This window comes from Streptomyces sp. CRN 30, from assembly GCF_034105845.1.
Genome location: NZ_JAVRHI010000437.1, coordinates 1 through 57,671, shown reverse-complemented (window position 1 = coordinate 57,671; position 57,671 = coordinate 1). Strand labels below are relative to the sequence as shown.

Sequence of the window (57,671 nt, the reverse complement as noted above, 5' to 3'; positions counted from 1 at the left end):
AGCTGGGCGCCTACGGCAAGGAGCACCTGGAGAGCCGCGGCGTCGAGGTCTACCTCTCGACCTCCATGGACTCCTGCGTCGACGGTCACGTCGTGCTGAAGAACGGCCTGGAGGTCGACGCCGGCACCCTGGTCTGGACGGCGGGCGTGAAGCCCAACCCGGTGCTGTCCCGCTTCGGTCTGCCGCTCGGCCCGCGCGGCCACGTCGACACGCAGGCCACGCTCCAGGTGCAGGGCACCGACTACATCTGGGCCGCGGGCGACAACGCCCAGGTCCCGGACCTCGTCGGCCGCAAGGCCGGCAACCCCAACGCCTGGTGCCCGCCCAACGCCCAGCACGCGCTGCGCCAGGCCAAGGTCCTCGGCGACAACGTGGTCTCCGGCATGCGGGGCTTCCCGCAGAAGGAGTACAGCCACGCCAACAAGGGCGCGGTCGCGGGTCTCGGCCTGCACAAGGGCGTGGCGATGATCGTCATGGGCAAGATGAAGATCAAGCTCAAGGGACGTCTCGCCTGGTACATGCACCGCGCCTACCACGGCATGGCGATGCCGACGTTCAACCGCAAGATCCGCGTCTTCGCGGACTGGACGCTCGGGATGTTCCTCAAGCGCGAGGTCGTCTCGCTCGGCGCCGTCGAGACGCCGCGCGAGGAGTTCTACGAGGCCGCCAAGCCGGCCCCGAAGCCGGCCGCCGTCCCCGCTCCGAAGGCCGACGAAAAGGCCGGGGAGAAGACCGAGGAGAAGGCCAAGGCCTCCTGACCAGGGTCGCTCCACCCCGCAGTACGTAAGCAGGACCCCGAGGGGCCGTCCGCCATCCGTGGTGCGGGCGGCCCCTTCCCCGTGCCCGGGGGGGCCGCGCGAAGTGAGTGGCCTCTGCAACTATTTTGCGTAGTCATGACCGGGAGGTGGGACTGCGCATCCCCGCATCCGGTGTTTACGTGGTGAGTAAACATCCGGCTTTCGGAGGTGTGTGCCATGGCAGACGCCGCGTTGCGGCTGAAGAGCCTCGTCGAACAGGTACTGGGAGTCCCGCTCCCGGTCCGGGTCCGCGCGTGGGACGGCTCCGGGGCCGGACCGCCGGGTGCGCCCGCGCTCGTCGTACGCAACCGCCGCGCGCTGCGCCGCCTGCTGTTCAAGCCCGGCGAACTGGGCCTCGCCCGCGGCTGGGTCGCCGGTGACCTGGAGGTCGAGGGCGACCTCTACACCGCCCTCGACCTGCTCGCCGGACTGATCTGGGAGCGCGGCGAGGACGCCCGTACCCTCGGCCAGGCCCTGCGCGACCCCGAGGTCCGCGCCGCCGTCCGCGGCCTGGTCAGGCTCGCCGGCCCCCCGCTGCCGCCGGCCCCGCCCGCCGAGGAGGTCCGCCGGCGCCGCGGCCACCTCCACACCCGCCGCACCGACAAGCACGCGATCAGCCACCACTACGACGTCGGCAACGACTTCTACGAGCTGGTCCTCGGCCCCTCCATGGTCTACTCCTGCGCCTACTGGCCGGCCGCCGAGGCCGACGGCGCCACCCTGGAGACCGCCCAGCGCGACAAGCTGGAACTGGTCAGCCGCAAGCTCGCCCTGAAGCCCGGCATGCGCCTGCTCGACGTCGGCTGCGGCTGGGGCTCCATGGCGATCCACGCCGCCCGCGAGCACGGCGTGAGCGTCGTCGGCGTCACCCTCTCGCAGGAACAGGCCGCGTACGCCCGCAAGCGCGTCGCCGAGGAGGGGCTCACCGACCGGGTCGAGATCCGCGTACAGGACTACCGCGACGTCACCGACGGCCCCTACGACGCGATCTCCTCCATCGGCATGGCCGAGCACGTCGGCGCCGAACGGTACCTGGAGTACGCCCGCGACCTGTACGCCCTGCTGGGGCCCGGCGGACGGCTGCTCAACCACCAGATCGCCCGCCGCCCGCGGCGCGACGAGTCGGCGTACAGCGTGGACGAGTTCATCGACTCCTACGTTTTTCCCGATGGTGAGCTGGCCCCGGTCGGCACCACCGTCACCCAGCTGGAGCGCGCCGGGTTCGAGGTGCGCGACGTCGAGGCGATCCGCGAGCACTACGCGCACACCCTGCGCCGCTGGGTCGCCAACCTGGAGGCCGACTGGAACCGGGCGGTCCGGGTGGCCGGCTACGGCCGGGCCCGGGTCTGGCTCCTGTACATGGCCGCCTCCGCGCTCTCCTTCGAGCGCAACCGCATCGGCGTCAACCAGATCCTGGCCGTGCGGACCCCCGAGTCCGGCGCCTCGGGCCTGCCGCTGCGCACCCGCACCTGGAACTGAGCATCTGGAACTGACCCGCCCGCGCGTGGAAAGGGCCCCTACTCCTCGGAGCAGGGGCCCTTTTCCGTCACCTCGCGCCGCGGCTACTCCGACTTGATCGCCGTCAGCGGGTTCAGCCGGGCCGCGCGCCGGGCCGGCCACAGCGCCGCCAGCACACCGACCGTCGCGGCCAGCAGCAGGAAGAGCGCGATCCGGCCCCACGGCACCACCAGCTCGTACGTCGACAGCTCCGTGCCGACCAGCTCGCCCGCGGCCCAGCCGAAGAAGATGCCGAGCCCGATGCCGAGGACCGCGCCGAACAGGGAGATGATCAGGGACTCCAGGCGGACCATCCGCTTGATGCCCCGGCGGTCCAGGCCGATCGCGCGGAGCATGCCGATCTCCTGGGAGCGCTCGAACACCGACAGGGCCAGGGTGTTGACGACCCCGAGGACCGCCACGATCACCGCCATGCCCAGCAGGCCGTACAGGATGTTCAGCATCAGGGTCACCATCTGGGCGATCCCGTCGGAGATGTCCTGCTTGTCCTGGACGGCGACGGCCGGGCTGTCGTCGAGGGCCTTCCGCAGCGTGTCCTTGGACGCGTCGGACACGCCGCCGGACATCTTCACCATGACCTGCATGTCGACCGGGTCGGCGATGTGCGGGGTCAGCGTCGGCAGGTCGAGCATGATGCCGCGGAACATCTCGTTGCCCTCGTACACCCCGGCGACCGTGAGCCGTTGCTTCTTCTCGTCGTCGTAGGCGACCGTGAAGGCGGACCCGGCCTTCCAGCCGTGTTCCTTCGCGGTCTCCTCGTCGACGACCACCCGGGTGCCGGAGATCTCGAACGCGCCGTCCCGGACCGGCAGGTCGGTCAGCTCGCGGAACTCGGAGCCGGTGACGCCGGTGAGGTACTCGTCCCGGCCGTCGATCTCCGAGTAGGAGTTGCGCATCGGGCTGCTGGCGGTGACGCCGTCCACGCCGGAGAGGTTCTCCGCGACGTCGGGGGAGAGGTAGCTGCCGTTCGCCATCGACACCACGTAGTCGGCCCGGATCGACCCGGAGGCCATCTTGTCGATCGCCGACTGCACGCCGACCGCCGCGACCGTCAGGCCCGTGATCAGGGTCAGGCCGATCATCAGGGCGGAGGCCGTGGCCGCCGTACGGCGCGGGTTGCGGACCGCGTTCTGCCGGGCCAGCTTCCCCGAGATGCCGAAGACGCGCAGCACCGGTGCCGCCGCGGCGATCAGCGGGCGGGACAGCAGCGGGGTGAGGACGAAGACGCCGATGACGATCAGGCCCGCGCCGAGCGCCATCGGGGCCTGCGCGCCGGAGGCGTCGTCGGTCGTCGTCGCGGCCAGCACGACCGCCGCGCCCGCCGCCGTGAACAGGGCGCCGACGGTGTTCCGCAGGACCAGCGACTTGGTGGACGGCGCGGCGTGCACGCTGTTCATCGCCGCCACCGGCGGGATCTTCGCGGCCCGGCGGCCGGGCAGCCACGCGGCCAGCACGGTGATGAGGACACCGACGGCGAGCGCCGCGACGACGGTGCTCGGGGAGACGACGAGCGGGCCGTCCGGGAGGCCGGCGCCGACCGAGCCCATCAGGGAGCGCAGTCCGGCGCCGATGCCGATACCCGCGACGAGGCCGGTGACCGCGGCGACGACGCCGACGACGAACGCCTCGAACAGCACCGACCGGGTGACCTGGCGGCGCGAGGCGCCGACGGCCCGCAGCAGGGCCAGCTCCTTGGTGCGCTGCGCGACCAGCATGCCGAAGGTGTTGGCGATGAGGAAGGTGCCGACGAAGAGGGAGATACCGGCGGCGACCAGCAGTATCTGCTTCAGGCTGTCCATGGACCGGGCGGTCACCGCGGCCTGCTCGTCGGCGAGTGCCTGGCCCGTCTCCAGCTCGACGGTGTCCTTCGGCAGGGACTTCTCCAGCGCGGCCAGCAGGGCGGTCTGGCTTACCCCCGGCTTCGCCTTCACAGCGATCTGGTCGTACCGGCCGGTCTTGCCGTAGAGCTTCTGCGCGGTGTCCGTGTCGAAGAGGGTGAGGCTGCCGCCCGCCGCGACGTTGCCGTCGTCCGTGGTGAAGATGCCGCTGATCGTCGGGGTGAGCACCGGGCCGTCGACGGACATCCGGACCTGGTCGCCGACCTCGTACCCGGTCCGCGCGGCGGTCTCGGAGTCGATGGCGACCTCGCCGTCGTTCTCCGGCGCGTGGCCCTCGGCCATCGGGTAGCGGGGGTCGTCGGTGCCCCAGTAGTTGGCGCCCTGCACCTGCCAGCCGTTGCCGACCGGGTCGCCGTTCTTGTCGGCGAGGGCGGTGAAGCCGGAGACGCTGCCGATGACGGAGGCCACGCCCTCGGTCCGCTCCGCCCGGTCGAGGAGGGCCGGGGTCAGCTCGGCCGACTCGTCGTCGTCCTCGTTCCAGGCCGCCGTGACGGCGACGTCGACCTCCTCGAAGCCCTTGGTGGAGGACTTCTCGTACGCCGCGGAGACGGTGTTGGTGAAGACGAGGGTGCCGGAGACGAACGCCACGCCGAGCAGCACGGCGAGCACGGTCATCAGCAGCCTGGCCTTGTGCGCGAGCACGTTGCGCAAGGCGGTACGGAACATGGGGTCTTCTCTGTCCAGACGTGAGGGCGGTGGGGTAGGGGCTGGCGGGAGGCCGGTTCAGCTGGTGCGGCCCTTGGCGTCGAACTGCTTCATCCGGTCCAGGACCTTGTCGGCGGTCGGGCCGTACACCTCGTCGACGATCCGGCCGTCGGCGAGGAAGACGACGCGGTCCGCGTAGGCCGCGGCCACCGGGTCGTGGGTCACCATCACCACGGTCTGCCCCAGCTCCCGCACCGAGTTGCGCAGGAAGCCCAGCACCTCGGCGCCCGATCGGGAGTCGAGGTTGCCGGTCGGCTCGTCACCGAAGATGATCTCCGGCTTGGAGGCCAGCGCGCGGGCCACGGCGACGCGCTGCTGCTGGCCGCCGGAGAGCTGCGCGGGCCGGTGCCCGAGCCGCCCCGACAGGCCCACCATCTCGATCACCGTGTTCAGCCACTGCTTGTCCGCCTTGCGGCCCGCGATGTCCATCGGCAGCGTGATGTTCTCCAGCGCCGTCAGGGTCGGCAGCAGGTCGAACGCCTGGAAGATGAAGCCGATCTTGTCCCGGCGCAACCGCGTGAGCTGCTTGTCCTTCAGCGACCCCAGCTCGGTCCCGCCGATCCGCACGGAGCCGGAGGAGAAGGTGTCGAGACCCGCCACGCAGTGCATCAGCGTGGACTTGCCCGAGCCGGACGGGCCCATGATCGCGGTGAACTCGGCCTGCCGGAACTCGACGGAGACCCGGTCCAGGGCGACCACCTGGGTCTCGCCCTGCCCGTAGATCTTCGACAGCTCCGTGGCGTGCGCCGCCACGGCGGTGGTCGGGGCGGCGATGGGTGCGGTGGTCACGGCGAGCGCTCCTGTGGGACGGGGACGGTGGAACGCGATCCATCGTTCCGGCCGGGAAGCGCGATGTAGTCAACCGCTGTTCCGGTCTGGAGGGCCGACCTGGGAGGGACCTCGCCGGGCGCCGTCATACCTGGGGATGACGGCCGACCCTGACGCCCCCCGCGACGCCCCCGCCGGTTCCCCGGGTGGTGGGCGCGAACGGTCGAGAACCGGTGGAGCGCCCTTGTTCGGACGGTGAAATTCCGTCATTCCGCATGCGCGGCGGGCGCGTGCGCGCGAGGCTGTTGGCAAGTGCGGATGGCCTGTTCGGCCGGCTGATGCACCCTCAGACATCAATAAAATAAGACAACATCGGGTTGCCCGGTCCCTGCCGGGAGGGGGCGTCCCGATAGGGTCGTGGCTCGACGCGGAGCCCATGGCCTGCCCGGATGGTGGAATGCAGACACGGCGAGCTTAAACCTCGCTGCCCCTTCGCGGGCGTGCCGGTTCAAGTCCGGCTCCGGGCACCTTCTCGACGCCGCACCTCCCTCGCGCGCACCGCGGAACTCTCCCCCGCAGCACTCCCGAAACCCCTCACATCGGCATGCCCGGCGGCACTCCCGGCGCCGTTCCCGCCGGACCCGTTGACAGCGGACGTGTCCGGACGGAGACTCGCGGCGGCACCCGGTGAAAAAAATTTCACCAGGCGAACACGGCCCAGGCAATGACGCCCACCGAAGGGAACGACCGATGCGCACCACCGTCGGCATCATCGGAGCCGGCCCCGCCGGCCTCCTCCTCGCCCGGCTGCTCCACAACGCCGGGATCGACTCGGTCGTCCTGGAGAGCCGCGACCGGAGCTACGTCGAGCAGCGCCAGCGCGCCGGCATCCTGGAGCAGGGGACGGTCGACGTGCTGCGCGAGGCGGGTGCCGGGGAGCGCCTGGACCGGGAGGGACTGCGCCACGACGGCATAGAACTGCGCTTCGCCGCGCGCCGCCACCGCGTCGACTTCCCCGCCCTCACCGGCGGCCGGTCCGTGACGGTCTACGCCCAGACCGAGGTCTGCAAGGACCTCATCGCCCTCCAGCTCAAGGACGGCGGCCCGCTGCTGTTCGAGACGGAGGCGCTGGCCGTCGAGGGCGCCGGCACCGACAGCCCCCGGGTGCGGTTCCGCCGCGCGGGCGCCGAGTCCGTGCTGGAGTGCGACTACGTCGTCGGCTGCGACGGCTTCTGGGGCGTCGCCCGCAAGGCGATACCCGAGCACCTCACGCAGGTGTTCGAACGTACGTACCCCTTCGGCTGGCTCGGCATCCTCGCCGACGTCGCCCCCTCCCACGACGAACTCGTCTACGCCCGGCACGACCGCGGCTTCGCCCTGCTCTCCATGCGCTCGCCGTCCGTCTCCCGCCTCTACCTCCAGGTGCCCGAGGGCACCGACGCCGACAGCTGGAGCGACGACGCCGTCTGGGACGAGCTGGAGCGCCGCTTCGAGACCGCCGACGGCTGGCGGCTGGAGCGCGGCCCCGTCACCCAGAAGTCCGTCACCCCGATGCGCTCCTACGTCCACGAGCCGATGCGGCACGGCCGGCTCTTCCTCGCCGGTGACGCGGCTCACATCGTTCCCCCGACCGGAGCCAAGGGCCTCAACCTCGCTGTCGGTGACGTCGTCACCTTCGCGCGGGCCCTCGCCCACCGCCGCCGCACCGGCTCCGACGACCTGCTGGACGGCTACTCCGCCACCTGTCTGCGCCGCGTCTGGCAGGCCGAGCGGTTCTCCTACGACATGACGGCCCTGCTCCACCGCGCGCCCGACGCCACCGGCTTCGACCGCCGTCTCCAGCTGGCCCGGCTGGAGCGCCTCGCCTCCTCCCGCGCCGCCGAGACCGACCTCGCCGAGGCGTACACCGGTTTCCCCTTCTGACCGAGGCGCGTGTCCGACCCGAGGCGCGCGTGGCGGCCGGGGCGGGTGAGGGGAATCACGGGCGGGCCTCGCGTGTTCTCCCGGTGGACGAGGGAAAGATCCTCCCCAAGCACTAGGGTCATTCCTTTGCCGTTCTATTACTCTTGAGCCAAGGCCACGCACGGTGGCCATGGAGGAGTGAAATGAGGAGCAGAAACCCGGTCTTCTCGCGACGGGGGTTCAGCCGCGACAACGGCTACGCGGGCTTCAACACCGCGCCGCAGGCCGGGGGACCCGCTGTAGCCACGCAGGGCGCCCCGTACGCCCAGCCGACCGGCAACCCGTACGCGCAGAACCCGTACGCCCAGACGGACCTCGGCGCTCCGCCGCAGGCACCCGCCACCACGGGCCGGATGACCATCGACGACGTCGTCCTGCGGACGGGCAGCACGCTCGGCGTGCTGATCGTCACCGCCGCGCTCTCCTGGGCGCTGCTGCCGGTCGACGACGCCAACATCGGCCGCTCGTACGGCATCGCCATCGGCGCCGCCCTGATCGGCATGGTCCTGGCGCTCGTCCAGTCCTTCAAGCGGACACCGACCCCGGCGCTGATCCTGGCCTACGCGGCGTTCGAGGGCGTGTTCCTCGGCGTCGTCTCCAGCGTCGTCGACAACCGCATCGCCGACGGCGCCGCCATGCAGGCCGTGATCGGCACGATGGCGACCTTCGCCGCCGTGCTGGTGGCCTACAAGGCCGGCTGGATCCGCGTCAACCGCCGCTTCGTCGGCTTCGTGATGGCGGCCTCGCTGGGCTTCGTCCTGCTGATGATGGTGAACCTGCTGTTCGCCGTCTTCGGCGGCGGTGACGGCCTCGGCTTCCGCAGCGGCGGCCTCGGCATCCTCTTCGGCGTCATCGGCATCATCCTCGGCGCGTGCTTCCTCGCCCTGGACTTCAAGCAGGTCGAGGACGGCATCGCCTACGGCGCCCCGCGCGAGGAGGCCTGGTTCGCGGCCTTCGGCCTCACCCTGACGCTGGTCTGGCTGTACCTGGAGTTCCTGCGGCTCATCGCGATCCTCAACAGCAACGACTGACCCGCCGACGCGGTCATCGAGTGCGAAGGGCCCCGGGCGTGCGTCGCCCGGGGCCCTTCGCCGTGCCGTGCCGGTGGCGCGCGCCTACAGCAGCCTGCGCGCGGCCCTTCTCATGTCGTACTCGTGGACGATCGCCTTGGCGTGCCCGTAGGCGAGGTTGTGCTCGTGCCTGAGCCAGCTGACCTTCTCCTCGAAGCGGAAGAGAGCCGGGCCTTCCTCGACGGTGCGCAGCCAGTCGGAGACTTCACGACCGGTGCAGTGGGGGATGCGGGCGAGCAGGTTGCGATGGGTCTCCTCGGAGAAGACTTGGGACATCGGCGCCTCCGGACGCAGGGGATGTGAGCCGGTCCTTCAAGTCACCGTGCCCGAGCGTTCGTCCGTTGGCAACAGTCCCGGAGAGCCGCGTACGCTCACGCCGTGGTTGATACGACGCCTCTGACCCGCGCGCTGGAACACTTCGCCGACCGTCTGCGGGCCGCCCCGCAGAGCAGGCTGCAGCGCGGCGCCGCCGCCGAGGCGCTGGAACTGGCCAGGGAGCTGTCCCGCCGGGCCCAGCTCGCCGAGGACCCCGCGGCGGAGCCGCGGGTGATGCCGGACGCCGGGATGTTCGCCGCCGCCGACCAGATCGCCGTCGCCGGGCACGACCTCGCGGTCGTGCTGCGCGGCGAGGCGGACGTGGAGGAGGCGGTGAGGCTGGTGACGGAGGCACAGAAACGCGCCGGGGTCTGAGGACCCCGGCGCGACGCGTCCGGCGTTCCGGTGTTCCGGCCTGCTCCCGGTGTCTCCGCGGTGCGGGTCTAGAGGGACGCGATGACGCGGTCCGCCAGGACGTACACGCTCTCCTCGCCGCAGGAGAAGGTGAGGGCGTAGGCGCCGGAGACACCGGAGCCGCCCAGCAGTACCGGGGTCTCGCCCGCGCGCAGCGCGCTCGCCAGCCGCTCCGAGGTCTCGCGGTGGCCCGGCGTCATGCACAGCGTCGTCCCGTCGGCGAAGACGTACACGTCCAGCGTGCCCAGCGGGCCCGGCCGGACGTCCGCCAGCTCGACCCGGCCGGCGGCCAGCTCCTCCAGCGCCGTGACGGTCCGCTCGTGGTCGTTGCCCGCGGGCGACGGGTTCGGCACGAAGTCCGGGTGGGAGGGGTGGCGGCGGCGGGCCGCGGCCAGCTCGGCGGATTCCGCGGGCGGCTCCTCGGCCTCCGCCCCGGCCGGCGACTCCAGGCCGGCGAGGTCGGCCGGGTGGGGCAGGAACGGCTCACCGTCGGACAGGCCGCCGTCGAAACCCCCGTCGAAACCGCCGCCGTCGGACAGGGCGCTGTCGGACAGCACCGAGTCGGACAGCCCCGAGTCGGACAGGCCGCTGTCGGAGAACCCGAGCAGCAGCGGCGCGTCCGAGGTGCCGCGGCTCTCCTGCGCGGCCCAGAACGCCCGTGCCTCGGCGAGCTCCCGCTCCCGCTCCTCGGCCAGCGCCTCGGCCACCGCGGCGCGTATCTCGTCGGCGTCGGCCGTGGTGCGGGCCGCGGGCACCCGCCCGCGCAGCTCCGCGGCGCGGCTCTCGGCCAGCGCGGTGTGCAGGGCCGCGACCTGGCGGCGCAGCACCAGCACGCTGCGCAGGACCGCGACGCCCACGGCGCCGGTGGCTGCCGTGGTGAGCAGCAGGGCGATCGATGTGGCGCTCACTGACGTACTCCCGGTTCAAAGTCGACCCCCGACTTCCTACATCAGCTTGAAGGGCGGACTAACCCGCTGTCAGTGCGTAACGTCACGAACCGGACAGGACTTTCTGCCTCTGAGGTACGGGTGGGGCGGGGCTGACCAGCGTAAATCTCCGAGGAGAGGGAGATAGGTCACATCCTGGGGGAGATTGAGTCACAAAACGGCCCAGAACCCTGGTGGTTTCCAGGGTCCCGGGCCGGAGCTCACGAAGGGTCCCGCGAGTGCTACGCAGGGTCGTCCGGGAGGTCGTCCCGGACGGTCCCCGGCGGTCCCGGACGGCTCAGCTGAGGCGCTCGATGACCATGGCCATGCCCTGCCCGCCGCCGACGCACATCGTCTCCAGGCCGAACTGCTTGTCGTGCCACTGCAGGGAGTTGATGAGCGTGCCGGTGATGCGGGCGCCGGTCATGCCGAAGGGGTGGCCGACCGCGATGGCGCCGCCGTTGACGTTCAGCTTCTCCAGCGGGATGCCGAGGTCGCGGTAGGAGGGGATCACCTGGGCGGCGAACGCCTCGTTGATCTCGACCAGGTCGATGTCGTCGATGGTCAGCCCGGCGCGGGCCAGCGCCTGCCGGCTCGCCTCGACCGGGCCGAGGCCCATGATCTCGGGGGAGAGGCCGGTGACGCCGGTGGAGACGATCCGGGCCAGCGGGGTCAGCCCCAGCTCGCGGGCCTTGGTGTCGCTCATGATGACGAGCGCGGCGGCGCCGTCGTTGAGCGGGCAGCAGTTGCCCGCGGTGATCAGGCCGTCGGGGCGGAAGACCGGCTTCAGGCCCGCCACGCCCTCCAGGGTGACGCCGGCGCGGGGGCCGTCGTCCTTGCTGACGACCGTGGAGTCGGGCAGCGTCACCGGGGTGATCTCCCGCTCCCAGAAGCCGTTCTTGATGGCCTCTTCGGCGAGGTTCTGCGAGCGGACGCCGAACTCGTCCATGTCCTGGCGCGTGACGCCCTTGATCCGGGCGAGGTTCTCGGCGGTCTGGCCCATCGCGATGTACGGGTCGGGCAGCAGGCCGTCCTCGCGCGGGTCGTGCCACGTGGCGCCCTCGGACGCGGCGACGGCGGCGGTACGGGCCTCGGCCTCGGCGAAGAGCGGGTTGTGCGTGTCGGGGAGCCCGTCGGAGCTGCCCTTGGCGAACCGGGAGACCGTCTCGACACCGGCCGAGATGAAGACGTCGCCCTCACCGGCCTTGATGGCGTGCAGCGCCATGCGGGTGGTCTGGAGCGACGAGGAGCAGTACCGGGTGACGGTGCAGCCCGGCAGGTGGTCCATGCCCATCTGCACGGCGACGATCCGGCCCAGGTTGTGGCCCTGCTCGCCGCCGGGCAGGCCGCAGCCGAGCATCAGGTCGTCGATGTCCCTCGGGTCGAGCTCGGGGACCTTCGCCAGCGCGGCCTGCACGATCGTGGCGGCCAGGTCGTCCGGGCGCAGCTCCTTGAGGGAGCCCTTGCCGGCGCGGCCGATGGGGGAGCGGGCGGCAGAGACGATCACGGCTTCGGGCATCACGGCTCCAGAGGCGTCGGCGTACGTACGGGCTAGGGCTGACCCGTAGGGAAGTTACCCGTCCGTATGGGTCAGGTCACGGGTACGGCGGTGTGACCCTGACCGCAATTTACTAAGCGCTTGCTTTCTGCGGTAGGGGTCGCCGGCCGGTTCCGTCCTGAGGGCACCGGCCGGTTCCGTCCTGAGGTCGCCGGCCGGTTCCGTTCAGGACGGCTGCGCCGAGTGCTCCGGCTCCGTCTCCGCCACCCTGCGGCGCCTGCGCCGCTTGAGCAGCGCCCACGGCCCCCGGGGCCCCGTCGGCATCGCCGCCGCGACCTCCGTACCCGCTTCGGAGGCGGCCTCGGCCGCCGCCCGCGCCACCGGCAGGAAGCCCTCGCGGCGGGAGACGTCGGGACGCTCCTCGTCCGCGGGCCACAGCCCGAGCGCCGCGCACACCGTCGGCAGCACCGCCATCGCGGCGGTCGCGTAACCGTCCGCGGAGGGGTGGTAGTTGTCGGGGCCGAACATCTCCCGCGGGTTCTGCGCGAACTCCGGTCCCAGCAGGTCGCCCAGCGACACCGTGCGCCCGCCCTGCTCCACCACCCCGATCGTCTGCGCCGCGGCCAGCTGCCGGGACGTCCGCCGGGCCAGCCACCGCAGCGGCTGCCGCACCGGCTCGATCGTGCCCAGGTCGGGACAGGTCCCGACCACCACCTCCGCGCCGGCCGTGCGCAGCCGCCGCACCGCTCCCGCCAGGTGCCGCACCGACCGGGTCGCCGGCATCCGGTGGGTCACGTCATTGGCGCCGATCATGATCACGCAGACGTCCGGCACCCGCACCGCGTCCGCCAGCACCACCGCCACCTGCCGGTCCAGGTCGTCCGACCGGGCCCCCGGCACCGCCACCGACCGCAGCTCCACCGGGCTCTCGGCGACCGCCGCGAGCCCGGCCGCCAGCAGTGCGCCCGGCGTCTGTCCGGCCCGGTGCACGCCCTGGCCCGCCGCGGTGGAGTCGCCCAGCATCACCAGGCGCAGCGGCGGCTCGCCGCCCGGCGGGAGCGTCCCGCCGTAGAGTCCCTCCGCGTTCGGCACCCGCGACGGGGTGCCGTTGCCCACCCGCCGCCGGGCCAGCTGCACCTCCGCCAGCAGCACTCCCACCGTGGCCGCCCCGGCCAGTCCGATCCCGCCGCCGCCGTATGCCGCGCCGGCCGCGATCCGCCGGGCCACCCTCGCCCTCGACATGCTCGTCATGCGTCGCCGCCACCTCCTAAAGCCGTACATCCACTGCTTGCCCCGTACGGACCGTCGCCCAATCTCAACGGGGAGTGAACGACCGTCACGGAGCCACCCGGGAACGGCAGGCCATAGGCTGGCCGGCGGAACGAACACGACCACATTCACGAACTTTTTGCGGCATCCGGAGACAACGGTGCAATTTCACGACTCGATGATCAGTCTCGTCGGCAACACCCCGCTGGTGAGGCTCAACAGCGTGACCGAGGGCATCAGGGCGACCGTCCTGGCCAAGGTGGAGTACTTCAACCCGGGCGGCTCGGTCAAGGACCGCATCGCCCTGCGCATGATCGAGGCGGCCGAGCAGAGCGGCGAGCTGCGGCCCGGCGGCACGATCGTCGAGCCGACCAGCGGCAACACGGGCGTCGGCCTGGCGATCGTGGCCCAGCAGAAGGGCTACAAGTGCGTGTTCGTCTGCCCGGACAAGGTGTCCACCGACAAGATCAACGTACTGCGCGCGTACGGCGCCGAGGTCGTCGTCTGCCCCACCGCCGTGGACCCGGAACACCCGGACTCCTACTACAACGTCTCCGACCGGCTGGTCCGCGAGACGCCCGGCGCCTGGAAGCCCGACCAGTACTCCAACCCCAACAACCCGCTCTCCCACTACCACTCCACCGGTCCCGAGCTGTGGGAGCAGACGGAGGGCAGGATCACCCACTTCGTCACCGGCGTCGGCACCGGCGGCACCATCTCCGGCACCGGCCGCTACCTCAAGGACGCCAGTGAGGGCCGCGTCCGGGTGATCGGCGCCGACCCCGAGGGCTCGGTCTACTCCGGCGGCTCGGGCCGCCCGTACCTCGTCGAGGGCGTCGGTGAGGACTTCTGGCCCACCGCCTACGACCGCGAGGTCGCCGACGAGATCGTCGCCGTCTCCGACAAGGACTCCTTCCAGATGACCCGCCGCCTTGCCAAGGAGGAGGGCCTGCTGGTGGGCGGCTCCTGCGGCATGGCCGTCGTCGCGGCGCTGCGCGTCGCCGAGCGGCTGACCGAGGACGACGTGGTCGTGGTCCTGCTGCCGGACAGCGGCCGCGGCTACCTCTCGAAGATCTTCAACGACGAGTGGATGGCCGACTACGGCTTCCTGGACGACTCCGGCCCGAGCGCCCGCGTCGGCGACGTGCTGAACCACAAGGAGGGCCACGCCATCCCCTCCCTCGTCCACATGCACCCCGACGAGACGGTCGGCGAGGCCATCGAGGTGCTCCGCGAGTACGGCGTCTCGCAGATGCCGATCGTCAAGCCCGGCGCGGGCCACCCCGACGTGATGGCCGCCGAGGTCGTCGGCTCGGTCGTCGAACGGGAACTGCTCGACGCCCTGTTCACCCAGCGCGCCTCGCTGGACGACCCGCTGGAGAAGCACATGTCGGCGCCGCTGCCGCAGGTCGGCTCGGGCGAGCCGGTCGCGGACCTGATGACGGTGCTCGGCGCGGCCGACGCGGCCATCGTGCTGGTCGAGGGCAAACCGACCGGAGTGGTGAGCCGTCAGGACCTGCTGGCCTTCCTGGCCGTGACGGGAAAGTAGCGGCCAACCCGCGGTGAACCGGCCGTGACGACGGCGAACCCGCGGTGACCGCACGGTGCCGAACCTCTTCGAACTGGTACGCGCGTGTCACGTTCACGCAGCACACGCTTAACACGGGTCGGGCACATTGGTGGTTGTCGGCGGCTCGGGAGCGGCTCCCCGCAGCGGCCGGCACCGTACGGCGCCAAGGACCTCCGGAGCGGCTCCCGGACCTCCATGGACGCCAGGACGCGCGTACCGGTCTTGACCCGGTGGCGCGTCCCTCGCGGGGACCGCCGTCGTCCCGCCCCCCGGCAACGGGGGTGCGGCGGTCCCCGCGCATGACTCTTCCCGCGTACGACCGGCCAGTCGTCCCTGTCCTGCCGCCGGCACGGCCGGTCAGTCGTCCCTGTCCTGGCGCCGGCGGAACAGACCCGGTGTGGTGCGGGCGGCCTGTACGACGTTGACGCCGACGATGCCCGTCCAGGCCACCAGCAGTCCCGGCAGGTCGGCCACACCGCCGCCGATCGCGGACAGGGGAATGGCCAGCACCAGCGAGACGATGCCGAAGCCGAACCGCTCCCCCCAGGTGTCCGTGGGCTTCGGGCCCCTCGCGTCCCGGGCCGACGTCATCCGCTGCTCGGCCAGCTGCCGGCGCACCCGGCGCTCCACCGCGCCGTCGAGCCGCTGGTCCACCTTCTCCAGGAACGACTCGACCAGCGCGGAGTCGTACTCCTCGCCCAGCTCCCTGCGGGCGTGCAGGGTCGCGTCGAGTTCCTTCTTCAGGTCGGCGTCGCGCGCGTCCATTCCCGTCATGGAGCCCACGCTACGAAGCCGGCGCGCCCGTGACACTGGGGTTAGCCCCCGTCTTCGGCCGGGGGCCGCCGGGAGGATGCCGCGAGGACGCCGTTGTAACCTCCCGGGACGAAGACCTGGAGGGGGAGCACGTCATGGGTGTGACCGACAGCCCGGCCGCGCGGCTGCAGGCGCTGTTCGAGGGCCACCGGCTGACCCCGACCCAGCGGCGCATCGCCCACAGCATGGTGCGGCGCGCCGCCGACGTGCCGTTCCTGTCCAGCGTCGAACTGGCCGAGCTGGCCGGCGTCAGCCAGCCCTCCGTGACCCGCTTCGCCGTCGCCCTGGGCTTCGACGGCTACCCCGATCTCCGCCGCCACCTGCGCGAGGTCACCCCCGCCGCACCGGCCGCGGACAGCGGGGCGAGCAACGCCTACCAGCAGGCCGTCGAGGCCGAGATCGAGAACCTGCGCCACCTCGCCGAGGTACTGGCCGACCCCCGCCCCGTCCGCCGGGCCGGGCGGCTCCTCGCCGGGAGCCGCCCCCTCCTCGTCCTCGGGCTGCGGGCCGCCGCCGCCCAGGCGCAGGGGTTCGCCTACTTCGCCGCCAAGGTCCATCCCGACGTCCGGCTCCTCGGCGAGGGCGGCACCATGGTCCGCGACCGCATCGACGGCGCCGTGCGGGCCGGGGCGAGCACGCTGCTCTGCTTCGCGCTGCCGCGCCATCCCCGGGAGGTCGTCGACGCCCTGACGGCCGCGAAGGAGGCCGGACTGACCGTCGTCACCGTCGCCGACTCCGCCTTCGCGCCCGTCGCCAAGGTCTCCGACCTGCTGCTGCCCGCGGCCGTCGGCACGGGCCTCGCCTTCGACACGGCCTGTGCGCCGATGCTGCTGGGGCGGGTGCTGCTGGAGGCGATGTGCGACGACCTGCCGGACGCCCAGGCGCGGCTGGAGGAGTTCGACGCGCACGCGGCGGCGCGGGGGCTGTTCGTCGAGTGACGCGAGGCGCCGAGTGACGGGGCGCTCTCAGACTCGTCTCACCTTCCGTCGTTAGCCTGCGGGCTTCCCTCGGAGATTCGGCAGACGGTGCACGGGAGGCTGACGTGGCGCGCGGAGGACAAGGGCTGGCCCGGGTGGCGGTCGTCGTACGGGCGGGTGCGGCGCCCCTGTGGTGGCTGGGCGTGGTCGCGGCGGGCGTCGGCGTCCTGGTGCCGGGGGTGACCGGGCGCCGGATCGGTGTACTGGCCGGGGCGGCGCTCTTCATCGTCGCGGCCGCCGTGGTGGCGTACGTACGCCGCAAGAGGTACGTGCTGCTGGCCTCGTCCGCGGCCCGCGCCGGCAAGCACGACGTGCTCCAGGACCGGGCGGTGACCTCGCGGAACTGGCGCCGGGGGCACCGGTGGTGGCTGCTGCTCGCGTTCCTCGCGGCGGTGGGGTCCGCGTTCGCGGTGCCCGCGGCGGGCGGGATGCTGCTGGCCGGCTGCGGTGCGGGGCTGCGGCTCAAGGCGGCCTGGCTCGGGCGGCGGGAGCGGGTGGGGGACGCGCTGCTCTGGGTACGGGTCGACTGGCTCGGCCGGGATGGGGGCCGGCCCGCGGGCAAGGGGGTCAGGGCGTACCGGGGTACGGGGATCGCGGCGGGGGATGCCGCCCCTGGGGGCGCCCGCAAGCGGACGGCAGCGGTGGTCTGACCCCGGGGGGTCGGCTGGTATCCGGGTGCGGGGTGCGGGGTGCGCTGTGGCTGGTCGCGCAGTTCCCCGCGCCCCTGGGGCGGTGCCCTTGCGGGTGAAGTGCGGGCGCGTCGTGGCTGAGCGCGCAGTTCCCCGCGCCCCTGACGGGGCGCTGTCCGGGCCCCGGGGGCGATGGCGCCCCGCAAAGGGCGCGGGGAACTGCGCGACCAGCCACGACGCGCCCCGCACCCGAAGTGTCACCCCTCGTGCCCCGGCACGACCGTCAACGCCTCGGCGTACGCCCCACCCGCCTCCGCGACGATCTCCCCCGCCGTCTGCGCCGGACGCACCACCGCGAAGGTGACACCCCCGGGCCCGCGCCCCGGTACGAACCCGTACACCGCCGGCCGCGCCAGCGAGTTGTACGCGTAGTGGTGGGCGAAGCAGTACGCCCCCGTGTCCAGCGCCGCCGCGTAGTCCCCCTGCTCCAGCAAGGGCAGGGACCGCCCCGTCGCCAGCAGGTCCCCCGCGAAACAGGCCGGCCCCGCCACGTCCTGCACCACCGGCGCCCCCTCCTTGCGCCGCCCGGCGCGGTCGTACGCGGCGATCCGCAGCGGCCACGCCTCCGGCGCGTACACGGTCCGTGTCGCCACCTGCACGCCCGCGTGGGTGACGGCCACCCGCCGCCCGCCCGCGCTCTTGGCGTACTCGACCCGCGCCACCACCGTCCCCTGCTCGGCCAGGAGTGACCGCCCGAACTCCGTCACCAGCCCGTACCGCCCGTCGAACAGCCCCGGCACCGCCTCCCGCAGCGCCCGCGCGTACTCCGCGTACGTCGGCGCCGTCGCCTCCGAGGCGAAGTTCACCGGCAGCCCGCCGCCGATGTCGACGGTGTCGACCTGCCGCCGCCCGACGCGCGCGTTGATCTCCTCGGCCAGCGCGTGCACCACCGCCACCCCCTCGGCCATCCGGGCCGGCGGAATCCCCTGCGACCCGCTGTGCACATGCAGCCGGGTCAGCCACGGCCGGTCCGCGAACGCCCGCACCACCCACTCCCGCGCCCCCTCGTCCCGCAGCGCCACCCCGAACTTCGAGGTCGCCGTCGCCGTGGAGAGCGCCTCGATGGAGCCGCCGCCGACCTGCGGATTGACCCGGACGCCGAGCGGCGAGGAGGGCCGCGCCGACCGCGTCAGACCGTCGACGCGCTCCAGCTCCTGCGGGTTGTCGACGTTGACGGCCACGCCCAGCGCGAGCGCCTCGCGCAGCTCCTCCACCGTCTTGGCCGGCGAGTCCAGCACCGTGTGCTCCGCCGGGACCCCCGCCGCCCGCGCCAGCGCCAGCTCACCCGGGCTGGCCACCTCCGCCCCGATGCCCTCGTCCCGCAGCAGCCGCACCACCGGCACCAGCGGGCACGCCTTCACCGCGAAGGCGTGCAGTACCGGCGTGCCCGGTGCCGTCACCGCCGCGAACGCCTCCCGCAGCGCCGCCGCCGACTCCCGGATGCCCGTGGCGTCCAGCAGCCCCACCACAGGAGCGCCGGGCCCGAGCAGCCCCCGCTCCACCGCCGCCCGTACCGCCTCGTCCCGCCGCGCCGCCCGCCGTACGCCGTCCTCGTGCATGTCGCCCATGCCGTCCATGCCGTCCATGCCGTCCAGCCAAACATCAACGGGTCCCGCAGGCGGACCGCACGGCGTATTGACTAGCCCTATTCAGGTCGTGAGTATGTGAATGGATCTGGTAACCCCGGGAGGCAGCCATGTCAGGACCCCGTACCGTCCGTGCGCCGCGCGGGACACGGCCGAGCGCACTGGGATGGCAGCAGGAGGCCGCCCTGCGCATGCTCCAGAACAACCTCGACCCCGAGGTCGCCGAGCACCCCGACCGGCTCGTCGTCTACGGCGGCACCGGCAAGGCGGCCCGCGACTGGCGCTCCTTCGACGCCATGGTCCGCACCCTGACGACGCTCAAGCGGGACGAGACCATGCTGGTCCAGTCCGGACGGCCCGTCGGCGTCATGCAGACCCACGAGTGGGCGCCGCGCGTCCTCATCGCCAACTCCAACCTCGTCGGCGACTGGGCCACCTGGGAGGAGTTCCGCCGCCTGGAGGCGCTCGGGCTGACCATGTACGGGCAGATGACCGCCGGTTCCTGGATCTACATCGGCACCCAGGGCATCCTCCAGGGCACCTACGAGACCTTCGCCGCCGTCGCCGCCAAGAAGTTCGGCGGAACGCTGGCCGGCACGATCACCCTCACCGCCGGCCTCGGCGGCATGGGCGGCGCCCAGCCGCTCGCCGTCACCATGAACGACGGCGTCGTCCTCTGCGTCGACTGCGACCCGCGCGCCATCGACCGCCGTATCGAGCACCGCTACCTCGACGTCCGGGCCGACGGCCTGGACCACGCCCTGAAGCTGGCCACCGAGGCCCGCGACGCCCGCCGTCCGCTCTCCGTCGGACTCCTCGGCAACGCCGCCGAGGTCGTCCCCCGGCTCCTGGCCATGGGCGCGCCGGTCGACATCGTCACCGACCAGACCTCCGCCCACGACCCGCTGGCCTACCTCCCGGCGGGGACGGCCTTCGAGTCCATGGCCGACGCCGCCGCGGCCGACCCGGCCGGGTTCACCACCCGCGCCCGCGAGTCCATGGCCCGGCACGTCGAGGCCATGGTCGGCTTCCAGGATGCCGGCGCCGAGGTCTTCGACTACGGCAACTCGATCCGCGGCGAGGCGCGACTGGCCGGCTACGACCGGGCCTTCGACTTCCCCGGCTTCGTCCCCGCCTACATCCGCCCCCTCTTCTGCGAGGGCAAGGGCCCCTTCCGCTGGGCGGCCCTCTCCGGCGACCCCGCCGACATCGCGCGGACCGACCGGGCGATCCTCGACCTGTTCCCCGAGAACGAGTCCCTCGCCCGGTGGATCAGGCTGGCGGGGGAGCGGGTCCGCTTCCAGGGCCTGCCCGCCCGCATCTGCTGGCTCGGCTACGGCGAACGCGACAAGGCCGGTGAACGGTTCAACGACATGGTCGCGAGCGGCGAACTGGCCGCGCCGGTCGTCATCGGCCGCGACCACCTCGACTGCGGTTCCGTCGCCTCCCCCTACCGCGAGACCGAGGCGATGCTCGACGGCTCCGACGCGATCGCCGACTGGCCGCTGCTCAACGCCATGGTCAACGTCGCCTCCGGCGCCTCCTGGGTCTCCGTCCACCACGGCGGCGGCGTCGGCATGGGCCGCTCCCTGCACGCCGGACAGGTCACCGTCGCCGACGGCACCGCCCTCGCCGGGGAGAAGATCCGCCGCGTGCTCACCAACGACCCCGGCATGGGCGTCATCCGCCACGTCGACGCCGGATACGACGCCGCCGAGGCGGTCGCCGCCGAGCGGCACGTACGCGTACCCATGCGAGAACCCGGCCAGGACGGTCCCGTGCGGGAAGCCGGCCAGGACAGTCCCGCGCGGGAAGCCGGCCAGGACGGTCCCGCGCGGGAAGCCGGGCAGGGCGGCGACGCGTGAGTTTCCACAGCATGTGGGCGGAGCTGCTGCCCATCGGCCGCGCCGCGGACTCCGGCGGCTACCGCCGCTTCGCCTGGACCGGCGCCGACACCGACTGCCGGGCCTGGTTCCGGCAGCAGGCCGAGACCCGCGGGCTCGCCCTGGAGACCGACCGCAACGGCAACCAGTGGGCCTGGCTCGGCGACCCCGCCGCCGGGAACGCCGTCGTCACCGGCTCCCACCTCGACTCCGTACCCGACGGCGGCGCCTTCGACGGCCCCCTCGGCATCGTGTCCGCCTTCGCCGCCCTGGACGAACTCCGCGCCCGCGACGCCCGGTTCACCCGCCCCCTCTCCATCGTCAACTTCGGCGACGAGGAGGGCGCCCGGTTCGGACTCGCCTGCGTCGGCTCCCGGCTCACCGCCGGACAGCTCACCGCCGAGCAGGCCCACCGCCTGGCCGACGCCGACGGCGTCACCCTTCCGCGCGCCATGGAGGCCGCCGGGTACGACCCCGACGCCCTCGGCCCCGACCCCGGGCGCCTCGACCGCATCGGCGCCTTCGTCGAACTCCACGTCGAGCAGGGCCGCGCCCTCGACCTCACCGGCGACCGCGTCGGCATCGCCTCCGCGATCCGCCCGCACGGACGCTGGCGGTTCGACTTCCGCGGCGAGGCCAACCACGCCGGCACCACCCGCCTCGCCGACCGGCGTGACCCGATGCTCCCCTACGCCGAGACCGTCCTCGCCGCCCGCCGCGAGGCCGCCCTCGCCGACGCCGTCGCGACCTTCGGCAGGGTGCGCGTCGAACCGGGCGGCGTCAACGCCGTCCCCTCCCTGGTCAGCGGCTGGCTGGACGCCCGCGCCGCCGGCCAGGGGAGCCTGGACGCCGTGGTCGCCGGCGTCGAGGAGGCCGCCCGCGACCACGCCCGCGCCCACGGCGTCGACCTGACCGTCGTCCGCGAGTCCTTCACCCCCGTCGTCGAGTTCGACCACGCCCTGCGCGACGAACTCGCCCGCATCCTCGGCCGCGCCACCGAACTGACCGTGCCCGTCCTGGGTACCGGTGCCGGACACGACGCCGGAATCCTCTCCGGACGCCTCCCGACCGCCATGCTGTTCGTGCGCAACCCGACCGGCGTCTCGCACTCCCCGGCGGAGTCCGCGGCGGAGGACGACTGCGTCGCCGGCGTCGCGGCCCTCGCCGACGTACTGGAAGGACTGGCCTGCACGTGAGCGACACCTCCCGGCCCGCCCGGCCGACGCGGACCTACTGGCTCGAACACGCCTGGCTCGGCACCCACGTCGAGCCGGGCGTCGCCGTCGACGTGGCCGACGGCCGCGTCACCGCCGTCCGCGACGACACCCCGGCCCCGCCGCCCGGCGCCGAGATCCTCCGCGGCCTCACCCTCCCCGGCCTCGCCAACGCCCACAGCCACGCCTTCCACCGCGCCCTGCGCTCCACCGTCCAGGTCGGCTCCGGCACCTTCTGGACCTGGCGCGAGGTGATGTACTCCGTCGCCGACCGGCTCACCCCCGACACCTACTACGGGCTCGCGCGGGCCGTGTACGCCGAGATGGCCCTCGCCGGCGTCACCACCGTCGGCGAGTTCCACTACGTCCACCACGCGCCCGGCGGCACCCCCTACGCCGACCCCAACACCATGGGGGAAGCGCTCGTCGAGGCCGCCGCCGACGCGGGGATCCGCATCACCCTGCTCGACACCTGCTACCTCTCCGCGGGCTTCGGCCGCCCGCCCACCGCCCAGCAGCTCCGCTTCTCCGACGGGACCGCGGACGCCTGGGCCGAACGCTGTTCAGTTCTCAAGGAACGGGACCACGCGAGGATCGGGGCCGCCGTCCACTCCGTACGGGCGGTGCCCGCCGAGCAGTTGGCGACCGTGGCGCGGTGGGCGCGGGAGCGCCGGGCGCCGCTCCACGTCCACCTGTCCGAGCAGACCGCCGAGAACGACGCCTGCCACGAGGCGCACGGCCGCACCCCGGCCCGCCTCCTCGCCGACCACGGCGTCCTCGGACCGCGCACCACCGCCGTCCACAGCACCCACCTCACCGACGAGGACATCGCCCTCATCGGCTCCACGTCCACCGGCACCTGCATGTGCCCGACGACCGAACGGGACCTCGCCGACGGCATCGGACCCGCCGCCGCCCTGCAGAAGGCCGGCTCACCGCTCAGCCTCGGCTCCGACAGCCACGCCGTGATCGACCTGCTCGAAGAGGCACGCGCCCTGGAGCTGAACGAGCGGCTGCGCACCCGCACCCGCGGCCACTGGACGGTCAGCGCCCTGCTGCGCGCCGCCACCGCCGACGGCCACGCGGCGCTCGGCTGGGAGGACACGGGCGTCATCGAGGCCGGCGCCCGCGCCGACCTGACGACCATCGCCCTGGACTCGGTCAGGACGGCGGGGCCGCTGCCCAGGCTCGGCGCCGAGACGGCCGTATTCGCGGCGACCGCGGCGGACGTACGGCACACGGTCGTCGACGGGCGGCACGTCGTGCGCGACGGGGCCCACACCCTCGTACCCGACGTGCCCGAAGCACTGGCGCGGGCCGCCGGAGCCCTGCGCGCCTGACGACACCGCCACCGACAGACCGCGACGAGGCCGCCATGAGCAGCACCACCGCCCCCACCACCGCGACCAGCACCGTCATCACGAACATCGCCACGCTGATCACCAACGACCCCTCCCTCCGCGACACGTCACCGCTCGGCCCGGTCCGGGACGCGGCCGTCGTCATCGAGGGCGACCGCATCGTGTGGACCGGTGAATCAAGCAAAGCACCCGCCACTGACAACCGGGTCGACGCCGGCGGCCGGGCCGTCCTGCCCGGCTTCGTCGACTCCCACTCCCACCTGCTCTTCGCGGGCGACCGCACCGAGGAGTTCAACGCCCGCATGTCCGGCCGCCCCTACGGCGCGGGCGGCATCCGCACCACCGTCGCCGCCACCCGCGCCGCGACCGACGCGGAGCTGGAGGCGGGTCTCACCCGCTATCTGGCCGAGGCCCTCCGCCAGGGCACCACGACCTTCGAGACCAAGTCGGGGTACGGCCTCACCGTCGCCGACGAGGAGCGGGCCCTGCGGATCGCCGCCCGCCACACCGACGAGGTCACCTTCCTCGGCGCCCACATCGTCGCCCCGGAGCACGCCGACGACCCGGCCGCCTACGTCGCCCTCGTCACCGGCGAGATGCTCGACGCCTGCGCCCCGCACGCCCGCTGGATCGACGTCTTCTGCGAACGGGGCGCCTTCGACGGCGACCAGGCCCGCGCGGTCCTCACGGCGGGCAGGGAGAAGGGCCTGCGCCCCCGCGTCCACGCCAACCAGCTCTCGTACGGCCCCGGCGTCCGGCTCGCCGTGGAACTCGACGCCGCCAGCGCCGACCACTGCACCCACCTCACCGACGCCGACGTGGACGCCCTCGCCGGCGGCCGTACGGTCGCCACGCTGCTGCCCGGCGCGGAGTTCTCCACGCGCGCCGAGTGGCCGGACGCGCGCCGCCTGCTCGACGCGGGCGCCACCGTCGCGCTCTCCACCGACTGCAACCCCGGCTCGTCCTTCACCTCCTCCGTCCCCTTCTGCGTCGCGCTCGCGGTGCGCGACATGGGGATGACCCCGGACGAGGCGGTCTGGTCGGCCACGGCGGGCGGCGCGGCGGCCCTGCGCCGCGACGACGTCGGCCGGATCGCGCCCGGCGCCCGTGCGGACCTGGTGCTCCTCGACGCGCCGAGCCATGTGCACCTGGCCTACCGGCCGGGGGTGCCGCTGGTCGCGGGGGTGTGGCGACGGGGCGAACGCGTGGTCTGAACGGAACGGGCCCCGTACACACCACAGGGGATGTGTACGGGGCCCGTTCCGTACGGTCGGTCCTCGACGGTCGGTCCTCGACCGTCAGTCCTCGACCGTCAGTCCCTTGCGCAGCCGCACCAGCGTCCGCGACAGCAGCCGGGAGACGTGCATCTGGGAGATGCCCAGTTCCTCGCCTATCTCCGACTGGGTCATGCCCGCGACGAACCGCAGCGAGAGGATCCTGCGGTCGCGCGAGGGCAGCTCGGCTATGAGCGGCTTCAGCGACTCGACGTACTCGATGCCCTCAAGACCGTGGTCCTCGTAGCCGATGCGGTCCGCGAGCGCGCCCTCGGCGTCGTCCTCCTCGGGCTGGGCGTCCAGCGAGGCGGCGGTGTAGGCGTTGGAGGCCGCCATGCCCTCGACGACCTCGTCGTTGGTCAGTCCGAGGCGCTCGGCCAGTTCGGAGACCGTGGGCGAGCGGTCGAGCTGCTGGGCCAGTTCGTCACCGGCCTTGGCGAGGTCGAGACGGAGTTCCTGGAGGCGGCGCGGGACCCGCACGGACCAGGAGGTGTCACGGAAGAATCGTTTGATCTCGCCGATGATCGTCGGCATGGCGAACGTGGGGAACTCGACGCCCCGGGAGAGTTCGAAGCGGTCGATCGCCTTGATCAGGCCGATCGTGCCGACCTGGATGATGTCCTCCATCGGCTCGCTGCGGGAGCGGAAGCGGGAGGCGGCGAACTTGACCAGGGCGAGGTTGAGCTCGACGAGCGTGTTGCGTACGTACGCGTGCTCGTGTGTGCCTTCCTCCAGTGATTCCAGGCGCTCGAAGAGGGTCTTGGACAGCGCCCGCGCGTCCGCCGGGGCGACCTCTTCGAAGGCGGGGATGTCCGGAAGCCCGGCGAGGGCGTCGTCGTGCTCGACGCCCGTCTCGAAGTGCTCGATGGGATCCAGATGTTCCGGAGGGGGTGTCGACGTCGCTTTCTGGGTACGCGATCCGTCGAGCCGGGGTGACATGATGTCCTCCATCGTTCTCGGCATACGGCTGCCGAAGCCAGTACGTGCACTGCGGTGTGCGGCGCCTCCAAAGCCGGCCGTGTCGGTTGTGTTCTTACTAGCCCTACCGGCTTCACCAAGGCCTTCGCAAGTGCTTTATGTGCGGGTATGTCCGTTTCTGTGCGGAAGTTCGGGTGTCGAAGAGCGCGAGGAAGGCGTAGTGTTCGGGGGCGTCAGCAAGCAGCCACGACGTCGGAGGAAAGAGACGGCATGGACCGCGGGACGGTCGGCAGCGCACAGTCGGGCCGGCTTCTGGTCGAGGTGCGGGAAGAGGGCCCCAGTGCCGTCGTGACCCCGGCGGGTGAGCTCGATCACCACACCGCCGATCTGTTGCGTGAGCCACTGGACGACTGCCTGGACAAGGGATTCGGTCGGCTGGTCGTCGACTGCTCGCGCCTGGAGTTCTGTGACTCCACGGGACTCAACGTCCTGCTCGGCGCGCGGCTGAAGGCGGAGGCCGCGGGGGGTGGCGTACATCTGGTCGGCATGCAGCCCGTGGTCGCACGGGTATTCGAAATCACCGGGGCGGACGCGGTGTTCACCGTCCACGACACCCTTGAGCAGGCGTTGGCGGACGAGACCTGACCCCCGCGCGGAGCCGGCGACGGGACGGCGCGCGACCCCTGTGACCGGTGATTTCGCCCCTTCCTGTGTTTCCTGCCGAATACAGGGGTGTTCTGTCGGCCCGGTCGGGCAGGAGACATCCTGTGTACGACCCGACTCCGTCCGATCTGACTGTGTACGACGTTGAATGATGAATTGGTGAATCGGTGAGGTGAAGCGCTGATGAGCACCACCCGGCCCTACTCGCCGGGCGACCGCGGTCCGGAGCACAGCGGCGCTTCCGGGGCGTCCGAGGGAGGCGTGCCCGTGACCGGGGCATCCGCTGCCGCCGCAGGCCGACAGGCCCGCAGGCTGAGCTTCGACGGGGAGAGCGGGGTCGTACCGCTCGCCCGCGACTTCACCCGCCAGGCGCTGTACGCGTGGGGCTGGCTGCCGGCCGATTCGGCCGACCGGCGCGCCGCCGCCGAGGACGTCCTGCTGGTCGTCTCCGAGCTGGTCACCAACGCGTGCCTGCACGCCGAGGGACCCGACGAACTCTGGATCAGCTGCGACCGCAAGGTGGTCCGCCTGGAGGTCTCCGACCGGGGCACGGGCCAGCCGGAGCCCCGCACACCGCACCGTGCCGGACGCCCCGGCGGCCACGGCATGTTCATCGTGCAGCGGCTCTGCCTGGACTGGGGGGTAGTACGGTCCCCCGGCGTCGCGGGCAAGACCGTCTGGGCGGAACTGGCCGCCCCCGCGTAGCCGACGACTCCGCCGCCGTCCCTTCTCTCACCCGGCCTTCCCGGCCTGCCGGTCTCCTCGCGCCCTCCGGCGTTCCCGAGCGTCGGCCCCTCCGGTACGACCCGAGGGGCGGCGCGTGACACCCCGTGCACGCACGCCCCTGACGGGACCCTCGCACCCTCCTGACGCTTCCACGCGCCACCGGGACCCCGAGCAGCGCCCCCGGGCCCCGAGCAACGCCGGAGGGCCACCGCGTCCCCCAGGACGCGATGACCCTCCGTACCGTATGGTCCGCGGACTACGACCGCGGGGCCCGGCTCAGCGGATGTCGCCCATGAGCGCCTTGACGCGCTTGCGGTACATCCACACCGCGAGACCCGCGACCACCGCGAGGGTGGCCTCCGCGGCCACGATGCCGGTCTTGTTCAGGTCGACGCCGGCGATGGACAGCAGACCCGTGGTCGCGTCACCGGCGGTGACGGCCAGGAACCAGACGCCCATCATCTGCGAGGCGTACTTCGCCGGCGCCATCTTCGTCGTCACCGACAGGCCGACCGGGGAGAGCAGCAGCTCACCGCAGGTCTGGACGAAGTAGATCGCGACCAGCCACAGCGCCGCGGCCTTGTGCCCGCCGTCCGCGATCGCCAGCGGGGCGAGGAAGAGGAAGAAGGACGCGCCGACCAGGATCAGGCCGAAGGCGAACTTCACGATCGTGCTCGGCTCCTTGCCGCGCCGGGCCAGCGCCAGCCAGGCCGTAGCGAAGACCGGGGCCAGCGCCATGATGATGACCGGGTTGACCGACTGGTACCAGGAGACCGGGAACGACCAGCCCAGGACGCTGTTCTCGGCCGAGGAGTCGGCGAAGATCGACAGGGTCGAACCGCCCTGGTCGTAGATCATCCAGAAGACGGCCGCGGCGATGAAGAACCAGATGTACGCGGACATCTTCGACTGCTCGGAGCGGTCCAGCTCCTTGTCGCGCTTGATCCGGGTCAGCACCAGGATCGGGATGATCACGCCGAGCAGGGTCAGCGGGACCAGTATCCAGTTCAGCGTGTAGTGGCCGGAGAAGCCGACGATCGCGTAGAAGACGACCGCGACGGCGGCCCAGAACGCGGCCTTGCGCAGCGTCGAGGTCTTCTCGGCGGTGGACAGCGGCTTCGGGACGACGCTGGAGTGCGGGGCCAGGTGGCGGCTGCCGATCAGGAACTGCGCGACACCGACCGCCATGCCGACCGCGGCCAGCGCGAAGCCCAGGTGCCAGTTGACGTTCTCACCGATGGTGCCGATGACCAGCGGCGCGACGAAGGCGCCGAGGTTGATGCCCATGTAGAAGACGGTGAAGCCGCCGTCGCGGCGCGGGTCGTCCGGGCCGTCGTAGAGCTGGCCGACCATCGTGGAGATGTTGGCCTTCAGCAGACCGGAGCCGATCGCGACCAGGCCGAGACCGGCGAAGAACGTGCCGGAGGAGGGCAGGGCCAGCGTGAGGTGGCCCAGCATGATGATGCCGCCCGCGACGGCGACGGTCTTGCGGGGGCCCCAGACACGGTCACCGAACCAGCCGCCCGGCATCGTGAGCAGGTACACCAGCGAGAGGTACACCGAGTAGATCGCGGTGGCGGTGCCGGCGTTCATGCCGAGACCGCCGGGGGCCACCAGGTACAGCGGGAGCAGTGCCCTCATGCCGTAGTAGGAGAAACGCTCCCACATCTCGGTCATGAAGAGGGTGGCCAGTCCCCTCGGGTGGCCGAAGAAGGTCTTCTCGTCTCCGGGGGTGCCCGGGGTGACCGAGTCCTTCGTCAGGCTGGACGCCATGGTCGATCCTTGCTGGTCGGGACGCGCTCACTGAGGCGATGCGCGCCCGGTGGGGGGCAGGCCGGCACCGGCGGTACGAAGCCGTCCACCCCACGCCTACGGGGAGTCCGCCCCGGATCACGGGACGGCGGACGGTGACCACCGGGATCCACGCCTCGCGCGCGGCTCTGCGCTGTGAGGCCCGGCCACAGGTCATTCCTTTCGAGACCGGCCGTCGGCCGGCCCGCACACAAAAAGGCCCCCCGGCGTCAAGAGCTTGCGAGAGATGCCGAGAGGTCCCTGTGGTGCTTCAGGCGTTAACCCACCATAAGGCAGAGTACTGGCCGGTATGGAAGGACTTGAGATGCGTCTCACAGGGAGTGACGGAACCGGAATACTACATTCCAAGGTCTGACGAAGGATGCCGCTCCTCCTGCCGCGCCTCGTGCCGCGCCTCGTGCCGCCCCCGCCCGGCCGCCCCGCCGGGTGAGCCGGGTAAGAACGCCCCGCACCGATCTCACCTCGGGCGTTGCTCCGGGCGGACTACCATCGGCTCATGACCCGTGTACTGCTCGCCGAGGACGACGCGTCCATCTCGGAGCCGCTGGCCCGCGCACTGCGCCGGGAAGGGTACGAGGTCGAGGTGCGTGAGGACGGACCCACGGCGCTCGACGCCGGGATGCAGGGCGGGGTGGACCTCGTCGTGCTGGACCTGGGCCTGCCCGGCATGGACGGCCTGGAGGTCGCCCGCCGGCTGCGTTCCGAGGGCCACGCCGTGCCGATCCTCATCCTGACCGCGCGCGCCGACGAGGTGGACACCGTCGTCGGCCTCGACGCGGGCGCCGACGACTACGTCACCAAACCCTTCCGCCTCGCCGAGCTGCTCGCCCGGGTCCGGGCCCTGCTGCGGCGCGGCGCCGCCGAACCCCAGCAGCCGCCCGCCACCCACGGCGTGCGCATCGACGTCGAGTCGCACCGCGCCTGGATGGGCGAGGAGGAGCTCCAGCTCACCGCCAAGGAGTTCGACCTGCTGCGGGTCCTGGTGCGCGACGCCGGCCGGGTCGTCACCCGCGACCAGCTGATGCGCGAGGTCTGGGACACCACCTGGTGGTCCTCGACCAAGACCCTCGACATGCACATCTCCTGGCTGCGCAAGAAGCTGGGCGACGACGCGGCCAACCCCCGCTACATCGCCACCGTGCGCGGCGTGGGCTTCCGCTTCGAGAAGAACTGATACGTAACGGACCATGCGCCGTCGACTGATCCAGTCCACGCTCGCCGTGGTGCTCGTCGTGATCGCCGTCTTCGGCGTCTCCCTCGTCATCGTCGAGGCCCAGACGATCAGCTCGACCGCCCAGGAGCGGGTCGATCTGGAGGCGGCCCGGCTGGCCAGCATCGTGGACAGCCGGCTCCTCGGCACCGGCAGCGTCGACGCCTCGGTCCTGCGCCAGCAGGTCGAGGGCGACCGCTACGCCGTGATCCGCATCCCGGGCGAGCCCCCCATCGAGGTGGGCGGCGAGCCCACCGGCGAGGTCATCCGCGGCGAGGCGACCGGCGAGGAGGGCGAGACGGTCGTCGTCCAGGAGCCCCGCTCCTCGGTGACCCGGGAGGTCGGCCGGACCCTGCTGATCATCGGGCTGGTCGCACTGCTCGCGGTGATCGCCGCGGTGCTGCTCGCCGTCCGCCAGGCCAACCGGCTCGCCTCGCCGCTCACCGACCTCGCCGAGACCGCCGAGCGCCTCGGCTCCGGCGACCCCCGCCCCCGCCACAAGCGGTACGGCGTTCCGGAGCTGGACCGGGTCGCCGACGTGCTGGACTCCTCCGCCGAGCGCATCGCCCGGATGCTCACCGCCGAACGGCGCCTCGCCGCCGACGCCTCCCACCAGCTGCGCACCCCGCTGACCGCGCTGTCGATGCGGCTGGAGGAGATCACCCTCACCGACGAGCCGGAGACGGTGAAGGAGGAGGCGACGATCGCGCTGGCGCAGGTGGAGCGGCTGACCGACGTCGTGGAGCGGCTGCTGACCAACGCCCGCGACCCGCGCAGCGGCTCCGCCGTCACCTTCGAGCTGGACGACGTCATCCAGCAGCAGATCGCCGAGTGGCGGCCGGCCTACCGCAGCGCGGGCCGGGCCATCGTCTCCTCCGGCAAGCGGCACCTGACCGCCGTCGGCACCCCGGGCGCCGTCGCCCAGGTGCTGGCCGCGCTGATCGAGAACTCCCTGATGCACGGCGGCGGCACCGTCGCGCTGCGCATCCGCGTCACCGGCAACCAGGTGGTGGTGGAGGTGACCGACGAGGGGCAGGGTGTTCCGGCCGATCTCGGCGCGCGGATCTTCGAGCGGGCGATCAGCGGCCGCAACTCCACCGGCATCGGGCTGGCCGTCGCCCGTGACCTGGCCGAGGCGGACGGCGGGCGCCTGGAACTGCTCCAGTCCAAGCCACCGGTGTTCGGCCTGTTCCTGTCGCGCACCCAGCCGCCGAAGACGGACTCAACCGAGGCGGACCGGACGGTCAGGTAAGAATCCGGGAATCGGGAATCCGGAATCCGGTAATCCGGGAATCGGGAATCCGGGAACCCGGATCCGGGTGGGGACGCCGCTACGGGCGGCGGCCCGCGCCGATCCGGCTCCCGCCCGCCGGACGCCGGTCCGTGACGGCCGAGACGGCCGTGGCACCCGCGGCGCGCGCCGTGTCGCCCGCCTCCGCCTGCGGCCCGTCGAGGAACGCCTCCGCGCGGGCGACGGCGTCCCGCGCGGGCAGCGCGCGGAAGACCCAGGTGCGGTAGGACCAGAAGCGGAACAGCGTCGCGACACCGATGCCGACGAACTTGAAGACGTTGCTCTGCAGCGGGCTGTCCCAGCCGAAGCCGTACGTCGCCATGTAGAGCACGCCGTTCTCGATCACCAGGCCGACCGCGCTGAACAGCAGGAACAGCGTCATCTCCTTGGTGCGGCCGCCCTTGTCGCGGTCCCGGTAGGTGAAGTACCGGAAGCCGACGTAGTTGAAGACGATCGAGACGACCGTGGCGATGATGCTGGCCCGCACCACCTGGAGGTCGGTGGTGTGCCGCACGAGGTTGAAGACGAGCAGGTTGACCAGGACACCGGCGCCGCCCACCGCGCCGAACTTCACGACCTCACGGACGAGCCGGTCGAACCGCTCCCGCACCGTGCCGCGGGGAGCCGGGGGCGCGACAGGCGCCGAGGAACCACGTCCCATGGTCGTGCAGGCCCCCAGTCGTCGGTTGGCGAGTCGCCGGTCGGCGTCAACGAAAGCCATGCTAACCACCCGCACGCGGGATCTTCCTGCGGACGAGCGCGGGAACGCCTGTGAATCGGCCGGGAACAGGGGTGTCTCCGGCGTGCCGATACGCTAGGGGCGTGACGTTCCCGGTAGTCGGCATGGTCGGCGGGGGCCAGCTCGCGCGTATGACGCACGAAGCGGGCATCCCGTTGGGCATCAGGTTCAAGCTTCTCAGTGACACTCCTCAGGACTCCGCGGCCCAGGTGGTGAACGAAGTCGTCGTCGGCGACTATCGCGACCTGGACACGCTCCGTGAGTTCGCCCGTGGCTGTGACGTGATCACCTTCGATCACGAGCACGTGCCCACCGAGCACCTCAGGGCCCTGGAGGCGGACGGCATCCCCGTGCGCCCCGGCCCCGACGCGCTGGTGCACGCCCAGGACAAGGGCGTGATGCGGGCGAAGCTCGTGGAGATCGGTGTGCCGTGTCCACGCCACCGCATCGTGGCCGATCCGGCCGACGTGGCGGCCTTCGCTGCGGAGGGCGACGGGTTTCCGGTCGTCCTGAAGACCGTGCGCGGCGGCTACGACGGCAAGGGCGTGTGGGTGGTCGACTCCGTCGAGGAGGCCGCCGAGCCGTTCCGCGCCGGCGTGGCGGTGCTCGCCGAGGAGAAGGTCGACTTCGTCCGCGAGCTGGCCGCCAACGTCGTACGGTCCCCGCACGGCCAGGCCGTCGCCTACCCGGTCGTCGAGTCCCGGCAGGTGAACGGCGTCTGCGACACGGTGATCGCGCCCGCGCCCGACCTGGCGGAGGACCTCGCGCTGAAGGCCGGGGAGATGGCCCTGTCCATCGCCAAGGAACTCGGCGTCGTCGGCCACCTCGCCGTCGAGCTGTTCCAGACCCGCGACGGCCGCGTCCTCGTCAACGAGCTGGCGATGCGCCCGCACAACTCCGGCCACTGGTCGATGGACGGCGCGATCACCTCGCAGTTCGCCAACCACGTCCGCGCCGTCCTCGACCTCCCGCTCGGCGACCCGCGCCCGCGCGCCGAGTGGACCGTCATGGTCAACGTCCTCGGCGGCGACTTCCCGGACATGTACTCCGCGTACCTGCACTGCATGGCCCGCGACCCGCAGCTCAAGATCCACATGTACGGCAAGGACGTGAAGCCCGGCCGCAAGGTGGGCCACGTCAACACCTACGGCGACGACCTGGACGACGTGCTGGAGCGCGCCCGCCACGCAGCCGGCTACCTGAGAGGCACGATCACCGAATGAGCCCCGCCGCCACCCCCGCCACCGGCCCCGTCGTCGGCATCGTCATGGGGTCGGACTCCGACTGGCCCGTCATGGAGGCCGCGGCCAAGGCCCTCGACGAGTTCGAGATCCCCTACGAGGTCGACGTCGTCTCCGCGCACCGCATGCCGCGCGAGATGATCGCCTACGGCGAGGAGGCGGCCGGACGCGGGCTGAAGGCGGTCATCGCCGGGGCCGGCGGCGCCGCGCACCTGCCCGGCATGCTCGCCTCCGTCACCCCGCTGCCCGTCATCGGCGTCCCCGTCCCGCTGAAGTACCTCGACGGCATGGACTCGCTGCTGTCGATCGTGCAGATGCCCGCCGGCGTGCCCGTCGCGACCGTCTCGGTGGGCGGCGCCCGCAACGCCGGGCTGCTCGCCGCCCGCATCCTCGCCGCCCACGACGAGGAGCTGCTCGCCCGGATGCGCGACTTCCAGCAGGAGCTGAACGACCAGGCCACCGAGAAGGGCAAGCGGCTGCGGACCAAGGTCGAGGGGTCGGCGTCCTTCGGTTTCGGGAAGTAGTCGCACATGACCTCATCGGCCACACAGGCATCACTGGACCAGGCCCGGGAGCTGCTGCGCGAGTTCCCCGTCGTCGACGGCCACAACGACCTGCCCTGGGCGCTGCGCGAGCAGGTCCGCTACGACCTCGACGCCCGCGACATCGCCGGCGACCAGACCGCCCACCTGCACACCGACATCCCCCGGCTCCGGGCCGGCGGGGTCGGCGCGCAGTACTGGTCGGTGTACGTCCGGTCCGACCTGCCCGGCGCCGTCACCGCCACGATGGAGCAGATCGACTGCGTACGGCAGATCGTCGCCCGGCACCCGGGGGACCTGCGCGCCGCGCTGACCGCCGCCGACATGGAGGCGGCGCGGGCGGAGGGCCGGATCGCCTCCCTGATGGGCGCCGAGGGCGGGCACTCCATCGACAACTCGCTCGCCACGCTCCGCGCGCTGTACGCGCTCGGCGTGCGGTACATGACCCTCACCCACAACGACAACGTGGCGTGGGCGGACTCGGCGACCGACGAGCCGGGCGTCGGCGGGCTCTCCGCGTTCGGCCGCGAGGTCGTGCGCGAGATGAACCGCGAGGGGATGCTCGTCGACCTCTCGCACGTCGCGGCGACCACCATGCGGGACGCGCTGGACACCTCCACCGCCCCGGTGATCTTCTCCCACTCCTCCTCCCGGGCCGTCTGCGACCACCCGCGCAACATCCCGGACGACGTCCTGGAGCGCCTGCCCGGCAACGGCGGCGTGGCCATGGTGACGTTCGTGCCGAAGTTCGTGCTCCAGGCGGCCGTGGACTGGACGGCCGAGGCCGACGAGAACATGCGGGCGCACGGCTTCCACCCCCTGGACAGCGGCCCCGAGGCGATGAAGACGCACGCCGCCTTCGAGGAGCGCCGACCCCGTCCGGTCGCCACGGCCGCGACCGTCGCCGACCACCTCGACCACATGCGGGAGGTCGCCGGCGTCGACCACCTCGGCATCGGCGGCGACTACGACGGCACACCCTTCGTCCCCGAAGGGCTCGACGACGTCTCCGGCTACCCGAACCTCGTCGCCGAGCTGCTCGGCCGCGGCTGGTCCAAGGCCGACCTGTCCAAGGTGACCTGGAAGAACGCGGTCCGGGTGCTCAGCGACGCCGAGGACGTGGCACGCGGCCTTCAGGCCACCCGCGGGCCGTCCAACGCCACGCTCGACGCGCTGGACGGCTGAGCGGCGCCGCCGGTCGCAGCGTCGAGGGCGGGGTAGTCGGTGTAGCCGGCCGCCCCGCCCACGTACATGAAGTACCGGTCGCGGACCGGGTTGAGCGGCGCGCCGAGCCGCAGCCGGGCCACCAGGTCCGGGTTGGCGAGGAACGGCCGGCCGAGGGCGATCAGGTCGGCGCCGGCCGCCAGCAGCCGCGCGGAGGCCCGGTGCACGTCCTCCGTGGTGACCTCCTGCAGGACGGGGTTGGCGACGAGCGTCCCCGGCCAGCCGGTCCGGATCGAGGTGAACACCGGGGCGTCCGGGTCGGCGTACCCCACGTGCAGGTAGGCGAGGCCCAGCCCGCCGAGCCGCGCCACGAGCGCCGGGTAGATCTCCTCGGTCGCGCCCTCCGCGATGCCGTTGACGGTGTTGCCGGGGGAGATCCGCAGCCCCGTCCGCTCCGGCCCGATCTCGGCGGCCACGGCCTCGGTCACCTCGGCGGTGAACCGGATCCGCGCGGCGGCACCGCCGCCGTAGCCGTCGGTGCGGCGGTTGGTGTTCGCCGCCAGGAACTGGTGCAGCAGGTGGCCGTTGGCGGAGTGCACCTCCACCCCCTCGAACCCGGCGTCCAGCGCGTTCCGCGCGGCTCGCGCGAAGTCGGCGACGGTCGCGCGGATGCCCTCGGCGGTCAGCTCCTCGGGCACGACGGCCGGGCGGTGCCCTTCCGGGGTGAAGATCGTCTCGGGGAGCGGTACGGGGGAGGGCGCGACCGGCGTCAGCCCGCTGGTCGCGGGGTGGCCGACCCGGCCGCCGTGCTGGAGCTGGAGGAACATCCCGCCGCCCCCGGCCGCGCGCACCGCGTCGGTGACCCGCCGCCAGCCGGCCACGTGCCGCGCGGTGTGGATCGCGGTGATGTCCGGGTACGTCTGCCCGACCGCGTTGGGCGTGGCCGCCTCCGCGATGATCAGCCCGGCGGAGGCGCGCTGGGCGTAGTACGTCGCCATCAGCTCGGTCGGGGTGCCGTCGGCCTCCGCGCGGTTGCGGGTCAGCGGCGCCATCAGCAGCCGGTTGGGAAGGGAGAGGGGGCCGAGGGAGGCGGGCTCGAAGAGTTCCGGTGTCTGCGTCATGACCGTACGCTAGAACCTCACACTGATGTCAGAATCAAGTCCCGAACCCGTACGAGGAGCCTGGGGGAGAGCGGATGCGGATCGGTGAACTGGCCCGGCGGACCGGCGTCAGCGAGCGCTCGCTGCGCTACTACGAGAAGCAGGGGATGCTGGCCGCGGAGCGTACGCCCGGCGGGCACCGCGAGTACCCGGAGGCCGCCGTCGACCGGGTCGTCCGCATCCAGGAACTCTTCGCGGCCGGGCTGTGCAGCGACAAGATCCGGCAGCTGCTGCCCTGCATGCGGGACACCGACGGCGGACCGTCGGCCGTCGCCACACCGAAGCTGGTGGGCGACCTCGGCGCCGAGCGCGAACGGATCGACCGGATGATCGCCGACCTCGTCCGATCCCGGGACACGCTCGACGAGGTCATCGAGGCCGCCCGGGGCGCCGGGGCCGGTACCCCCTAACGCGCCGTCCACCAGGAAGCCTTCCGGGTGCCGTGCGACGGTGTCGGTATCGCACGACGACCGTACGGAGCCCGCCATGGCAGACCTCCAGGACGACCTGCACCAGAGCACCGAGGCCGGCGAGCTCGACGACCTGCCCGCGGCCTTCACCGCCGAGGTGCTCCCGCCCGAGCCCTACACCCCCGTCTCCGACCCGGACGACGCGCCGCTGGAGCGGGCCCGTGCCGTGCTCGCCGCGCACCCCGTCGCCGACGGGTACAGCGGTCTGCTGTGGGCGCTCAAGCACCTGCCCTGGTACGACCTGGAGATCGGGGAGTTCTCCGTCGACACCGACATTCCCCGGCTCCGCGAGGGACGCGTCGGCGCGCTCTTCGCCTCCCTGCACCTCCCCGACGCCCTCACCGGGGACCGTGCCGTCGGCGCCACCATGGAACAGCTCGACCTGGTCAAGACGGTCGTCCGCGACCACCCCGAGGGCCTGCGCCTGGCCCTCGACGCCGGCGAGGCCATCGACGCCCGCAACTGCGGCCGCGTCGCCGTGCTGCCCGGCCCGGCCGCCGCCGCCGCGGTCGGCGACTCCCTCGGCATCCTGCGCTCGCTGTACCTCCTCGGCCTGCGCGTGCTCACGCTGACCGGCGTGTCCTGGGCGAGCGAGGCCGGACTGACCCGGTTCGGCGAGGAGGCCGTCCGCGAGATGAACCGGCTCGGCGTCATCGCGGACCTCTCCGGCGCCTCCCCGGAGACCGTCCGGCGGACCTTCGCCGTCTCCAAGGCGCCCGCGCTGTGCACCCGTTCCGCCGCCCGCGCGCTGCGCCCGCACCCCGCCAACCTCCCCGACGACCTGCTCGCCGGGCTCGGCGCGGCCGGGGGCGTGTGCATGGTCCCGCTGACCGCCGAGCAGACCGGGCCGACCGTACGCGACGTCGCCGACCACCTCGACCACGTCCGTGACGTCGCCGGACCGCAGGGCGTCGGCCTGTCCGGCACCTACGACACCGGCACCGCCCATCCGCAGGAGCTGGGCGACGCCTCCTGCTATCCCCGGCTCGTCGCGGAGCTGCTGCGGCGGGGCTGGGACGAGGCCGATGTCGCGTTGCTGACCTGGGGCAACGTGCAGCGGGTGCTACGGGGGGCGGCGTTCACCGCCCGCGCGTTCCAGGCCCGCCGCGAGCCGTCGACGGCGACGATCGCGGACCTGGACGGCTGAGCGCGGCGGATCTGGACGGCTCTGCGCGGCGGGCCGGTGAGGCTCTAGTGGTCGATCCGGCACAGGCAGAACGGGTGCCCGGCAGGGTCGGCGTACACCACGAAGTCCTTCTTCTCCCGGTCCGCCGCGTCGAGCACCCGGGCCCCCAGCGCCAGCACCTTCTCGTGCGAGGCGTCCATCTCCTCCCACGTCGACCCGCCGTCGAAGTCGAGGTGGAACTGCTGGGCGTCGCGGTCGGAGCGCGGCCACTGAGGGGCGGTGAGCTCCGGGGCCCGCTGGAAGGCCAGCCGGGGCCCGTCGGGCAGGCGGAGCACCACCCAGCCGGGGTCGTCCTCCCGCTCGGGCGTGCCGCCGGCGACCGCCGCGTAGAAGCGGGCCAGCCCCGCGGGGTCGGGACAGTCGACGACGACGGACCGCAGACGTGCGACGGGTGTCTCGGGCGCCATGGGTGCGACCTCCAGGTCCTCGTGGTCTCGGCGGACACGCCGGAGCGACGGGTGCCCGGCGCGGGCCCGGTGAATCCGGGCTCCGCCGGGTCCCGTGCGGCACAATGCGGCGGGGTGCCGGTCCGGCCGACTGAGCCCCGGCCGGACCGGCACCCGCACACCTCGGGCGGGCCGGGCGGCGGGCCGCCCCGCACCCGCGTCCGGCGCGGGCTAGGCGGTGGGCCGCCCCATCGCCCGGTACGTCCAGCCGGCCCGGCGCCACGCCTCGGGGTCCAGCGCGTTGCGGCCGTCGAGGATCACCCGCGCGCCCGCGACCTCGCCCAGCGCCTCGGCGTCCAGCTCGCGGAACTCGCGCCACTCCGTCAGGTGCAGCACCACGTCCGCGCCGCGCACCGCGTCCGTCGCCGTGTCGGCGTACCCGAGGGTCGGGAAGAGGCGGCGGGCGTTGTCCATGCCCTTGGGGTCGTAGACCGTCACCTGGGCGCCCTGGAGGTGGATCTGCCCGGCGACGTTCAGCGCGGGCGAGTCCCGGACGTCGTCGGAGTCGGGCTTGAAGGTGGCGCCGAGGACCGCGACCCGCTTGCCGAGGAACGGGCCGCCGCCCAGCGCCTCCCGGGTCAGCTCGACCATCCGGCCGCGCTGGCGCATGTTGATGGAGTCGATCTCGCGCAGGAAGGTCAGCGCCTGGTCCGCGCCCAGCTCACCGGCGCGCGCCATGAACGCCCGGATGTCCTTCGGCAGACAGCCGCCGCCGAACCCGATCCCGGCCCGCAGGAACTTCTTCCCGATCCGGTCGTCGTACCCGATCGCCTCCGCCAGCTTGGCGACGTCGCCGTCGGCGGCCTCGCACACCTCGGCCATCGCGTTGATGAAGGAGATCTTCGTGGCGAGGAAGGAGTTGGCGGAGGTCTTCACCAGTTCGGCGGTCGGGAAGTCGGTCACGACGAACGGCGAGCCTTCAGCGACGGGTGTCGAGTAAACCTCCCGCAGCAGCTTCTCCGCCCGTTCGCTGCGCACGCCGACCACGACCCGGTCCGGGTGCAGGGTGTCCTGGACGGCGAAGCCCTCGCGCAGGAACTCCGGGTTCCAGGCCAGCTCGGCGTCGCCCCCGGCGGGCGCGTGCTCGGCGAGGTAGGCGGCGAGCCGGTCGGCGGAGCCCACCGGCACCGTCGACTTGCCGACGACCAGCGCCGCGGAGCGCAGGTGCGGCGCGAGCGAGGCCAGCGCGGACTCGACGTAGCTCATGTCGCAGGCGTACTCGCCGTGCTTCTGCGGCGTGTTCACGCAGAGGAAGTGCACGTCGCCGAAGGCCGCGACCTCCTCGAAGTCGGTCGTGAAGCGCAGCCGGCCGCTGGACCCCTCGATGCCCGCGACGTGCTTGCGGAGCAGTTCCTCAAGGCCCGGCTCGTACATCGGGACCTCGCCGCGCCGGAGTTTGTCGATCTTCTCCGGGACCACGTCGAGACCCAGCACCTCGAAGCCGAGTTCCGCCATGGCCGCCGCGTGGGTCGCGCCGAGATAGCCGGTGCCGATCACGGTGATCTTGAGGGCCATGGGTGCTCCTGGGATGTACGGCGGGCGTGCGGGAGCGAGCATAACCGGGGACATGGGGAGCGGCCCCGACGGGCAGTTCTCCCGCTGTCGCCAACCTCACCTACCCACACCCGTGACGCGGCTCTAAAATCTTTGTTACTTAACGGTAGCTAGCACCGTCCCGCATCGTTCAGGAGCGTGAGAGACCTTGGCCGGATCGGCTGACTTCGACCTGTACCGCCCGTCCGAGGAGCACGACATGCTCCGTGACGCCGTCCGTTCGCTGGCCGAGGCGAAGATCGCGCCGTACGCCGCCGCGGTGGACGAGGAGGCCCGCTTCCCGCGCGAGGCCCTGGACGCCCTGACCGCGAACGACCTGCACGCCGTGCACGTCCCCGAGTCCTACGGCGGCGCGGGCGCCGACGCCCTCGCCACCGTCATCGTGATCGAGGAGGTGGCCCGCGTCTGCGCGTCCTCCTCCCTGATCCCGGCCGTGAACAAGCTCGGCTCGCTCCCCGTGATCCTCTCCGGCTCCGAGGAGCTGAAGAAGAAGTACATGACGCCGCTGGCCAAGGGCGACGCCATGTTCTCGTACTGCCTCTCCGAGCCGGACGCGGGCTCCGACGCGGCCGGCATGAAGACCAAGGCCGTCCGCGACGGCGACTCCTGGGTCCTCAACGGCGTCAAGCGCTGGATCACCAACGCCGGCGAGTCCGAGTTCTACACGGTGATGGCGGTCACCGACCCCGCCAAGCGCTCCAAGGGCATCTCGGCCTTCGTCGTGGAGAAGTCCGACGAGGGCGTCTCCTTCGGCGCCCCCGAGAAGAAGCTCGGAATCAAGGGCTCCCCGACCCGCGAGGTGTACCTCGACAACGTGCGCGTCCCGGCCGACCGCATGATCGGTGAGGAGGGCACGGGCTTCGCGACCGCCATGAAGACCCTGGACCACACCCGCATCACCATCGCGGCCCAGGCGCTCGGCATCGCCCAGGGCGCGCTGGACTACGCCAAGGGCTACGTCCAGGAGCGCAAGCAGTTCGGCAAGCCGATCGCCGACTTCCAGGGCATCCAGTTCATGCTCGCCGACATGGCGATGAAGATCGAGGCCGCCCGGCAGCTGACCTACGCCGCCGCCGCCAAGTCGGAGCGCGGTGACAGCGATCTCACCTTCCAGGGCGCCGCCGCCAAGTGCTTCGCCTCGGACGTCGCCATGGAGGTCACCACGGACGCCGTCCAGCTCCTCGGCGGCTACGGCTACACCCGGGACTACCCGGTGGAACGGATGATGCGCGACGCGAAGATCACCCAGATCTACGAGGGCACCAACCAGGTCCAGCGCATCGTCATGGCCCGCAACCTCCCGTAACGGCCCGCGGCCGTCTCACGGGGGCCGCCTCACAGGGGCCGCACCATCTCCTCCAGGACCCGTTGCGTCAGCCCCGCGTGGTCGAAGCCGGGGTGGGCGGAGGGGTCCATCTCGTACGCGCCGATCGCCACCGACGACTCCACGACGAGGGCGCAGCGGTCGTGGCGGCGGTCGGCGTACGCCCGGAACGCGTCCTCGTACGCGTCGTGCGCGGCCAGGCACTCGGCGAGGACCACACCGTCCTCGATCGCCTGGGCCGCGCCCTGTCCCAGGTGCGGGGTCACCGCGTGCACCGCGTCGCCGACGAGGACGATCCGGCCCCGGTGCCAGGGGGCCGGGGCGATCAGCCACTCCTCCGGGCGGAAGACGATGTCCCGGGCGCGGTCGTCGGTGACGTGTGTGTCGCGGACCCGGGCGGTCAGCCCGCCGAACGGGGCGAGGCGCTCGCGCAGTTCGGCCGCCGCCTTGTCCTGCTCGAGCCGGCGGCCCTCCTCCCAGGTGACGTTGAGGAACAGGTACGCCGTGTCGGGGCCGATCGGCACGTAGCCGACCAGGCCGTCCGGGCCGTGCTGGAGGACGATCCGGTCGATCTCCGGCTCCCGCGGGATGTCGAGACGGAAGGCGGACTGGCCGAGGTAGACGGGCTTCAGCTCCTCGGCCAGGACGTAGGGGCGGGTCCGGGAGCGGACGCCGTCCGCGCCCACGACATGGTCGTACGTCCGGGTCGTGCCGTCGGTCAGGGCCACCGCCACGCCGTCCGGGCCGTCGGCCAGCGAGTGGAAGGTCTTCCCGTACTCCAGGACCGCCCCGGTCTCCCGCGCCCGGTCGGTGAGGACGTGGTGGAGCCGGGGGCGGGAGAGGCCGTTCATGCAGGGCAGGCCGGAGCCGGGGATGCGGGCGCCCGGCATCTCGCGCAGCGGGTTGCCCTCGACGTCGAGCATCCGGCCCCAGGCGGTCGTGGCGTACCCGGCCGCCAGACACGCCTCGGCGCAGCCGATCGCGTCCAGCGCGCGCAGCGCGTTCACCGGCTGGATGATGCCCACCCCGGCGACGGACGAGTGAAGGTCCGCCCGGATCTCGACCACGGTGACGTCGTACTCCGCCTGGCGCAGCGCGACGGCGGTGGACAGCCCGCCGATTCCGCCGCCGACGACGAGAACACTGCCTCTGCTTCTCTTCATCGCGTCACCGTAGTGACGGCTCCGGGCTGCGGGGAGGCGGCGGACCCGCACGGTTACGTTGCGCCGACGGCGCCTTGCGCGCGGGCGCGCGGTGCTCTCTCCGCCGGGCCTCACACGATCGATCCCATCGGGAGCCACGTCGTCCGACAGCCCCCGGCGCGGCGTTCCGGCCGGTGATCCCCTGCGTTCTAGTCGGTGATCCCGTCCGCCGCCCGCCGCTCCCGCAGCTCCATGATCGCGCGGCGCCGGGCCAGCCGGTGCGTGCGGCGGATCTGGGCCTCCTGGTGGCGGCGCCGGTCCCGCTCGGTCTCCGGGAGCACCGGCGGTACGGGACGGGGCTTGCCGTCGGCGTCGACCGCGGCGAAGACCAGGTACGCCGAGCCGACCTGGGTGGGCGGCGCCGACTCGTTCCAGCGCTCGGCCAGCACCCGCACCCCGACCTCCATGGAGGTCCGCCCGGTCCAGTTGACCTGGGCCTTCACATGGACGAGGTCACCGACCCGGACGGGTTCGAGGAAGGCCATCTCGTCCATGGACGCCGTGACGGCGGGCCCGCCGGAGTGGCGTCCGGCGACCGCGCCCGCCGCGTCGTCCACCAGCTTCATGATCACGCCACCGTGCACCGTGCCCAGCAGATTGGTGTCGTTGTGGGTCATGATGTGGCTCAGGGTGATGCGGGCGGCCGAGGTGGGCCGGCCCGGGATCTCCTCAGGCGCCGACCGGTCGGCCGAGGCCTGTTCTGCCTGGTCTGTCATGGCCTCCACCTTATGCCGCGACGACATGGGCGTAATTTGTGTCAGCTTGGCAACAGGGGTGCCCTGATTTTCCGACGACCCTTGTATAGGGCACAGCCGGGACCTGCACACTGGTCCACATGAGCGAATGGCCCCAGGGAAGGCCCGGCGACAACGGCGGCCGGTACGGACGCGGCAGCGCGAACGCGCAGCCCGAGAGCGCCCGAGTGATGCGGCAGGTCCGGCGCGGCCAGACGCCGCCCGGTCCGGGCCAGGCGCCGCCGTACGGCGGCGGGGTGCCCCAGCAGCCCACGTACGTCGACGGCGGCGGACAGGGCGGCTACGACAGCGGCTACAACACCGGCCAGGTGTACGGCACCCCCGGCGGCCAGGGCCCGGCCGGCCCCGGCCCCGGCGCCCCGCGCCCCGCGCCGAACTGGGGCCGCCGGATCAAGTGGGCCGCGATCACCCTGGTGACCGTCCTCGTCGTCACCTCCGTCGCCACCTACTTCTGGGCCGACTCCAAGCTCAACCGCGAGGTCGACCTCTCCAAGGTCATCGACCGCCCCGAGGCCGGCGAGGGCACCAACTACCTCATCGTCGGCTCCGACAGCCGCGAGGGCATGTCCGACGAGGACAAGAAGAACCTGCACACCGGCTCCGCCGAGGGCAAGCGCACCGACTCGATGATGATCCTGCACACCGGGGACAACGGCTCCACGCTGGTGTCGCTGCCCCGTGACTCGGACGTCGAGATCCCCACCTTCAAGGGCTCGGAGTCCGGCAAGACCTACCAGGGCACCGGCCGGCACGTGAAGCTGAACGCCGCCTACGCCGAGGACGGCCCCGAGCTGCTCGTGCGCACCGTCGAGTTCAACACCGGCCTGCGCATCGACCACTACGTCGAGATCGGCTTCGGCGGCTTCGCCAACATCGTCGACGCGGTCGGCGGCGTCGAGATCGACATCCCGCAGGACATCAAGGACACCAAGTCCGGCGCCGACCTCAAGAAGGGCAAGCAGACCCTGAACGGCGAGGAGGCCCTCGCCTTCGTCCGCACCCGCTACGCGCTGGCCGGCTCCGACCTGGACCGCACCAAGAACCAGCAGAAGTTCCTCTCCGCCCTGGCGAGCCAGGTGGCGACGCCCTCCACCGTCCTCAACCCGTTCAAGCTGTACCCGACCATGGGCGCGGGCCTGGACTCCCTGGTCGTCGACAAGGACATGGGCCTGTTCGACCTGGCGAGCATGTTCTGGGCGATGAAGGGCGTCAGCGGCGGCGACGGCACCTCCCTGAACATGCCGATCGCGGGGAACGCCGCGGGTGGCAACCTCGCCTGGGACGACGCCAAGGTGAAGAAGCTCGTCGAGGAGCTGAAGAACGACGAGAAGGTCACCGTCACGGGCAACTGAGCCGGACGGCGACGAGAACGAGGGCCGGGGCGGCACACGCCCCGGCCCTCGCCGTTCGTTCCGGTCCTCGCCGCCCGCCCGGCCCCTCGCCGTCTGTCCCGGCCGCTCTCACTCCTTGCCGCAGACCACCTCGTCGCCGCGGACCACGGCGCCCGTCTCCTGCGGCGGCTCCTCCGGCTTCACCGGACGCACCTCCTTGTGGGCGGCGCCGACGGTCACCAGGAGCGTCGGCCCCCGACCCCGCTCCACCCGCAGCTCACTGCCGGGCAGCGCCGCGGCCAGCGACTTCGCCGAGTTGTCCCACTGCGGGTCGTAGAAGACGACGGTCCGCTCGACGTCGGGGTGCTTGGCGTTGGACGGCACGCCGGTGGTGCGGAACCCGGTGGCGCGCAGCTCCTGGTCCACGCGCTTGCCGAGCCCGGAGGCCTCCGTGCCGTTCTCCACCTGCACCCGGATCTGCTTCGGGTCGACCGGGACCCGCTCCACCGGGGTCCTCGGCACCGGCTTCGGCACGGACAGCGGCCGGTCCTCGCGCAGCGCCGTGAAGAGCCGCCCGGACGCCGCCGGGTCCCACTTCAGGGTCGAGCCGACGCCCTTCACCGCGTACCCCATCTGACCGATCGGGACGGTGGTGAACTCCGACGACGACGGCGAGAAGTTCCGCATCGCCCGGCCGAGGGCCAGCAGTTCGTCGGTGCCGAAGCCCTTGTCGGCCCGGACCGACCCCAGCACCGCCCGGGTCACGTCCCGGAACTTCATCGGGTTCAGCAGGATGCCCGAGGAGGTGGCCCGGTCGATGGTGGCCGCCATGAACCGCTGCTGCCGCTTCATCCGGCTCAGGTCCGAGGCGCCGTCCAGGTGCCGGGAGCGGACGTACTGCAGCGCCTGCCCGCCCATCAGCGTGTGCCTGCCGGCCGGCAGGTCGAGCCCCGTGTAGCTGTCCTTCAGCGGCTGCGCCGTGCAGATCCGGACCCCGCCGAGGACGTCCACCGTCTTCATGAAGCTGGTGAAGTCGACCTCCAGATAGTGGTCGATCTTCACCCGGGTCATCGCCTCGACGGTACGGACGGTCAGCTGCGGCCCGCCCTCCGCGTACGCCGCGTTCAGCTTGAGCGGGTGCCCCTCGTGCCGTTCGCCGGTGTTGCGGTCGGTGTGGCCGGGCGTCTCGGCGTAGGAGTCGCGCGGCAGGCTGACCACGGTCGCCCGCTCCCGGTCCGCCGAGATGTGCACGATCATCATCGTGTCGGTGCAGTGGCAGGGCGCGCCGCCGAGGCGGAACCGGCGCCGCTCCTCCTCGGTGACCCGGTCCCGGCCGTCGGTGCCGACCAGCAGGACGTTCATGCCGTGCCCGGCCCGCGGCCGGTTCTTCATGTCCTTGAAGGCGTCGACCCGGGCGATGTCCGAGTCGAGGTGGGAGAGGACGGCGTGCCCGATCCCGGCGGAGGCGAGCACCACCGCGGACAGCGCGGTCGACACCCGCACGGCCCAGCGCGGCCGGCGGCGCCGGCGCCCCGGCGGCCGGGACGGACGCGGCGGCGTGCGCCGGGCCGGCGGCGCCGCCCGCCGGGCCGGGACCCGGGAGGAGGGGGAGCGGGGCGGCGTGGACAAGGGACACCTCCGCGGGGACAGGCCCTGGTGCCGGACGGACGGGGAATCCTGAGCACCGTAGGCCCATACGATCTGCGGACCGGGGCAGCGGCCCCGGCGGCGCGCACCCGTGTCCCCCGTTCGCGGTAACGTGAGCACCGATGAACGCAAAGTCCGACGTGCGGCTCCCCGCCGTTTCCGTGATCATGCCCGTCCTCAACGAGGAACGTCATCTGCGCGGCGCCGTCAAGGCCATCCTCGCCCAGGAGTATCCGGGCGAGATGGAGGTCGTGATCGCCCTCGGTCCCTCCGCGGACCGTACGGACGAGATCGCCGCCGAACTCGTCGCCGAGGACCCCCGGGTCAGTACCGTGCCCAATCCGACGGGGCGCACCCCGGCCGCGCTGAACGCCGCGATCAAGGCGTCCCGGCACCCGGTCGTGGTCCGCGTCGACGGCCACGGCATCCTCTCGCCGGGGTACATCGCCACGGCCGTACGGCTCCTTCAGGAGACCGGCGCGCAGAACGTCGGCGGCATCATGCACGCCGAGGGCGAGAACGACTGGGAGCACGCGGTCGCCGCCGCCATGACCTCGAAGATCGGCGTCGGCAACGCGGCCTTCCACACCGGCGGCGCGGCGGCCCCCGCCGAGACGGTCTACCTCGGCGTCTTCCGCCGCGAGGCCCTGGAGCGGCAGGGCGGCTACAACGAGGAGTTCATCCGCGCCCAGGACTGGGAGCTGAACTTCCGCATACGTGAGGCCGGCGGCCTGATCTGGTTCTCGCCGGAGCTGCGGGTCTCCTACCGGCCCCGGCCGAGCGTGCGCGCGCTGGCCAAGCAGTACAAGGACTACGGCCGCTGGCGGCACGTCGTCGCCCGCTACCACTCCGGCTCCATCAACCTGCGCTACCTCGCCCCGCCGACCGCGGTCTGCGTGATCGCCGCCGGTGTGGTGGTCGGCGCGGTGCTCACCCCGTGGGGCTTCGTGGTCCCCGGCGCCTACCTCGCGGCGATCGTCGCGGGCTCGGTCCCGGCGGGCAAGGGGCTGCCGCTCAAGGCCCGCCTGCGGATTCCCGTGGCGCTGGCGACCATGCACATGTGCTGGGGCTGGGGCTTCCTGACCAGCCCGAAGGCGCTGGCCCGCAAGGTGATCGCCTCGCGGCGCCCGGCCGTCATGCCCGGGGCGGACGCGGACGCCGACCCGGCCGGCGCCCGCTGACCGTCCCTCAGGACCCCGGGACCCCGGGACCTCAGGACCAGGTGAACGCCGGGTTCACGTGCATGCAGGCCGAGTCGTCGGCGCCGTTGAGGGCGTCGGCGGTCTCGGGCGTCGTGTCGTCCTGCTCCGGCGCCTCGTACTCCGTGTCCTCGCGCCAGTCGGCGCCGACGACCAGAGTGACGCCCGTGACCTCCGTCGACCGCTTCACCGCGCCCTTCGGGACTCCGAGGGCCTCGGCGACGCGCAGGGCGTCGCCCTCCAGGTCGGCGCTCGGGTAGCGCAGGACCGTGGTCTCCTCGCCGTCCGCCGCGCCCGCGTCGGCGACCGCCGAGGTGAAGCCCTTGCCCGCGAGCAGCCCCGTCACCGCGCTCGCGCGTCCGCTCACCGGGGCGAGGGTGTCGGACCCGGTGCCGTTGCGGACCTGTACGGCTATGTCGGCGTCGTCGGCGGCCGGGTCGGCGTCGGCGGTCGCCCCGGCCGTCGCCTCCGGGTCCTTCTCCGCGTCCTTGCCGTCGAGCGCGATGTCCTCCCTGACCAGCCGGAACAGCTGCTCGGCGTCCTCGGTGGGCTCGACCCGCGCCCCCACGTAGCGGTTGGGCATCGTGGTCATGGTGATACGTTTCGGCTCCACCGTGCGCAGCTCACTGCTGAGGTCGTAGAGCTTCTTGACGGTGTCCAGGCCCGAGTCGACGGTGAGCGCCTCCGTGGCCTCCTCGGCCAGGTTGCGGAGCTGGTTGGGATTGCTCAGGGTGGCGTTCTCGCGCACCACGCGGACCATCGAGTTCATGTACATGTGCTGCGCCTTGGCGCGGGCCAGGTCGCTGCCGTCCTCGAAGCCGTAGCGGGTGCGCAGCCACTGCAGGGCCTGCTCGCCCTTGACCGGGTGGGTGCCCTCCTCCAGCTTCAGCCCCGAGCCGTGCCCCTGGCCGTCCCGGGAGTGGATGTTGGCGTCCACGCAGACCGGGACGCCGCCGATCGCGTCCGCCATCGACACGACACCGGCGAAGTCCACCATCACGAAGTGGTCGATGTGGATGCCGGTCAGCTCCTGCCAGGTGGCCACCGTGCAGCCGGGGCCGCCGTGGCCGAGGCTCTGGTTGGCCATCGTCCGGCCGTCGCTCGCCGGGTAGACCTCGCCGTCGTCGGGGTCGGTGCACTTGGGGATCTGCACCAGGGTGTCGCGGGGCATGCTGATGACCGACATGTTGGTGCGGTCGGCCGAGAGGTGCACCAGCATCTGGACGTCGGCCAGCGGCGTCGAGCCGAAGGTCTCGCGGGCGCCGCCCAGCTTCTGGTTCTCCTCGCTGTCCCGCGCGTCGGAGCCGATCAGCAGGATGTTCAGCGGCGTCTGCCCGGCGGCGTTCGGCGTCGGCTCGGCGACCTTGCTGTCACCGAGGTTCAGCTCGTCCTTCTTGATGTTGTCGTTGAGGTGCCGGTAGTAGACGTAGCCGGCACCGGCGGCGCCGCACATCACCACGGCGAGGGTGACCGCCGTCCAGCGGAGCACGCGGCGCCGTCTGCGCCGGGGGCGGTGCGCACCGCCCCCGGTGGGGGTGTCGGGGATGCCGGGAGTCTCCCCGCCGTCTCCGGCGTCCTGGCCGTTGGGCGATATGTCCGCCTCCGGCGCCTCCGGAGCGCTGTCCTTCGTCTTCACCGCGTGTTCCTCCCCGCCCCCGGGCCGCGCGGGTCCACCGGCGCCCCCTCCGTGCTCAACTGGCGCACTTCACCTCGTCGGCCGTGGACTTCCGCACGCTCTTCGCGTCGGCCGCCGACGAGCCGAGCTTCACGCCCGCGCCCTTGAAGTCCTGGCCCAGGGTCAGCGTCATCGTCGGCAGCCCCTGCGCGTTGACGACGCTCTCACCGGGCTTCATGGCCGACCCGGACAGCCCGAGCAGATCGGCGAGCCGGCGGGCCTCGTCGGCCTGCCCGGGGTCGTACTCGACCTGGGTCCTGCTCAGTTCCTTCTCGGCGTTGCCGCCGTTCTCGGACTTGGTGACGCCGGCCTGGGTCTGCAGCCAGTTCAGCTCCTGCTGGGCGCTGCCGGCCTCGGCACCGCCGTTGAGGACGCGGACGCGGACCTCGGAGGCGTCGGCCTTGACGCCCTTCAGCCGGGCGGCGATCGCGGCCTTCTCCTTCTTCTCCTGCTGCTTGACCTCGGTGAGGGAGACGTCGTTCTTGATCAGGTCGAAGAGCTGAGGAGCCTCCGACTGGCGCACCACCACGGTGGCCTTGATCGTCTCCGCCGGGTTGTCGTTCACCGGCACCGTCGTGAACGAGATGTTCTTCGGCGGCACCTTCTTCAGCTCCAGCGCCACGTCCTTGAGCGTGCCGACGCTGCCGATGGCACTGTCGACGGTGAGCGCCTCGGTCGCCGCCTCCGCCAGCTTCAGCAGCTTGGTGGGGCTGGTCAGCGTGTCGCTCGACGACATCTTGCGCATCAGCGAACCGAGGAACTGCTGCTGTACGCCGATCCGGTCCAGGTCGCCCTGGTTGCCGAAGCTGTGCCGGGTACGGACGAAGGCGAGCGCCTGCTCACCCTCGACCGTGGACTTCCCGGCAGGCAGCTGGAGCTTCGACTCCTTGTCGTCGACGGCGTGCGCCACGCACACGTCGACGCCGTCCACCGCGCTCGTCAGCGTCTTCACCGCGTTGAAGTCCGCCATCACGAAGTGGTCGGGCTTGACGCCGGTCAGCTCGGTGACGGTCCGCATGGTGCAGCTCGGGTCCCGGCCGCTCTCGCCGAGGCTCCGGTTGAAGCGGACGCCCAGCTGCCCCGGGACGACCGTCTCCGTGCCGTCCTCCCCGGTGGTCGGACAGTCGGGGATGTCCACTATGAGGTCGCGGGGGATGCTCAGCGCGGTGGCGTTTGAGCGGTCCTTGGAGACGTGCAGCAGGATGTTGGTGTCGGCGTGGCCGACGCTGCCCTTGTCGCCGTAGCCCTCGTTGCCCTCGCCGGTGCGCTTGTCCGTGCCGATGACGAGGATGTCGAACGCCTCGTCCTTGCGGAAGCTGCTGGAGCCCGCGTCGCCCACGTCCGTCGTGGAGACGTTGCCCTCCAGATGCTTGAGGTAGAAGTAGCCGCCGGTGCCGGCCGCGAGGACGACGACGGCCATGGTGGAGCCGGTCCACAGCAGGACCTTGCCGGTCTTCGACTTCCTCTTCCCCGGGTGGCGTCTGCGGCGGCCGGGCGGTGGTTCCTCGGGTGCGGGTGCGCCCCGGCGTCCGCGCTGCGGCGGTACGTCACGGCCCGGCGCGGGTGCCGGGGCCGTGCGGGGGCCCGGCACGGGAGATGCCGGCGGGGTCTGCCGCAGTTCGTACTCACCGGTCTGCGGGTTCAGTACCCACTGGTCCACGGGATCGATGTCGTCGGCCCGTCCACGGCCCTGCGCGTCCACGGTTGTCCGGATCCTCCGTCGAAATCAACAAGTACGCGACGCCGGTGGGCGGGCCTCACGGCGGTGGGGCACTGGGCGTTCACACTATCCGCCTGTCACGGCGGCCCCGCCCCGGCGTCGAGGTCGACGGCCGGGCCACCGTGAAGTGGACGCACGACGGACCCGGTTGGTTGTACGGCGGCTTGGTTGTACGGCGCCTTGGTTGTACGGCGGCAGTGGCCGCCCTGTCAGACGACGAGGGCGGCCACGAGGTTCACTGCGCGCACTTCACCTCGTCGGCGGTGGACTTGTCCACGTCCGAGGTGTCGGCGGAGGAGGAGTTGAGCTTGACGCCCGCGCCCTTGAAGTCCTTGCCCAGGGTGAGCGTCATGGTGGGCAGCCCCTGCGCGTTGGTGACGGACTCGCCGGGCTTCATGGCCGAGCCGGACAGGCCCAGGATGTCCGCGAGCCGGCGGGCCTGGTCGGCCTGGTCGGGGTCGTACTCCAGCCGCGTCTTGCTCAGGTCCTTCTCCGCGTTGCCCGCGTTCTCGGACTTGGTGACCCCGGCCGAGGTCTGGAGCCAGGTCAGCTCCTCCTGCGCGCTGCCGGTCTCGGCGCCGCCGTTGAGGACGCGGACGCGGACCTCGGAGGCGTCGGCCTTGGTGCCCTTCAGCCGGGCGGCGACGGCGGCCTTCTCCTTCTTCTGTTCCTGCTTGACCTCGGTGAAGGACACGTCGTTCTTGATCAGGTCGAAGACCTGGGGGGCCTTGGACTCGTTCAGCACGACCGTCGACTTGACCGTCTCCGCCGGGTTGTCGATCACCGGGATCGTGGTGAACGTCAGGTTCTTGACGTTGAGCTTGCCGAGTTCGAGACCGAGATCCTTGAGCTTGCCGATGCTGTTCAGCTGCGAGTCGACGGTCAGCGCCTCGGTGCCCGCCTCGGCCAGCTTCAGCATCTTCGACGGGCTGGTGAGGGTGTCGTTGGACTTCAGCTTGCGCATCAGCGCGCCGAGGAACTGCTGCTGGATCTCGATGCGGCTCAGGTCGCCGCCGAAGCCCACGGAGTGCCGGGTGCGCACGAAGGCCAGCGCCTGCTCGCCCTCGATGGTGTGCGTGCCCGCCGACAGCTTCAGGTGCGAGTCCTCGTCGTCGATGTCCTTGGCCAGACACACCTCGACGCCGCCGACCGCCGTGGTCAGCGTCTTGACCGCGTTGAAGTCGGCGACCATGAAGTTGTCGGGCTGCACCCCGGTCAGTTCGGTGACCGTCCGCACCGTGCAGGAGGGCGTACGGCCGTCCTGGCCCAGGCTGGTGTTGAAGCGCACGCCGGTGGTGCCGGGGATGACCTTGGTCGAGCCGTCCTCCTGCTCCGTCGGGCAGTCCGGCACGTCGACGATGAGGTCGCGGGGGATGCTCAGCGCGGTGGCGTTTGAGCGGTCCTTGGAGACGTGCAGCAGGATGTTGGTGTCGGCGTGGCCGACGCTGCCCGCGTCGCCGTAGCCCTCGTTGCCGTCGCCGGTGCGCTTGTCCGTGCCGATCAGCAGGATGTTGATCGCCTTGTCCTTCTGGAAGCCACCGGTGCTCGCGCCGTCGTCGGAGACGGCCGTGATGTTGCCGTTGAGGTGCTCCAGATAGAAGTACGCGGCCGAGGCGGTGGCCAGGATGACGAAGGCCATCGTGCCGCCGGTCCACAGCAGGACCTTGCGGGCCTTGGACTTCTTCTTCTCCGGGCGGCGGCCCCGCCGGCCGGGCGGCGGCTCCTCGGGCGCGGGCGCGCCCCGGCGTCTGCGCTGCGGCGGAACGTCACGGCCCGGCGCGGGAGCGGTCCGGCGCCCGCGCGGCGCGTCCGCGGGGGCGGTCCCCTCCGCCTCACCCCTGTCCCCGCGGCCGGCGGATCTGCCGGAGGCGGATCTGCGGGGGCCCGGAACGGTCGGCTGCGGAGCGGAAGGGCTCAGTCGCAGTTCGTATTCGCCAGTGTGCGGGTTGAGTACCCACTGGTCTGCGGGGTCGATGTCGTCCGCCCGCCCACGGCCTTGCGCGTCCACGGTTGTCCGAATCCTCCGTCGGGGCCACGCGGCGCCTTTCCCCTCCAGGCGCTCGGGTCTCGGTCGTTCAGGGCCCGACCGAGAACAGAAGTCGCGGTAGGGCACACCGGATCGCTCACACTAACCGCACGGTTCGCCGTAAGGCGACGCCGGTGACGAATTCCACGTCGCTTACAAGCGGCAATCCGCCCATTCTTGCGAACCCGAGCCCATAACTGTGTACGACCTTGGAGCCCGCTTTACTCGCAGGGGTCCTCGGCGGCCGTGTTCCCGCGGAACGTCGGCGCCGGGGAAGCGTCTCCCGACGGCTCGTCGCCGCGCTTTCCGGTCGACATTCCGTCGCCCTTCCCGTACGTGCCGTGATCGCCGCGGTCCGGTCGCGCGGGGCCGTTGCCCCCGTCCGAGCGGCGCGAGGCGTTCTCCGCGACCGTGACCGGTTCGTCCGTCCGCAGCCGCGTGAAAAGCTTCTGCGCCGCGGGCTCCGTCAGTTGGTCGCGATTGGCGTTCTGCGGCCACGACTCCCGTGGAACGGTCAGGAACTGCACACGTTCGGTGGGGATGTCGCGAAGCCCGCGCACAAGCTGGTACAGACCGTGCAGATTGGCCAGGTCCGGGTCGGTGGTGAGGGAGGACGTGGCCGCGTTGAGGACGGGGTACAGCTTCACCGGGTTCAGCAGGACGCGGTTGCTCTGTACCTTGTTGACGAGTGCCCCGAGGAACCGCTGCTGCCGTTCCATCCGGTCGGTGTCGCTGCCGTCGCCGAGCGACTTGCGGGCCCGGACGTAACCGAGCGCCTGCTCCCCGCTGAGCGACACCCGTCCCGCCGGCAGCCGCAGCCTGGCGTCCTTGTCGTCGACCGGCCGGGACAGGCACACCTCGACGCCGTCGACCGCGTCGACCATCTCCTTGAAGCCGTGGAAGTCGACGACCACGTGATGGTCGACCCGGATCCGCGTCAGCTTCTCCACCGTCCGGATCGAACAGGCCGAACCGCCCACCTCGAAGGCGTAGTTGAACTGCGCGAACGCCGGCTCCGAGCGCGACCCGTCCGGCCGCCGGCAGCCCGGCACGTCCACCATCAGGTCGCGCGGCAGGGAGACGCCGGTGGCGCTGTTCCGGCCCGCGGACAGGTGCAGCAGCATCGCGGTGTCCGACCGCTCGGTCCCCGGGTCCCGCCCGTACCGGGAGTTGTCCTTGCCCGAGCGGGAGTCCGAGCCGATCAGCAGGATGTTCTGCGCGCCGCGCACCAGCGAGGTCGGCCGCTCCTTGTCGTAGCGGGCCAGCTCGGCGGCGGCCGCCTCGTCGGGCGTGATGTTGCCGTTGAGCTTGGTGTACACCGTCCAGCCGATCCCCGCGGCGCCGGTCAGGAACACGGCCGCCGCCAGGCCCGACCGCCGCAGCCACCGCCGGCGCCTGCGGTGCCGCAGTCCGGTGCCGGTCGCGGAGGCGCCCGCGCCCGGTCCGAGAGTGCCGTCGCCGTCCTCGGAACCCGCCCCGGTGTCGGTCACTCTGGCACTCCTCCTGCCGTGCTCGCTTCTCATGATCATGACCCGGAAGCGGGCGGGAGGGCGGGTGGGGTGCGCCGAACGGGGGAGGGCGTCCGGCGCGGGGCGGGCGGCGGGCGGTGGAGGTCTGGAGTGGTGCCGGTCTGGGCGGTGGAGGTCTGGAGTGGTGCCGGTCCGGGCGGCGGAGGTCCGCAGTGGTGTCCGTCCGGGCGGCGTCAGCGGGCCGTCACGGTGATGCGCTCCGACTCGATCCGCTGGTCCAGCGGATCGGGCGCCAGCCGGTCCAGGTTGCGGCACAGCACCACCGAGCCGCCCGTGGCCAGCGGCCCGTACAGCCCGGCGTGCAGCCCCTCCCACGTGTCGTACGGCAGTCCGGACAGGACGCGCGCCCCCGGCCCCGTGAGCCCCAGCGCCGTCGCCTCCGCGCGGGCCCGCTCCACCACCTCGGCGCCGGTGAACTCCCGTCCCGCCACGATCAGCGCGGGCTCCTCCGGGTCGACCGGCGCGTACGCCGTGAACCGGTCGCCCTGCCCCGGCACCTCCACCGCGTAGTCCGCGAACCCCTCGGGCGGCTGCGGGAAGCGCCCGCCGAGCGGCCGCAGGGCGAGCGCGATCCGCGCGCCGGAGCACGCGCGGGCCGCGTCCAGCGTCTCCGGGTCCGGCCCGCTCACGACGAGGTCCGCCGCCGCCGGGTCCCCGGCCACGTCGGCGACGACGCCGACCGACGCGCACGCCAGCAGCCACACCGCCGTCTGCCAGTGCGCGGGCAGCAGCAGCGCGACCCGGTCGCCGGGTTCGGCGGACAGTTCGTCCTGGAGGAGGTTGGCGGTCTTGGCCACCCAATTGGCGAAGGTGGCCACCGAGAGTTCGACGCGTTCGCCCGTGGCGTCGTCGTAGAAGGTCACCAGGGGGCGTCCCGGGTCCGCGGCGAGCGCGGAACTCAGCAGGTCGGCAGGGGTGCGGTCGGTCGCGTTCACCCGCGCAAGCGTACGCGGCACAGCGCGTCGCGCACCGGGCCGCCGGGGCGTACCCGGCCACCGGTTCGGCGGAACGGGCTCCCCCGCCCGCCCTGTTCTGAATAGACAGGTTTGTATGACCATGTCCAGGATCAGGGGCATGCGTGGATTCCTTGCTTCCTCGATCGGCGTCACCTGTGCGGCGGCCCTCGCCCTTCCGCTCGCCCCGCCCGCGGCGGCGAGCGCTCCGCCCGCGGCGGCGAGCGGCCCGGCCGCCGCTCCCGTCTCTCCTCCCGTCTCCGGTCCTGCCGCCGTCCCCGCCGCCGACTCCGCGGCTGTCTCCGCCGCCGGCCCCGTTGCCGACCCCGTGTCCGGCAGCACCCAGTCGCTGCCGCTGCGGAGCCTGGCGCGGGACCGGGCCGGCGCCGCCGCCGAGCAGGGCGTGCCCCGCCGCGACGTACGGCGCTTCTCGCTGGTCGGCGTCGTCTGGGACGACCCGGACCGCGAGGTGCACGGCAGCGTCCAGGTCCGCGTCCGCGGCGTGGGCAGCGGCGCCTGGTCCGGCTGGCAGGACCTCGGGACCCACAACGCCGACCACGGCGCCGACCCCGGGACCGCGGAGCACGACTCCGGCGGGGTGCGGGGCGCCACCGCGCCGCTGTGGGTCGGGGACTCCGACGGGGTGGAGGTGCGGGTCCGGCCGGAGAGCGGCACGCGGGCCGTCCCGGCCGGGATGCGGCTCGAACTGGTCGACCCGGGGGAGGACCCGGAACCGTACGGGAGCGGCGCGCTCACCGCCGGGTTTGCCGGGTACTTCACCGAACCGGCCGCGCGGGAAGCGGCTCCGGCCGAACAGCCCAAGGCCGCGCCCGCCAAGGCCAAGCCGTACATCGGGCCGCGCCCCCGGATCGTGACGCGGCGCGGCTGGCGCGCGGACGAGAGCCTGCGGGAGAAGAGGCTGGGGTACACGAAGAAGGTCAAGGCGGCCTTCGTCCACCACTCCGCCACCGGGAACGGCTACAAGTGCTCCCAGGCGCCGTCAGTCATCCGCAGTATCTACCGCTACCACGTCAAGAGCATGGGCTGGCGGGACATCGGCTACAACTTCCTCATCGACAAGTGCGGAAAGATCTACGAGGGCCGGGCCGGTGGTGTGGCGAAGCCGGTCCTCGGCGCACACACCCTCGGGTTCAACTCCAACAGCATGGGAATCGCCGTTCTCGGCACGTACGGCAGCAAGAAGCCGTCCGCCGCGGCGGTCCGTGCGGTGGCCCGGCTGACGGCGTGGAAGGTCGGTCTGTACGGGATGAATCCCCGCGGCCGGACATACCTGAAGTCCGCGGGTGGCAATCTCTACCGAAAAGGCAAGAACGTACGACTCAATGTGATCTCAGGTCACCGGGACGGTTTCAACACGAGCTGTCCGGGCGCGCAGCTGTACAAGAAGCTCGGCACGGCCCGCTCGACCGCGGCCAAGTACCAGGGCCGCTGAGCGCGGGGGACTCTGCATACACTGACCGGCCGAAAGACAGTTCGGCCGGTCCCGGCAGGAAGCAGAGACGACAGGTGACAGAAGCGATCCTCCTGGTCGGCGGCAAGGGCACGCGGCTCCGCCCGCTCACGGTGCACACGCCGAAGCCGATGGTCAGGGCAGCGGGGGTGCCGTTCCTCACGCACCAGTTGGCGCGGGCGAAGGCGGCGGGGGTCGAGCACATCGTGCTCGCGACGAGCTATCTGGCCGAGGTGTTCGAGCCGTATTTCGGGGACGGCTCCTCGCTCGGGCTCCACATCGAGTACGTGACGGAGGAGGAGCCGCTCGGTACGGGCGGGGCGATCCGCAACGTGGCGTCGCGCCTGCGGTCGGGGCCCGACGAGCCGGTGCTGATCTTCAACGGGGACATCCTGACGGGGCTGGACATCGGGGCGCTGGTCCGCACCCACGGGGCGACGGGCGCGGATGTCTCCCTGCACCTGACGAAGGTGACGGACCCGCGGGCGTACGGGCTGGTCCCCACGGACGGCACCGGGCGGGTGCTGGCCTTCCTGGAGAAGCCGCAGACGCCGGAGGAGATCGTCACCGACCAGATCAACGCGGGGGCGTACGTCTTCCGGCGGTCGGTGATCGACACGATCCCGGCGGGGCGGCCGGTGTCGGTGGAGCGGGAGACGTTCCCGGAGCTGCTGGCGGCGGGGGCGCATCTGCAGGGGATGGTCGACTCGACGTACTGGCTGGACCTGGGGACGCCGGCGGCGTTCGTGCGGGGGTCGGCGGACCTGGTCCTGGGCCGGGTGCCGTCCCCAGCGGTCCCTGGTCGCTGCGGCGACCGGCTCGTCCTTCCCACGGCGACGGTCGCGCCGGACGCCAAGCTGTCCGGCGGGACGGTGGTGGGCGAGGGGGCGTTCATCGCGGAGGGGGTACGGGTGTTCGGCTCGACGATCCTGCCGGGCGCGGTGATCGAGCCGGGCGCGGTCGTCACGGACTCCCTCGTCGGGAACCGGGCCCGCGTCGGTACCCGCTCCGTGGTCACCGGCACGGTGATCGGGGACGGCGCGGTGATCGGCGCGGACAACGAGCTGAGAGAGGGCGTCAGGGTGTGGTGCGACGCGCGGATTCCGGCGGGGGCGGTGCGGTTCTCTTCCGACCAGTGAGTCGGGGGCGGGGGGCGGGGGGGCCTGCGGCGCATGTGCGGCTTCGGTGGGGGTGCGCGTAGCGCCATCCG

48 protein-coding genes and 1 tRNA gene (1 of these 49 running past the window's edge) are annotated in these 57,671 nt (G+C 72.3%); 27 read left to right on the top strand and 22 right to left on the bottom strand.

Annotated features, from left to right (window positions below; genetic code table 11):
- On the top strand, positions 1–758 hold the 3' portion of the coding sequence (locus tag UW392_RS48135) for an NAD(P)/FAD-dependent oxidoreductase (RefSeq protein WP_320781703.1). Its footprint begins 658 nt before the window's first position; 758 of the gene's 1,416 nt are visible here — the last part of the coding sequence; the start codon falls outside the window, past its left edge; its stop codon occupies positions 756–758.
- 216 nt (positions 759–974) lie between these two features.
- Positions 975–2,276 carry a cyclopropane-fatty-acyl-phospholipid synthase family protein gene (locus UW392_RS48130; RefSeq protein WP_320781702.1) on the top strand — a complete coding sequence of 434 codons (1,302 nt, stop codon included), beginning with the start codon at positions 975–977 and terminating at the stop codon, positions 2,274–2,276.
- An 83-nt stretch (positions 2,277–2,359) separates the two neighbouring features.
- Here the strand turns inward: UW392_RS48130 and UW392_RS48125 are convergent, their stop codons facing one another.
- Complete coding sequence (locus UW392_RS48125) at positions 2,360–4,879, bottom strand: ABC transporter permease (RefSeq protein WP_320781701.1); 2,520 nt, start codon at positions 4,877–4,879, stop codon at positions 2,360–2,362.
- 57 nt (positions 4,880–4,936) lie between these two features.
- Entirely contained in the window at positions 4,937–5,707 is a 771-nt protein-coding gene (locus UW392_RS48120) for an ABC transporter ATP-binding protein (RefSeq protein ID WP_320781700.1), read from the bottom strand.
- Positions 5,708–6,129: 422 nt separating this feature from the next.
- On the opposite strand from UW392_RS48120, the gene UW392_RS48115 reads away from it, so the two are divergent.
- The 3 genes from UW392_RS48115 (at position 6,130) to UW392_RS48105 (ending at position 8,679) form a co-directional block, all read left to right on the top strand.
- Positions 6,130–6,213, top strand: a tRNA-Leu gene (locus tag UW392_RS48115).
- Between the two features lie 223 nt (positions 6,214–6,436).
- Complete coding sequence (locus UW392_RS48110) at positions 6,437–7,609, top strand: 4-hydroxybenzoate 3-monooxygenase (RefSeq protein ID WP_320781699.1); 1,173 nt, start codon at positions 6,437–6,439, stop codon at positions 7,607–7,609.
- 182 nt (positions 7,610–7,791) lie between these two features.
- Complete coding sequence (locus tag UW392_RS48105; protein WP_320781698.1) at positions 7,792–8,679, top strand: Bax inhibitor-1/YccA family protein; 888 nt, start codon at positions 7,792–7,794, stop codon at positions 8,677–8,679.
- An 84-nt stretch (positions 8,680–8,763) separates the two neighbouring features.
- Here the strand turns inward: UW392_RS48105 and UW392_RS48100 are convergent, their stop codons facing one another.
- Positions 8,764–8,994 carry a DUF4287 domain-containing protein gene (locus UW392_RS48100; RefSeq protein ID WP_320781697.1) on the bottom strand — a complete coding sequence of 77 codons (231 nt, stop codon included), beginning with the start codon at positions 8,992–8,994 and terminating at the stop codon, positions 8,764–8,766.
- A gap of 102 nt (positions 8,995–9,096) precedes the next feature.
- Between UW392_RS48100 and UW392_RS48095 the strand changes: the two genes are divergently transcribed.
- Complete coding sequence (locus tag UW392_RS48095; RefSeq protein ID WP_320781696.1) at positions 9,097–9,408, top strand: hypothetical protein; 312 nt, start codon at positions 9,097–9,099, stop codon at positions 9,406–9,408.
- Between the two features lie 68 nt (positions 9,409–9,476).
- On the opposite strand, the gene UW392_RS48090 is transcribed toward UW392_RS48095, so the two are convergent.
- The 3 genes from UW392_RS48090 to UW392_RS48080 all read right to left on the bottom strand — a co-directional run bounded on the left by UW392_RS48090 (position 9,477) and on the right by UW392_RS48080 (position 13,122).
- Positions 9,477–10,355, bottom strand: a complete 879-nt coding sequence (locus tag UW392_RS48090; RefSeq protein ID WP_320781695.1) for a hypothetical protein — start codon at positions 10,353–10,355, stop codon at positions 9,477–9,479.
- A 316-nt stretch (positions 10,356–10,671) separates the two neighbouring features.
- Positions 10,672–11,892, bottom strand: coding sequence for an acetyl-CoA C-acetyltransferase (locus UW392_RS48085; RefSeq protein ID WP_320781694.1), 1,221 nt, complete (start codon positions 11,890–11,892; stop codon positions 10,672–10,674).
- Between the two features lie 204 nt (positions 11,893–12,096).
- A complete protein-coding gene (locus tag UW392_RS48080) occupies positions 12,097–13,122 on the bottom strand; it encodes an SGNH/GDSL hydrolase family protein (protein WP_320781693.1) in 1,026 nt (341 codons plus the stop codon).
- A 178-nt stretch (positions 13,123–13,300) separates the two neighbouring features.
- Here UW392_RS48080 and UW392_RS48075 point away from each other — a divergent pair, with 178 nt between their 5' ends.
- Positions 13,301–14,689, top strand: a complete 1,389-nt coding sequence (locus UW392_RS48075; protein ID WP_320781692.1) for a cystathionine beta-synthase — start codon at positions 13,301–13,303, stop codon at positions 14,687–14,689.
- Between the two features lie 378 nt (positions 14,690–15,067).
- On the opposite strand, the gene UW392_RS48070 is transcribed toward UW392_RS48075, so the two are convergent.
- Positions 15,068–15,475, bottom strand: a complete 408-nt coding sequence (locus tag UW392_RS48070) for a hypothetical protein (protein ID WP_320781710.1) — start codon at positions 15,473–15,475, stop codon at positions 15,068–15,070.
- 143 nt (positions 15,476–15,618) lie between these two features.
- Between UW392_RS48070 and UW392_RS48065 the strand changes: the two genes are divergently transcribed.
- A complete protein-coding gene (locus UW392_RS48065; RefSeq protein ID WP_320781691.1) occupies positions 15,619–16,461 on the top strand; it encodes a MurR/RpiR family transcriptional regulator in 843 nt (280 codons plus the stop codon).
- Positions 16,462–16,565: 104 nt separating this feature from the next.
- Positions 16,566–17,150 carry a hypothetical protein gene (locus tag UW392_RS48060; protein ID WP_320781690.1) on the top strand — a complete coding sequence of 195 codons (585 nt, stop codon included), beginning with the start codon at positions 16,566–16,568 and terminating at the stop codon, positions 17,148–17,150.
- Between the two features lie 236 nt (positions 17,151–17,386).
- Here UW392_RS48060 and UW392_RS48055 read toward each other — a convergent pair whose 3' ends face one another.
- Positions 17,387–18,775 (bottom strand): diaminopimelate decarboxylase, encoded by a 1,389-nt coding sequence (locus UW392_RS48055; RefSeq protein ID WP_320781689.1) that lies wholly within the window; start codon positions 18,773–18,775, stop codon positions 17,387–17,389.
- A 110-nt stretch (positions 18,776–18,885) separates the two neighbouring features.
- On the opposite strand from UW392_RS48055, the gene hutU reads away from it, so the two are divergent.
- From hutU to hutI, 4 genes are read left to right on the top strand one after another with little or no spacing between them, the layout of a single operon-like run.
- Positions 18,886–20,640: a urocanate hydratase gene (gene hutU, locus UW392_RS48050; RefSeq protein WP_320781688.1), complete on the top strand. Its 1,755-nt coding sequence runs from the start codon at positions 18,886–18,888 to the stop codon at positions 20,638–20,640.
- Entirely contained in the window at positions 20,637–21,854 is a 1,218-nt protein-coding gene (locus UW392_RS48045; RefSeq protein ID WP_320781687.1) for an allantoate amidohydrolase, read from the top strand. The genes hutU and UW392_RS48045 overlap by 4 nt, the downstream gene beginning before the upstream one ends.
- Complete coding sequence (locus tag UW392_RS48040) at positions 21,851–23,212, top strand: formimidoylglutamate deiminase (RefSeq protein ID WP_320781686.1); 1,362 nt, start codon at positions 21,851–21,853, stop codon at positions 23,210–23,212. The genes UW392_RS48045 and UW392_RS48040 overlap by 4 nt, the downstream gene beginning before the upstream one ends.
- 35 nt (positions 23,213–23,247) lie before the next feature.
- Entirely contained in the window at positions 23,248–24,447 is a 1,200-nt protein-coding gene (gene hutI / locus UW392_RS48035; RefSeq protein WP_320781685.1) for an imidazolonepropionase, read from the top strand.
- Between the two features lie 84 nt (positions 24,448–24,531).
- Here hutI and UW392_RS48030 read toward each other — a convergent pair whose 3' ends face one another.
- Complete coding sequence (locus UW392_RS48030; protein ID WP_320781684.1) at positions 24,532–25,458, bottom strand: RNA polymerase sigma factor SigF; 927 nt, start codon at positions 25,456–25,458, stop codon at positions 24,532–24,534.
- 237 nt (positions 25,459–25,695) lie between these two features.
- Here UW392_RS48030 and UW392_RS48025 point away from each other — a divergent pair, with 237 nt between their 5' ends.
- On the top strand, positions 25,696–26,070 hold the full coding sequence (locus UW392_RS48025) for an STAS domain-containing protein (RefSeq protein WP_320781683.1): 375 nt from the start codon (positions 25,696–25,698) through the stop codon (positions 26,068–26,070).
- 201 nt (positions 26,071–26,271) lie between these two features.
- Positions 26,272–26,793, top strand: a complete 522-nt coding sequence (locus tag UW392_RS48020) for an ATP-binding protein (protein WP_320781682.1) — start codon at positions 26,272–26,274, stop codon at positions 26,791–26,793.
- A 297-nt stretch (positions 26,794–27,090) separates the two neighbouring features.
- On the opposite strand, the gene UW392_RS48015 is transcribed toward UW392_RS48020, so the two are convergent.
- On the bottom strand, positions 27,091–28,587 hold the full coding sequence (locus UW392_RS48015; protein WP_320781681.1) for an oligopeptide:H+ symporter: 1,497 nt from the start codon (positions 28,585–28,587) through the stop codon (positions 27,091–27,093).
- 535 nt (positions 28,588–29,122) lie between these two features.
- Between UW392_RS48015 and UW392_RS48010 the strand changes: the two genes are divergently transcribed.
- Positions 29,123–29,800, top strand: a complete 678-nt coding sequence (locus tag UW392_RS48010) for a response regulator transcription factor (protein WP_320781680.1) — start codon at positions 29,123–29,125, stop codon at positions 29,798–29,800.
- Positions 29,801–29,813: 13 nt separating this feature from the next.
- Positions 29,814–31,088, top strand: coding sequence for an ATP-binding protein (locus UW392_RS48005; protein ID WP_320781679.1), 1,275 nt, complete (start codon positions 29,814–29,816; stop codon positions 31,086–31,088).
- Positions 31,089–31,167: 79 nt separating this feature from the next.
- On the opposite strand, the gene UW392_RS48000 is transcribed toward UW392_RS48005, so the two are convergent.
- Positions 31,168–31,788, bottom strand: a complete 621-nt coding sequence (locus UW392_RS48000; RefSeq protein ID WP_320781709.1) for a GtrA family protein — start codon at positions 31,786–31,788, stop codon at positions 31,168–31,170.
- A gap of 161 nt (positions 31,789–31,949) precedes the next feature.
- Here UW392_RS48000 and UW392_RS47995 point away from each other — a divergent pair, with 161 nt between their 5' ends.
- From UW392_RS47995 to UW392_RS47985, 3 genes are read left to right on the top strand one after another with little or no spacing between them, the layout of a single operon-like run.
- The gene (locus tag UW392_RS47995) at positions 31,950–33,089 is read left to right on the top strand and encodes a 5-(carboxyamino)imidazole ribonucleotide synthase (RefSeq protein ID WP_320781678.1); all 1,140 of its coding nucleotides are present in this window, start codon (positions 31,950–31,952) and stop codon (positions 33,087–33,089) included.
- Positions 33,086–33,631, top strand: a complete 546-nt coding sequence (gene purE / locus UW392_RS47990; RefSeq protein ID WP_320781677.1) for a 5-(carboxyamino)imidazole ribonucleotide mutase — start codon at positions 33,086–33,088, stop codon at positions 33,629–33,631. Before UW392_RS47995 ends, purE begins: the two co-directional genes overlap by 4 nt.
- A 6-nt stretch (positions 33,632–33,637) precedes the next feature.
- Positions 33,638–34,834, top strand: a complete 1,197-nt coding sequence (locus UW392_RS47985) for a dipeptidase (protein WP_320781676.1) — start codon at positions 33,638–33,640, stop codon at positions 34,832–34,834.
- Here the strand turns inward: UW392_RS47985 and UW392_RS47980 are convergent.
- A complete protein-coding gene (locus tag UW392_RS47980) occupies positions 34,783–35,934 on the bottom strand; it encodes an alkene reductase (protein ID WP_320781675.1) in 1,152 nt (383 codons plus the stop codon). The genes UW392_RS47985 and UW392_RS47980 overlap by 52 nt on opposite strands.
- A 74-nt stretch (positions 35,935–36,008) precedes the next feature.
- Here UW392_RS47980 and UW392_RS47975 point away from each other — a divergent pair, with 74 nt between their 5' ends.
- A complete protein-coding gene (locus tag UW392_RS47975) occupies positions 36,009–36,383 on the top strand; it encodes a MerR family transcriptional regulator (protein ID WP_320781674.1) in 375 nt (124 codons plus the stop codon).
- A 76-nt stretch (positions 36,384–36,459) separates the two neighbouring features.
- A complete protein-coding gene (locus UW392_RS47970) occupies positions 36,460–37,590 on the top strand; it encodes a dipeptidase (RefSeq protein WP_320781673.1) in 1,131 nt (376 codons plus the stop codon).
- A gap of 44 nt (positions 37,591–37,634) precedes the next feature.
- Here the strand turns inward: UW392_RS47970 and UW392_RS47965 are convergent, their stop codons facing one another.
- The gene (locus tag UW392_RS47965) at positions 37,635–38,036 is read right to left on the bottom strand and encodes a VOC family protein (RefSeq protein WP_320781672.1); all 402 of its coding nucleotides are present in this window, start codon (positions 38,034–38,036) and stop codon (positions 37,635–37,637) included.
- 210 nt (positions 38,037–38,246) lie between these two features.
- Complete coding sequence (locus tag UW392_RS47960; RefSeq protein WP_320781671.1) at positions 38,247–39,590, bottom strand: UDP-glucose/GDP-mannose dehydrogenase family protein; 1,344 nt, start codon at positions 39,588–39,590, stop codon at positions 38,247–38,249.
- 187 nt (positions 39,591–39,777) lie between these two features.
- Here UW392_RS47960 and UW392_RS47955 point away from each other — a divergent pair, with 187 nt between their 5' ends.
- Positions 39,778–40,935, top strand: coding sequence for an acyl-CoA dehydrogenase (locus UW392_RS47955; RefSeq protein ID WP_320781670.1), 1,158 nt, complete (start codon positions 39,778–39,780; stop codon positions 40,933–40,935).
- 29 nt (positions 40,936–40,964) lie between these two features.
- On the opposite strand, the gene UW392_RS47950 is transcribed toward UW392_RS47955, so the two are convergent.
- Complete coding sequence (locus UW392_RS47950; RefSeq protein WP_320781669.1) at positions 40,965–42,116, bottom strand: FAD-dependent monooxygenase; 1,152 nt, start codon at positions 42,114–42,116, stop codon at positions 40,965–40,967.
- Between the two features lie 188 nt (positions 42,117–42,304).
- Complete coding sequence (locus tag UW392_RS47945) at positions 42,305–42,871, bottom strand: acyl-CoA thioesterase (protein ID WP_320781668.1); 567 nt, start codon at positions 42,869–42,871, stop codon at positions 42,305–42,307.
- A gap of 119 nt (positions 42,872–42,990) precedes the next feature.
- On the opposite strand from UW392_RS47945, the gene UW392_RS47940 reads away from it, so the two are divergent.
- Positions 42,991–44,262 carry an LCP family protein gene (locus UW392_RS47940; protein WP_320781667.1) on the top strand — a complete coding sequence of 424 codons (1,272 nt, stop codon included), beginning with the start codon at positions 42,991–42,993 and terminating at the stop codon, positions 44,260–44,262.
- A gap of 108 nt (positions 44,263–44,370) precedes the next feature.
- Here the strand turns inward: UW392_RS47940 and UW392_RS47935 are convergent, their stop codons facing one another.
- Positions 44,371–45,744, bottom strand: a complete 1,374-nt coding sequence (locus UW392_RS47935; protein WP_320781708.1) for an LCP family protein — start codon at positions 45,742–45,744, stop codon at positions 44,371–44,373.
- A gap of 266 nt (positions 45,745–46,010) precedes the next feature.
- Between UW392_RS47935 and UW392_RS47930 the strand changes: the two genes are divergently transcribed.
- Positions 46,011–47,069, top strand: coding sequence for a glycosyltransferase family 2 protein (locus tag UW392_RS47930; RefSeq protein WP_320781666.1), 1,059 nt, complete (start codon positions 46,011–46,013; stop codon positions 47,067–47,069).
- 31 nt (positions 47,070–47,100) lie between these two features.
- Here the strand turns inward: UW392_RS47930 and UW392_RS47925 are convergent, their stop codons facing one another.
- From UW392_RS47925 to UW392_RS47905, 5 genes are all read right to left on the bottom strand, one after another.
- Positions 47,101–48,723 carry an LCP family protein gene (locus UW392_RS47925; RefSeq protein ID WP_320781665.1) on the bottom strand — a complete coding sequence of 541 codons (1,623 nt, stop codon included), beginning with the start codon at positions 48,721–48,723 and terminating at the stop codon, positions 47,101–47,103.
- A 55-nt stretch (positions 48,724–48,778) separates the two neighbouring features.
- Positions 48,779–50,464: an LCP family protein gene (locus tag UW392_RS47920; protein ID WP_320781664.1), complete on the bottom strand. Its 1,686-nt coding sequence runs from the start codon at positions 50,462–50,464 to the stop codon at positions 48,779–48,781.
- A 253-nt stretch (positions 50,465–50,717) separates the two neighbouring features.
- Entirely contained in the window at positions 50,718–52,490 is a 1,773-nt protein-coding gene (locus UW392_RS47915) for an LCP family protein (RefSeq protein ID WP_320781663.1), read from the bottom strand.
- 239 nt (positions 52,491–52,729) lie between these two features.
- Entirely contained in the window at positions 52,730–53,998 is a 1,269-nt protein-coding gene (locus tag UW392_RS47910) for an LCP family protein (RefSeq protein WP_320781662.1), read from the bottom strand.
- 212 nt (positions 53,999–54,210) lie between these two features.
- The gene (locus UW392_RS47905) at positions 54,211–54,972 is read right to left on the bottom strand and encodes a TIGR03089 family protein (RefSeq protein WP_320781661.1); all 762 of its coding nucleotides are present in this window, start codon (positions 54,970–54,972) and stop codon (positions 54,211–54,213) included.
- Between the two features lie 139 nt (positions 54,973–55,111).
- Here UW392_RS47905 and UW392_RS47900 point away from each other — a divergent pair, with 139 nt between their 5' ends.
- The gene (locus UW392_RS47900; protein ID WP_320781660.1) at positions 55,112–56,443 is read left to right on the top strand and encodes a peptidoglycan recognition protein; all 1,332 of its coding nucleotides are present in this window, start codon (positions 55,112–55,114) and stop codon (positions 56,441–56,443) included.
- A 74-nt stretch (positions 56,444–56,517) separates the two neighbouring features.
- On the top strand, positions 56,518–57,600 hold the full coding sequence (locus UW392_RS47895; RefSeq protein ID WP_320781659.1) for an NDP-sugar synthase: 1,083 nt from the start codon (positions 56,518–56,520) through the stop codon (positions 57,598–57,600).
- Positions 57,601–57,671 lie beyond the last annotated feature (71 nt).

Coding starts and splice junctions, on each gene's coding strand:
- UW392_RS48130 (WP_320781702.1), top strand. CDS start 975: ATGGCAGACGCCGCGTTGCGGCTGAAGAGCCTCGTCGAACAGGTACTG.
- UW392_RS48085 (WP_320781694.1), bottom strand. CDS start 11,892: ATGCCCGAAGCCGTGATCGTCTCTGCCGCCCGCTCCCCCATCGGCCGC.
- hutU (WP_320781688.1), top strand. CDS start 18,886: ATGTCAGGACCCCGTACCGTCCGTGCGCCGCGCGGGACACGGCCGAGC.
- UW392_RS48065 (WP_320781691.1), top strand. CDS start 15,619: ATGGGTGTGACCGACAGCCCGGCCGCGCGGCTGCAGGCGCTGTTCGAG.
- UW392_RS47960 (WP_320781671.1), bottom strand. CDS start 39,590: ATGGCCCTCAAGATCACCGTGATCGGCACCGGCTATCTCGGCGCGACC.
- UW392_RS48030 (WP_320781684.1), bottom strand. CDS start 25,458: ATGGAGGACATCATGTCACCCCGGCTCGACGGATCGCGTACCCAGAAA.
- UW392_RS47975 (WP_320781674.1), top strand. CDS start 36,009: ATGCGGATCGGTGAACTGGCCCGGCGGACCGGCGTCAGCGAGCGCTCG.
- UW392_RS48070 (WP_320781710.1), bottom strand. CDS start 15,475: ATGGACGCGCGCGACGCCGACCTGAAGAAGGAACTCGACGCGACCCTG.
- UW392_RS48025 (WP_320781683.1), top strand. CDS start 25,696: ATGGACCGCGGGACGGTCGGCAGCGCACAGTCGGGCCGGCTTCTGGTC.
- UW392_RS47930 (WP_320781666.1), top strand. CDS start 46,011: ATGAACGCAAAGTCCGACGTGCGGCTCCCCGCCGTTTCCGTGATCATG.
- UW392_RS48110 (WP_320781699.1), top strand. CDS start 6,437: ATGCGCACCACCGTCGGCATCATCGGAGCCGGCCCCGCCGGCCTCCTC.
- UW392_RS48020 (WP_320781682.1), top strand. CDS start 26,272: ATGAGCACCACCCGGCCCTACTCGCCGGGCGACCGCGGTCCGGAGCAC.
- UW392_RS48080 (WP_320781693.1), bottom strand. CDS start 13,122: ATGACGAGCATGTCGAGGGCGAGGGTGGCCCGGCGGATCGCGGCCGGC.
- UW392_RS48015 (WP_320781681.1), bottom strand. CDS start 28,587: ATGGCGTCCAGCCTGACGAAGGACTCGGTCACCCCGGGCACCCCCGGA.
- UW392_RS48005 (WP_320781679.1), top strand. CDS start 29,814: ATGCGCCGTCGACTGATCCAGTCCACGCTCGCCGTGGTGCTCGTCGTG.
- UW392_RS48055 (WP_320781689.1), bottom strand. CDS start 18,775: ATGGACGGCATGGACGGCATGGGCGACATGCACGAGGACGGCGTACGG.
- UW392_RS47900 (WP_320781660.1), top strand. CDS start 55,112: ATGCGTGGATTCCTTGCTTCCTCGATCGGCGTCACCTGTGCGGCGGCC.
- UW392_RS48010 (WP_320781680.1), top strand. CDS start 29,123: ATGACCCGTGTACTGCTCGCCGAGGACGACGCGTCCATCTCGGAGCCG.
- UW392_RS47950 (WP_320781669.1), bottom strand. CDS start 42,116: ATGAAGAGAAGCAGAGGCAGTGTTCTCGTCGTCGGCGGCGGAATCGGC.
- UW392_RS47970 (WP_320781673.1), top strand. CDS start 36,460: ATGGCAGACCTCCAGGACGACCTGCACCAGAGCACCGAGGCCGGCGAG.
- UW392_RS47965 (WP_320781672.1), bottom strand. CDS start 38,036: ATGGCGCCCGAGACACCCGTCGCACGTCTGCGGTCCGTCGTCGTCGAC.
- UW392_RS47940 (WP_320781667.1), top strand. CDS start 42,991: ATGAGCGAATGGCCCCAGGGAAGGCCCGGCGACAACGGCGGCCGGTAC.
- UW392_RS48105 (WP_320781698.1), top strand. CDS start 7,792: ATGAGGAGCAGAAACCCGGTCTTCTCGCGACGGGGGTTCAGCCGCGAC.
- hutI (WP_320781685.1), top strand. CDS start 23,248: ATGAGCAGCACCACCGCCCCCACCACCGCGACCAGCACCGTCATCACG.
- UW392_RS48100 (WP_320781697.1), bottom strand. CDS start 8,994: ATGTCCCAAGTCTTCTCCGAGGAGACCCATCGCAACCTGCTCGCCCGC.
- UW392_RS48125 (WP_320781701.1), bottom strand. CDS start 4,879: ATGTTCCGTACCGCCTTGCGCAACGTGCTCGCGCACAAGGCCAGGCTG.
- purE (WP_320781677.1), top strand. CDS start 33,086: ATGAGCCCCGCCGCCACCCCCGCCACCGGCCCCGTCGTCGGCATCGTC.
- UW392_RS47985 (WP_320781676.1), top strand. CDS start 33,638: ATGACCTCATCGGCCACACAGGCATCACTGGACCAGGCCCGGGAGCTG.
- UW392_RS47945 (WP_320781668.1), bottom strand. CDS start 42,871: ATGACAGACCAGGCAGAACAGGCCTCGGCCGACCGGTCGGCGCCTGAG.
- UW392_RS48000 (WP_320781709.1), bottom strand. CDS start 31,788: ATGGGACGTGGTTCCTCGGCGCCTGTCGCGCCCCCGGCTCCCCGCGGC.
- UW392_RS47980 (WP_320781675.1), bottom strand. CDS start 35,934: ATGACGCAGACACCGGAACTCTTCGAGCCCGCCTCCCTCGGCCCCCTC.